This window comes from Nonomuraea sp. LP-02 (assembly GCF_036289125.1).
GTDB classification, from domain to species: Bacteria; Actinomycetota; Actinomycetes; order Streptosporangiales; family Streptosporangiaceae; genus Nonomuraea; species Nonomuraea bangladeshensis.
This window is the reverse complement of record NZ_JAXCLK010000001.1, coordinates 3719131-3776529: the sequence shown is the minus strand read 5'-3', so window position 1 is coordinate 3776529 and position 57399 is coordinate 3719131. Positions and strand designations below refer to the sequence as shown.

47 protein-coding genes (2 of these 47 cut by a window edge) are annotated in these 57399 nt (G+C 73.4%); 24 read left to right on the top strand and 23 right to left on the bottom strand.

The genetic code is table 11. The features are described 5' to 3' along the window. The 3 genes in view from SMD20_RS17540 to SMD20_RS17530 are tightly spaced (at most 28 nt apart) and all read left to right on the top strand, a layout consistent with a single transcriptional unit that may run on beyond the window. On the top strand, positions 1-884 hold the 3' end of the coding sequence (locus SMD20_RS17540) for a hypothetical protein (protein ID WP_329582046.1). It extends 940 nt beyond the left edge of the window; 884 of the gene's 1824 nt are visible here — the last part of the coding sequence; its start codon lies beyond the left edge, outside the window; it ends in the stop codon at positions 882-884. A gap of 28 nt (positions 885-912) precedes the next feature. After that, positions 913-2121 (top strand): sensor histidine kinase, encoded by a 1209-nt coding sequence (locus tag SMD20_RS17535; protein WP_329582044.1) that lies wholly within the window; start codon positions 913-915, stop codon positions 2119-2121. After that, complete coding sequence (locus SMD20_RS17530; protein WP_329582041.1) at positions 2118-2738, top strand: response regulator transcription factor; 621 nt, start codon at positions 2118-2120, stop codon at positions 2736-2738. The genes SMD20_RS17535 and SMD20_RS17530 overlap by 4 nt, the downstream gene beginning before the upstream one ends. Here the strand turns inward: SMD20_RS17530 and SMD20_RS17525 are convergent. Next, positions 2735-3205 (bottom strand): MarR family winged helix-turn-helix transcriptional regulator, encoded by a 471-nt coding sequence (locus SMD20_RS17525; RefSeq protein ID WP_329582038.1) that lies wholly within the window; start codon positions 3203-3205, stop codon positions 2735-2737. The two genes, SMD20_RS17530 and SMD20_RS17525, sit on opposite strands and share 4 nt — an antisense overlap. Positions 3206-3235: 30 nt before the next feature. Between SMD20_RS17525 and SMD20_RS17520 the strand changes: the two genes are divergently transcribed. Both SMD20_RS17520 and SMD20_RS17515 read left to right on the top strand, forming a co-directional pair. After that, on the top strand, positions 3236-4306 hold the full coding sequence (locus tag SMD20_RS17520; RefSeq protein ID WP_329582035.1) for a bifunctional NAD(P)H-dependent oxidoreductase/GNAT family N-acetyltransferase: 1071 nt from the start codon (positions 3236-3238) through the stop codon (positions 4304-4306). Between the two features lie 85 nt (positions 4307-4391). Beyond that, complete coding sequence (locus tag SMD20_RS17515) at positions 4392-5768, top strand: glycoside hydrolase family 6 protein (protein WP_329582033.1); 1377 nt, start codon at positions 4392-4394, stop codon at positions 5766-5768. 34 nt (positions 5769-5802) lie between these two features. Here SMD20_RS17515 and SMD20_RS17510 read toward each other — a convergent pair whose 3' ends face one another. Further along, positions 5803-6066: a hypothetical protein gene (locus tag SMD20_RS17510; protein WP_329582031.1), complete on the bottom strand. Its 264-nt coding sequence runs from the start codon at positions 6064-6066 to the stop codon at positions 5803-5805. A 187-nt stretch (positions 6067-6253) separates the two neighbouring features. Between SMD20_RS17510 and SMD20_RS17505 the strand changes: the two genes are divergently transcribed. Further along, positions 6254-6574 (top strand): helix-turn-helix transcriptional regulator, encoded by a 321-nt coding sequence (locus SMD20_RS17505; RefSeq protein WP_329582029.1) that lies wholly within the window; start codon positions 6254-6256, stop codon positions 6572-6574. A 252-nt stretch (positions 6575-6826) separates the two neighbouring features. Further along, positions 6827-7597, top strand: coding sequence for a SigB/SigF/SigG family RNA polymerase sigma factor (locus SMD20_RS17500; RefSeq protein WP_020546016.1), 771 nt, complete (start codon positions 6827-6829; stop codon positions 7595-7597). 386 nt (positions 7598-7983) lie between these two features. Here SMD20_RS17500 and SMD20_RS17495 read toward each other — a convergent pair whose 3' ends face one another. Beyond that, the gene (locus tag SMD20_RS17495; protein ID WP_329582025.1) at positions 7984-8700 is read right to left on the bottom strand and encodes a TetR/AcrR family transcriptional regulator; all 717 of its coding nucleotides are present in this window, start codon (positions 8698-8700) and stop codon (positions 7984-7986) included. A gap of 71 nt (positions 8701-8771) precedes the next feature. Here SMD20_RS17495 and SMD20_RS17490 point away from each other — a divergent pair, with 71 nt between their 5' ends. From SMD20_RS17490 to SMD20_RS17480, 3 genes are all read left to right on the top strand, one after another. Further along, on the top strand, positions 8772-10256 hold the full coding sequence (locus SMD20_RS17490) for an MFS transporter (protein ID WP_329582022.1): 1485 nt from the start codon (positions 8772-8774) through the stop codon (positions 10254-10256). Beyond that, positions 10253-10606 carry a nuclear transport factor 2 family protein gene (locus tag SMD20_RS17485; protein WP_329582019.1) on the top strand — a complete coding sequence of 118 codons (354 nt, stop codon included), beginning with the start codon at positions 10253-10255 and terminating at the stop codon, positions 10604-10606. Before SMD20_RS17490 ends, SMD20_RS17485 begins: the two co-directional genes overlap by 4 nt. Before the next feature lie 62 nt (positions 10607-10668). Beyond that, positions 10669-11295 (top strand): flavin reductase family protein, encoded by a 627-nt coding sequence (locus SMD20_RS17480; RefSeq protein WP_329582016.1) that lies wholly within the window; start codon positions 10669-10671, stop codon positions 11293-11295. Positions 11296-11301: 6 nt separating this feature from the next. Here the strand turns inward: SMD20_RS17480 and SMD20_RS17475 are convergent, their stop codons facing one another. The 3 genes from SMD20_RS17475 to SMD20_RS17465 form a co-directional block, all read right to left on the bottom strand. Next, positions 11302-12366 (bottom strand): trypsin-like serine peptidase, encoded by a 1065-nt coding sequence (locus SMD20_RS17475; protein WP_329582014.1) that lies wholly within the window; start codon positions 12364-12366, stop codon positions 11302-11304. Between the two features lie 97 nt (positions 12367-12463). Next, a complete protein-coding gene (locus tag SMD20_RS17470; protein ID WP_329582012.1) occupies positions 12464-14263 on the bottom strand; it encodes a hydroxysqualene dehydroxylase in 1800 nt (599 codons plus the stop codon). 122 nt (positions 14264-14385) lie between these two features. Further along, positions 14386-15012 carry a TetR/AcrR family transcriptional regulator gene (locus SMD20_RS17465; RefSeq protein WP_329582009.1) on the bottom strand — a complete coding sequence of 209 codons (627 nt, stop codon included), beginning with the start codon at positions 15010-15012 and terminating at the stop codon, positions 14386-14388. A gap of 112 nt (positions 15013-15124) precedes the next feature. On the opposite strand from SMD20_RS17465, the gene SMD20_RS17460 reads away from it, so the two are divergent. Next, the gene (locus SMD20_RS17460) at positions 15125-16492 is read left to right on the top strand and encodes an NAD(P)/FAD-dependent oxidoreductase (protein ID WP_329582007.1); all 1368 of its coding nucleotides are present in this window, start codon (positions 15125-15127) and stop codon (positions 16490-16492) included. A gap of 154 nt (positions 16493-16646) precedes the next feature. Further along, complete coding sequence (locus SMD20_RS17455; RefSeq protein ID WP_329582004.1) at positions 16647-17204, top strand: calcium-binding protein; 558 nt, start codon at positions 16647-16649, stop codon at positions 17202-17204. A gap of 16 nt (positions 17205-17220) precedes the next feature. Here SMD20_RS17455 and amaB read toward each other — a convergent pair whose 3' ends face one another. Genes amaB through SMD20_RS17440 form a run of 3 tightly spaced genes read right to left on the bottom strand, consistent with a single transcriptional unit; the run spans position 17221 to position 22738 of the window. Continuing rightward, positions 17221-18753 (bottom strand): L-piperidine-6-carboxylate dehydrogenase, encoded by a 1533-nt coding sequence (amaB, locus tag SMD20_RS17450; protein ID WP_329582001.1) that lies wholly within the window; start codon positions 18751-18753, stop codon positions 17221-17223. A 25-nt stretch (positions 18754-18778) separates the two neighbouring features. Next, positions 18779-19933, bottom strand: a complete 1155-nt coding sequence (locus tag SMD20_RS17445; protein WP_329581997.1) for an NAD(P)/FAD-dependent oxidoreductase — start codon at positions 19931-19933, stop codon at positions 18779-18781. Positions 19934-19936: 3 nt separating this feature from the next. Beyond that, positions 19937-22738, bottom strand: a complete 2802-nt coding sequence (locus SMD20_RS17440; protein WP_329581994.1) for an FAD-binding and (Fe-S)-binding domain-containing protein — start codon at positions 22736-22738, stop codon at positions 19937-19939. Between the two features lie 85 nt (positions 22739-22823). Here SMD20_RS17440 and hglS point away from each other — a divergent pair, with 85 nt between their 5' ends. Next, positions 22824-24218 (top strand): 2-oxoadipate dioxygenase/decarboxylase, encoded by a 1395-nt coding sequence (hglS, locus tag SMD20_RS17435; RefSeq protein WP_329581992.1) that lies wholly within the window; start codon positions 22824-22826, stop codon positions 24216-24218. On the opposite strand, the gene SMD20_RS17430 is transcribed toward hglS, so the two are convergent. Beyond that, positions 24211-24954, bottom strand: a complete 744-nt coding sequence (locus SMD20_RS17430; RefSeq protein ID WP_329581989.1) for a GntR family transcriptional regulator — start codon at positions 24952-24954, stop codon at positions 24211-24213. The two genes, hglS and SMD20_RS17430, sit on opposite strands and share 8 nt — an antisense overlap. A gap of 175 nt (positions 24955-25129) precedes the next feature. Here SMD20_RS17430 and SMD20_RS17425 point away from each other — a divergent pair, with 175 nt between their 5' ends. Together SMD20_RS17425 and SMD20_RS17420 are read left to right on the top strand one after the other, a co-directional pair. After that, positions 25130-25834, top strand: a complete 705-nt coding sequence (locus SMD20_RS17425) for a hypothetical protein (RefSeq protein ID WP_329581987.1) — start codon at positions 25130-25132, stop codon at positions 25832-25834. A gap of 297 nt (positions 25835-26131) precedes the next feature. Then, positions 26132-28087 (top strand): FHA domain-containing protein, encoded by a 1956-nt coding sequence (locus SMD20_RS17420; protein WP_329581985.1) that lies wholly within the window; start codon positions 26132-26134, stop codon positions 28085-28087. Positions 28088-28140: 53 nt separating this feature from the next. On the opposite strand, the gene SMD20_RS17415 is transcribed toward SMD20_RS17420, so the two are convergent. The 8 genes from SMD20_RS17415 to SMD20_RS17380 all read right to left on the bottom strand — a co-directional run bounded on the left by SMD20_RS17415 (position 28141) and on the right by SMD20_RS17380 (position 35152). After that, positions 28141-28572, bottom strand: a complete 432-nt coding sequence (locus tag SMD20_RS17415; protein ID WP_329581983.1) for a CoA-binding protein — start codon at positions 28570-28572, stop codon at positions 28141-28143. 37 nt (positions 28573-28609) lie between these two features. After that, entirely contained in the window at positions 28610-29470 is an 861-nt protein-coding gene (locus SMD20_RS17410; RefSeq protein ID WP_329581980.1) for an alpha/beta fold hydrolase, read from the bottom strand. A gap of 33 nt (positions 29471-29503) precedes the next feature. Next, the gene (locus SMD20_RS17405) at positions 29504-30106 is read right to left on the bottom strand and encodes a GTP-binding protein (protein WP_329581977.1); all 603 of its coding nucleotides are present in this window, start codon (positions 30104-30106) and stop codon (positions 29504-29506) included. After that, positions 30087-30437 (bottom strand): DUF742 domain-containing protein, encoded by a 351-nt coding sequence (locus tag SMD20_RS17400; protein WP_218155853.1) that lies wholly within the window; start codon positions 30435-30437, stop codon positions 30087-30089. The genes SMD20_RS17405 and SMD20_RS17400 overlap by 20 nt, the downstream gene beginning before the upstream one ends. After that, positions 30434-30859, bottom strand: coding sequence for a roadblock/LC7 domain-containing protein (locus tag SMD20_RS17395; RefSeq protein WP_020546030.1), 426 nt, complete (start codon positions 30857-30859; stop codon positions 30434-30436). The genes SMD20_RS17400 and SMD20_RS17395 overlap by 4 nt, the downstream gene beginning before the upstream one ends. Continuing rightward, on the bottom strand, positions 30840-33296 hold the full coding sequence (locus SMD20_RS17390; protein WP_329592580.1) for a sensor histidine kinase: 2457 nt from the start codon (positions 33294-33296) through the stop codon (positions 30840-30842). The genes SMD20_RS17395 and SMD20_RS17390 overlap by 20 nt, the downstream gene beginning before the upstream one ends. 323 nt (positions 33297-33619) lie before the next feature. After that, positions 33620-34156, bottom strand: coding sequence for an RNA polymerase sigma factor (locus tag SMD20_RS17385; protein ID WP_329581972.1), 537 nt, complete (start codon positions 34154-34156; stop codon positions 33620-33622). Between the two features lie 90 nt (positions 34157-34246). Continuing rightward, on the bottom strand, positions 34247-35152 hold the full coding sequence (locus SMD20_RS17380; protein ID WP_329581968.1) for a MerR family transcriptional regulator: 906 nt from the start codon (positions 35150-35152) through the stop codon (positions 34247-34249). A 158-nt stretch (positions 35153-35310) separates the two neighbouring features. Between SMD20_RS17380 and SMD20_RS17375 the strand changes: the two genes are divergently transcribed. Genes SMD20_RS17375 through SMD20_RS17360 form a run of 4 tightly spaced genes read left to right on the top strand, consistent with a single transcriptional unit; the run spans position 35311 to position 39755 of the window. Next, a complete protein-coding gene (locus tag SMD20_RS17375) occupies positions 35311-36390 on the top strand; it encodes a polyprenyl synthetase family protein (protein WP_329581965.1) in 1080 nt (359 codons plus the stop codon). Continuing rightward, entirely contained in the window at positions 36390-37847 is a 1458-nt protein-coding gene (locus SMD20_RS17370; RefSeq protein ID WP_329581962.1) for a phytoene desaturase family protein, read from the top strand. Before SMD20_RS17375 ends, SMD20_RS17370 begins: the two co-directional genes overlap by 1 nt. 10 nt (positions 37848-37857) lie before the next feature. Beyond that, the gene (locus SMD20_RS17365; RefSeq protein WP_329581959.1) at positions 37858-38757 is read left to right on the top strand and encodes a phytoene/squalene synthase family protein; all 900 of its coding nucleotides are present in this window, start codon (positions 37858-37860) and stop codon (positions 38755-38757) included. After that, a complete protein-coding gene (locus tag SMD20_RS17360) occupies positions 38754-39755 on the top strand; it encodes a phosphate acyltransferase (RefSeq protein ID WP_329581956.1) in 1002 nt (333 codons plus the stop codon). The genes SMD20_RS17365 and SMD20_RS17360 overlap by 4 nt, the downstream gene beginning before the upstream one ends. A 14-nt stretch (positions 39756-39769) precedes the next feature. Here SMD20_RS17360 and SMD20_RS17355 read toward each other — a convergent pair whose 3' ends face one another. Beyond that, positions 39770-40471, bottom strand: coding sequence for a spheroidene monooxygenase (locus tag SMD20_RS17355; protein ID WP_329581953.1), 702 nt, complete (start codon positions 40469-40471; stop codon positions 39770-39772). Here SMD20_RS17355 and SMD20_RS17350 point away from each other — a divergent pair. Next, entirely contained in the window at positions 40446-41042 is a 597-nt protein-coding gene (locus SMD20_RS17350) for a glycerol-3-phosphate acyltransferase (protein WP_329581950.1), read from the top strand. The two genes, SMD20_RS17355 and SMD20_RS17350, sit on opposite strands and share 26 nt — an antisense overlap. Here SMD20_RS17350 and SMD20_RS17345 read toward each other — a convergent pair. The 3 genes from SMD20_RS17345 to SMD20_RS17335 form a co-directional block, all read right to left on the bottom strand. Then, positions 40993-42171, bottom strand: coding sequence for a glycosyltransferase (locus SMD20_RS17345; RefSeq protein WP_329581948.1), 1179 nt, complete (start codon positions 42169-42171; stop codon positions 40993-40995). The genes SMD20_RS17350 and SMD20_RS17345 overlap by 50 nt on opposite strands. Positions 42172-42257: 86 nt before the next feature. Further along, entirely contained in the window at positions 42258-43721 is a 1464-nt protein-coding gene (locus SMD20_RS17340; RefSeq protein WP_329581945.1) for a phytoene desaturase family protein, read from the bottom strand. Continuing rightward, positions 43709-44470 carry a carotenoid biosynthesis protein gene (locus tag SMD20_RS17335; RefSeq protein ID WP_329581942.1) on the bottom strand — a complete coding sequence of 254 codons (762 nt, stop codon included), beginning with the start codon at positions 44468-44470 and terminating at the stop codon, positions 43709-43711. The genes SMD20_RS17340 and SMD20_RS17335 overlap by 13 nt, the downstream gene beginning before the upstream one ends. Before the next feature lie 290 nt (positions 44471-44760). On the opposite strand from SMD20_RS17335, the gene SMD20_RS17330 reads away from it, so the two are divergent. From SMD20_RS17330 to SMD20_RS17320, 3 genes are all read left to right on the top strand, one after another. Further along, a complete protein-coding gene (locus SMD20_RS17330; RefSeq protein WP_329581939.1) occupies positions 44761-49050 on the top strand; it encodes a HAMP domain-containing protein in 4290 nt (1429 codons plus the stop codon). Positions 49051-49116: 66 nt separating this feature from the next. Further along, positions 49117-51516, top strand: a complete 2400-nt coding sequence (locus SMD20_RS17325; protein ID WP_329581934.1) for a SpoIIE family protein phosphatase — start codon at positions 49117-49119, stop codon at positions 51514-51516. Positions 51517-51594: 78 nt separating this feature from the next. Then, positions 51595-53142, top strand: a complete 1548-nt coding sequence (locus SMD20_RS17320) for a serine/threonine-protein kinase (protein WP_329581931.1) — start codon at positions 51595-51597, stop codon at positions 53140-53142. 252 nt (positions 53143-53394) lie between these two features. On the opposite strand, the gene SMD20_RS17315 is transcribed toward SMD20_RS17320, so the two are convergent. Continuing rightward, complete coding sequence (locus tag SMD20_RS17315) at positions 53395-55431, bottom strand: sensor histidine kinase (protein ID WP_329581929.1); 2037 nt, start codon at positions 55429-55431, stop codon at positions 53395-53397. Positions 55432-55711: 280 nt separating this feature from the next. Between SMD20_RS17315 and SMD20_RS17310 the strand changes: the two genes are divergently transcribed. Beyond that, positions 55712-57399: the 5' portion of a S8 family serine peptidase gene (locus SMD20_RS17310; protein WP_329581926.1), read on the top strand. The gene runs 1654 nt beyond the window's last position; only the first 1688 of its 3342 coding nucleotides appear in the window; its start codon is at positions 55712-55714; its stop codon lies beyond the right edge, outside the window.

Here is a 57399-nt window from a genome sequence, read left to right as displayed (position 1 = left end):
TCTCCATCGGCGTCTGGGTCATGTTCCCCTTCATGGGGCTCATCGCGATCGTGATGGCCGCCGCGTCCTCGGCCAACCTCTACGGCGCCGACGGGACCGCCCTGTGGCTCACCCTCATGACGCCGGGGGCGGAGCGGGCCGACGTACGCGGCCGCCAACTGGCCTGGTTCCTCATCGTCGGCCCGGCATCCGTCGTCCTCTCCCTGGCCGGCACCCTCGTCAGCGGCGAGACCTGGGCCTGGCCGTGGGTGCTCGGCCTGCTGCCCGCCCTCCTCGGCGGCGGCGCCGGACTCATCATCCTGCTCGCCGTCACCTCGCTCGTCCCCGGCACCGACCCCCACAAGCGCGGCGGCAACCCGCTCAGCACCGGCGCCGACGAGACCGCCGAGACCAGCCTCGCCTGGCTCGTGCTCGTCGCGGTCCCCACGGCCGCCCTTCCCACGGCCGGCGCCATCCTCCTCGACCCCTGGGCCGGCGTCGCCACCGGTGTGCTGACCGGCGTGCTCTGCGCCTGGGGATTCGGCAGGATCGCCTACCGCAGGCTGGAGAGCCATGGGATCGAGCTGCTCAACCTCATGAAGCACGGCCCGGCGCCCCAGGCCGACAAGCCCACCACCGCGGACCTCCCCATCCAGCACCGCATCGGCGTCACGATCTGCTACACCATCGCCTGGCTTCCCCTGTTCCCCCAGGGCCTCGTGCCCATGGTCATGAAGATCTTCGACATCGGGGACCGCGTGTGGTTCCTCGCCCTCTACCTCCCGCCGATCTGGCAATGGCCCACCATCATCTTCATGATCGCCCTGGGGCTGCTCATGTACGGCTACGCGATCTTGATCCCCATGCGCCTAAGCTCGTCCTCGTCGGCCGCCGCCACCAGGTGAAGCCATCCGAGAAAGGGGCACCTTCCGTATGAACGACCCTTTCCCTCCCTCCACCTGGGAACGACGCTTCGAGCGCATCGCCGAGACCGTCCCCTACATCACCCTCGCCGCTTCCCTCGCCCTCAGCCTGGCCTCACTCGACCCGGAGGCAGGCGGCATCCCCGGCACCCTCGCGCTCACCGCGCTGGCCCTCGCCTGGCTGCTCGGCACCCGCCCTCTGCTCCCCGCCGCCGTGCGCAGGCGGCGGGCCGCCGTGACCGTTCACTTCGCCGGCGTCCTGGTCACCGCCGGCCTGCTGACCCTCCACGACCCCGCCTTCATCATCTACTGCATCTCCGGCTTCTTCCTCGCCGCCAATTTCGCTCCTTCCAAATGGACCTTCGCCGCCGTCGCCGCCACCTCCGTCGTCCTGTACGGTTCCACGCTCGACTGGACCCAGGCCACCCCCCAGCTCGTCGCCTTCCACCTGGCGATCGTCGTCGTGCAGACCGTCGCCATCGGCGGCGGCCACATCGCCGGCATCAGGATCGAGGACCGGCAGCGCAAATACCGCAAAGCGGTCAGCGACCTGCAGACCGCCCTGGAGGAGAACGCCGACCTGCACGCCCAGCTCCTCACCCAGGCCCACCAGGCCGGCATCCTCGACGAACGCCAGCGCATGGCCCGCGAGATCCACGACACCCTCGCCCAGGGCCTCACCGGCATCATCACCCAGCTGCGCGCCGCCCAGCGCGTCGAGGACTCGGGCACCCACCTCGAACTCGCGCTCGACCTCGCCCAGGACAGCCTCACCGAGGCCCGCCGCTCCGTCGCCGCACTCCAGCCCCACCAGCTGGAGGACGCCCACCTCCCCGAAGCCATGACCACCCTGGCCCGCAACTGGACCCAGACCACCGGCGTCGACCTCCACGTCGAGGTGACCGGCGACCGCGTCCCCCTCAGCCCCGCCATCGAGGTCACCCTGTTCCGCGTCGCCCAGGAAGCCCTCGCCAACGTCGCCAAGCACGCGGGCGCCACCCGCGCCGGCCTCACCCTCTCCTACACCGGCGCCGTCGTGCTGCTCGACATCCGCGACGACGGCATCGGCATCGACAATCCCGGCGGCGGCGGGTTCGGCCTCAGCAGCATGAGACAACGCCTGCGCGGCGTCGGCGGCACCCTCGAGGTCGAGAGCGCGCCCGGCGAGGGCACCGCCGTCAGCGCCACCGTCCCCGCCCTGCAAGGAAACCCCCGGTGATCCGCCTCCTCATCGTCGACGACCACCCCATCGTCCGCCACGGCCTGCGCGCCGCCTTCGAAGCCGAACCCGACATCCACGTCGCCGGCGAGGCCGTCAACGGCCGCGAGGGCATCGACCGCGCCGTCGCGCTCCAGGTCGACATCGTCCTCATGGACCTGCGCATGCCCGAGATGGACGGCGTCACCGCCATCACCGCCCTGCGCGACTCCCATCCCCACATCAAGACCCTCGTCCTGACCACCTTCGACGGCGACTCCGACGTGCTGCCCGCCATCGAGGCCGGCGCCTCCGGCTATCTCCTCAAGGACGCCCCCACCGACGAACTCCTGCGTGCCGTCCGCGCCGCGGCGGCCGGCGAGCCGGTGCTGTCGCCCTCCATCGCCGGTCGCCTCATGGGCCAGGTACGCAAACCGGTCAAGGCCGCCCTCACCGACCGCGAACTCCAGGTCCTCGCCCTCGTCGCCGACGGCGCCTCCAATCGCCAGGCGGCCGCCAAACTCTTCATCAGCGAGGCCAGCATCAAGACCCACCTGCTGCACATCTACGACAAACTCGGCGTCCGCGACCGAGCCGCGGCCGTCGGCGAGGGGTACCGCCGAGGCTTGCTCAGCTAGCCGCCGAGGGGTTCTTCCAGTTTGCGGGCGATCTCTTCCAGGGCGGACAGGTCGGCGGGCGAGAGCCGGTCGATGACGTGGCGGCGTACCGACTCCAGGTGGGCGGGGGCGGCGTCCTCCAGCGTCTCCAGGCCGTGCTCGGTGAGGACGAGGTAGCAGCCCCGGCCGTCGTCCGGGTCGGGCTCGCGGCGCAGCAGGCCGCGGGCCTCCATGCGGGTGGCGTGGCGGGACAGGCGGCTGCGTGACCAGCCCATCTTGGCGGCCTGCTCGCCCAGCGTGCTGGTGCGGCCGGGACGTTCGGAGAGCGTGCTGAGCACCTCGTAGTCGGGCTCGGACAGGCCGAGCGCGGCCAGGTCGTGGGCGGTGCGGCTCTGGATCGCGATCATCATGCGGCGCAGGGCGCGCCAGGCGCGTTCCTCGTCCGCGTCGAGCCAGCGCACCGTCTCCTGGGACCGCTTCGTTGACATGTAAACAAGATACCAGTTACGTTCATTTCCATGTCAACGAAACCTCTGCGGGTCCTCGTCCTCGTGTGCAGCACCCGTCCCGGTGCCCGCGGCCCGGCGGTCGGCCGGTGGCTCATCGACACGATCGCGCCACGGGCGGCGGAGCTGGGCGTGGAGCTCCTGCCGGTGAGCCTCGGCGACCTCGCGCTGCCGTTCCTCGACGAGGAGGGCGAGCCGGGGTCCGGCGTCTACCGGCACGAGCACACCAGGCGGTGGAGCGCGACGGTGGACGCGGCGGACGGCTTCATCGCCGTCACCCCCGAGTACAACTACGGCATGCCGGCCGCCTTCAAGAACGCCCTCGACTACCTCGGCAGGGAGTGGGCGTGGAAGCCGATGGGGTTCGTCAGCTACGGCAACACCTCGGCGGGCACCCGGTCGGTCCAGCACGCCAAGCAGGTGGTGACCACGCTGCGGCTGGTGCCGCTGGGCGCCACGGTCGCCCTGCGCATCGCCGACACGATGGACGACGGGCGGCTCCGCCCGGACGCCGGCCGGAGCGCGGCCGCCATCGGGGTCCTCGACGAACTCGTCCGCCTCGCCTGCGCCTTGCGGCCGATGCGCGAGCGCTCCCGCGCGGCCTCGCGGACGACGCCGCTGCCGGGCTCGTACGTGAGAGCGCTGACCCCGGACGACGCCCCGGAGGTGCTGGTGCTCCAGCGTTGCTGCTGGCTGGAGGAGGCGCAGGCCAACGACACCCTGGCCATCCCCGCCCTGGGGGAGTCGCTGGAGCAGGTACGCGCCTGGCTGGGCACCTGGCGGGCCACGGGCCTGTGGCGGGACGGCCGGCTCCTCGGCATGGTGCGCGCGCGGCGCGTGGCCGACGACTGGCACGTGGGCCGCCTCGGCGTCGTCCCCGACCTGCGCGGCCAAGGTGTGGGGCGCTGGCTGCTGCGCGAGGCCGAAGCCGCGGCCGACGCCGGCTGCCGCCGTGTCGTCCTGTCCACCGGTTCCCGAAGCCGCCGCAACATCCGCCTCTACCAGGGCCAGGGCTACCGCACGGAGTCCTCCGACAGCGACACGGCCACCCTCACCAAGCCAGTGCCCGCGCTCGGCGCGTAGCGACTTTTCCCGACTTGTCACGGAATCTGCTGATCTCTGTGATCCTGGGCTCGCGACATTCAGGACGCCCAGAAGGGAACACTTCGTGCGACTGTTAACCCGCCTGATCGCGGTGGCCGCGACCGTGACCGCGTTGTCCGCAGCCCCCGCCGCCGCGGCGCCCCAGCTGGTGGTCAACGGCACGTTCGCGGCCGGCACCGCGCCCTGGTGGAACTCGGCGAACACCTCGATGGCCGTGGACGCGGGCCGGCTGCGGGTCAACGTGACCGGCGGCACCGCCAACCCGTGGGACGCGATGGTGGCCCAGAACGACATCCCCCTGGCCCAGGGCAAGGCGTACACCCTCTCGTTCGACGCCTCGGCCTCGGCCGCGGTCACCGCGGTCACCACCGTGCAGCTCGCCGACGCCCCCTACACCAACACGCTGACCAGGTCGCTCTCGCTCTCCCCGACGAGCAAGCGCTTCAGCTTCCCCTTCACCTCCGGCCTCGGCACCACGGCCGGGCAGGTGTCGTTCCAGCTCGGCAAGAACGCCGGTTTCAGCTTCTACCTGGACAACGTCTCGCTGACCGAGCAGTCCCCGTCGGGGCCGGTCGCCATGACCGACGGCTTCTACGTCGACCCCGGCTCCAACCCGGCGACCTGGGTGCGGAACAACCCCGGCGACTCCCGGGCCACGCGCATCCAGTCGGCCATCGCCTCCAGGCCGATGGCCCGCTGGATCGGCGGCTGGAGCGGCGACGTCGGCGCCGCCGTGTCCGCGTACGTGTCCGCGGCGGACGCGGCCGACAAGCTCCCGGTGCTGGTCGCGTACAACATCCCAGGCCGCGACGCGTGCGGCGGGCACTCCGGGGGAGGGGCCGGCAGCGAGGCGGAGTACAGGACCTGGATCTCCGCGTTCGCGTCCGGCATCGGCGGGCGGCCCGCGGTCGTGATCATCGAGCCCGACTCCCTGGGCGACTTCGCCTGCATGGACGACGCCGCCGTGCAGGCGCGCAACCGCATGCTGACGTACGCGACCGAGCAGTTCCGCGACAAGGCGCCCAACACCTGGGCCTACCTCGACGCGGGCAACGCCGGCTGGGTCGCGGCGGGGACGATGGCGACGCGGCTGAGCAACGCGGGCGTGGGCAACATCCGCGGCTTCGCCGTGAACGTCTCCAACTACTACCCGACCGCCCAGTCGGCCGCCTACGCGTCCTCGGTCAACGGGGCGCTCGGCGGCGGGGCGAAGTGGGTGATCGACACCAGCCGCAACGGCAAGGGCTCCAACGGCGAGTGGTGCAACCCCGCCGGCCGTCAGCTCGGCACGCCCGCCCAGCTCGGTGGGGACGCCGGCACGGAGATGCTGCTGTGGGTGAAGGTCCCCGGAGACTCCGACGGCAACTGCGGCATCGCCCCGGACACGCCGGCCGGTCAGTTCAGCCCGGCCCTCGCCGTCCGCCTGATCGACGGCACCTGATGATCTCGCGGGGGTCCGCCGCGGACCCCCGCACCTAGCCGGGGCGGCGGCGGTGCTCGCCCACGAGATGGCCGTTGTGGCGGATGCGCGCGGCCGCGTACGGGCTGAGGGAACGGGTGACGAACGACTCGGCGATGCTGTCGGCGTGCCGGCGGTCCACGCCCCAGCCGATCGTGTGCCAGCCGCCCTGGTCGTCGCCGTCGGCGAGGTCGAGCACGGTGATCTCGAAGAGCTGGTCGGCCGGAGCAGGGGTGCAGGAAACGTGCCTGGTGCCCGTGTCGGTAGCCGGTCGCTCCATGCGGCACTCCTTTCGGTTCCGGAAGAAGGTGTTACCGCGCTGCGGCCACGGAAACATCTCAGGCCCCGGCAGGCCCGGTCGCGATCTGATACCGGAACGAGTGTTCGTTATAGGATCTTCTGGAGAAGAGCCTCAAGTCTCGTTCAACAGGGCTGGGGCACCGCCCGAGCCAGGAGCATGAGATCAGGTGAGCGCCTCGCAGGAACGTCCTTCCACCTGGACCTTCCTCACCCATCACGCCCGGGTCCTGCTGGAGATCGCGCGGGACCCTGAGGCGCGGCTGCGTGACATCGCCGCCACCATCGGCATCACCGAACGGGCGGTGCAGGGCATCGTGTCCGACCTGCACGACGCCGGATACCTGTCGCGCGAGCGCGTGGGCCGGCGCAACCACTACAGCCTCAACCTGGAGCAGTCCTTCCGCTATCCGACCGAGGCCAACCTGCCGGTCCGCCTGCTCATCGACATGTTCACCCAGCATGACCTGCCGACCGGGAAAACCTCCTAGCGGGGACGTCCGCGCCCGTGGCCTTGCGTGTTCTTGGCGTGCAGGGGGTAGAGTGGACCCGGTACCAAGAAGGACGAGATCGGTTGTGATGGTTTCGTTACCTGGAACCGTGATAAAAAAGAACTGATTGGGAATCTCCCTTCACGAAGTCCAGCAGAGGGCTTCAGCTCACGCGACAAACGTGGTGTGCCTCTGCCTGGGCTTTTTTGCCGTCCGCAGGGGCGCCTCAGATCTACTCTCACGGAGTATCAGATGGCAGTCCTGGACATCGCACTCGAAGAGATGACGGCCGAGCAGCTTCTGGTCGAGATGAACCGGCCCGAGACCTCCGACCTGCACCAGGTGCGGATCCGCGAGCGTCTGGTGGACATGTACAGCGGCCTGGTCAACGAGGTCACCCGCCGCTACTACCACCGCGGTGAGCCCATGGAGGACCTGCGTCAGGCCGCGTACGTCGGCCTCATGAAGGCCATCAACGGTTTCGACCCCGAGCTCGGGCACGAGTTCCGCGGCTACGCGATGATCACCATGGTCGGCGAGGTCAAGCGCCACTTCCGTGACCGCACCTGGGCCATCCGGGTGCCGCGCGTCTACCAGGAGCGCCGGCTTGAGCTGAACAAGGCCACCGCCGAGCTGACCCAGACCCTCGGCCACTCGCCGACCGTCGCCGAGCTGGCCGCGAAGATGGGCATCTCCGAAGAGGACGTGCTGCTCACGCTCGACGCGTCGTCGGCGTACAACACGCTGTCGCTGGACGCGCCGGTCGGCGGCGAGGAGGACGCGGCCGACCTGGGCGACTTCATCCCCGCCCAGGACGACGCGCTGGACAACATGCTGGGCGCGCACGCGGTCAAGCCGCTCATCGACGCCCTGCCGGAGCGGGAGCGCAACATCCTGCTGATGCGCTTCTACGGCAACATGACCCAGTCCGAGATCGCGGCCGAGTTCGGGATCTCCCAGATGCACGTCTCCCGCATCCTGCGGGCCGTGCTGGCCAAGCTGCGCAAGGCCCTGCAGGACTGACCGCCGGTCGCCGGCCCCCTCCGCCGGGGCCGGGGCCGCCGGGGGAGTTCAGTCGAGCGGTGGGCGGCGGGCCCAGGTGGCCCAGCGCCCGAGCCACTCGACGGGGCCGTAGCCATTCGCCCGGCCGGCCGCCGATCAGGCGACCGGCCGTGAGGACCAGGAGTGTCGCGGTTCGGAGCGGCGTCCCGAGCGGCAGCAGGGCGAGGCAGACGTACACGCCCGTGAGGAGCAGTCCGGCCACGACGGAAGCGAGCCGGACGACCGGGCCCGGCGGGTGACCCTGATGTCTGGACCGGCGGGTGCCGCCCCTGCCGCGAAGGCCGCCGCCGAGGGCGGGCACCCGGGCAGTGGCAGGCTGATCGTGTGACGGGGCCCGCTGACGGGTGTCAGGCGGGTGGTGTGAGGCCGAGTGACCTGATGAGGTCGCTGATCTCGTCACGGTAGACGGCGGCGGGTTCGTGCGTGAGCGCACGCAGGTGACCGTAGATCTCCAAAGCGACCAGGCCGTGCATGCGGCCCCATACGCGGAGCGCGAGCGCGACGGCCGCCGGGGGGAGCCCGGGGAACTCCGCCTGGAGGTGGGCGACGAGACCGGCGTCGAAATCCTCCCACGCGTAGCCGCGCAGGCCCGGTTGCAGAGGCTCCGCCTGGCGCCAGGCCGCGATGACCAGGCCGGTGAGGCCGGTGCAGGCGCGCTGCTCGGCCTCTTTCGCGGGCCCGCCGTCGGGCGGCCGGTAGCCCGGCACCGGATCGCCGTAGACCAGCCGGAAGCCCTCAGGGTTGGCCAGGGCCCACTCCCGCAGGGTCTGGGCCCAGGCCAGGATGCGCCCGCCGGGGTCGGCGGCGGGCACGGCGTCGCGCGCGGCCTCCGCGGCTTCCACCAATGAGGTGTAGACGTCGCTGATCAGCGTGGTGATCAGGTCGTCGCGGGTGGCGTAGTAACTGTAGATCGCCCCCGCCGTCATGCCCATCTCGCGGGCGATGGCCCGCAACGAGATCGCGTCAGGGCCCCCGGCCGCCATGAGCTGGAACGCGATGGTCTTGATCTCCGCGCTGGTCTGGGCGCGCAGTCGGTCGCGCCGGCTCGTCGTCTGCCTGTTCACCCTTGACACTCTACAGCGTTGCACTACTGTTGCCCGTGGCAAATTTGAACGCCGTGTAATTTTTGCACGGCATGCAACAGGAGATGCTCGTGGACAAGGCCGTTCCCCGGCCGCCGACGCGCCCCGGCCTCAGGCTGGCGCTGCTGGCGTTTACCCAGCTCATCGTGGCTCTCGACTACAACATCGTTTATGTGGCGCTGCCGGACATCACCGACGCCCTGAGCTTCACCGCGACGTCGGTGCAGTGGGTGGTCAGCGCGTACGCCGTCGGCCTCGGCGGGCTGCTGCTGTTCGGCGGCCGGGCCGTCGACAAGCTCGGCCCGCGCCACATGTTCATGCTCGGGCTGACCCTGTACGGGGCCGCCTCCCTCGCCGGCGGACTCGCGCCGGACGGCGGGGTGCTGATCGCGGCCCGCGCCGTCCAGGGCGTCGGCGGCGCGCTGCTCACCCCCGCGACGCTCGCGCTGATCTACAGGGGGTTCGCGGAGGGGCCCGAACGCAATCGGGCGCTGGGGGCCTGGGGCATGGCGGGCAGTGCGGGCCTGGCGGCCGGGTCGCTGCTCGGCGGCGTGCTGACCAACTATCTGGGCTGGGAGTGGGTGTTCTTCGTGAACGTGCCGCTGGCCCTCGGCGCCGCGCTGGCCGCGCTGCGGCTGCTGGCCGCCGACCCGCCCCGCGTGACCGGCCTGGGTGGATTCGACCTGCCGGGCGCGCTGCTGGCCACGGCGGGGTCGGTGCTGCTGGTGTTCGCTCTGGCGAGCGGTCCGGAGCACGGCTGGGGGTCGCTGCGCGGCGCCGGCGCGCTGATCGCCGGGGTCGTGCTCCTGGCGCTGCTGCTCGTCGTGGAGTCGCGTACCCGGGACCCGCTGGTTCCGCTGCACCTGCTGCGCAACCGCGGCCTGGCCACGACCATGACGGTCATCGCGGTGTTCCAGGGGACGCTGGGCGGCGGCTACTACGTGCTCACCTCCTACCTGCAGCCCGTCCTGGGCTACAGCGCACTGGAGGCCGGGCTGACGTTCCTGCCCCTCACCCTCGTGTGCATGGGCGCCGCGCTGAAGGTCGCCCCGGCGATGCTCGGCCGGTGGGGCGTACGCGCCACGCTCAGCATCGGGATGCTCGGCGCCGGGGCCGGGATCGCCGTCCTCGTCGCCGGAATGACGGCCGGCGGCGGCCTCTGGACGCTCCTGCCCGGCAGTGTCGTCTGGGGGCTGTTCGGTGGTGTCGCGTTCGTCGCCCTGTTCGCCTCAGCCGGCGCCGGGGTCTCGCCCGCTGAGCAGGGCGTCGCCTCGGGCCTGGCCAGCACCGCCAAGGAGATCGGCGGCGCCATGGGCCTGGCGGTCTTCGTCGCCGTCGCCACCGCGAACCTGACCGCCACCGCCCCCGGCATCCTGGCCGCCCCCGGCATCCTGGCCGGCCTGCGCACGGCGGGATGGGCCGCCGCGGCCCTCACCGTCGTCGGGGGCCTCATCGCTCTCGCTCTCAAGCCCGCCCCGGCGGAGGCCTCGCCCCGCCCGGAAGCCGAGCCCACACCTACGGAAACGGTCACCTCATGAACCACGTCACTGACCTTGTCCTGAAATATCTAGACATCTGGAACGAGCGGGATGCCGAGGCCCGGAACGCCTTGATCAGCACCACCCTCACGGAGGACTCGATCTACAGCGACCCCGACTACGCCCGTCTCCAGGGCCATGGCGAACTGTCCGACATGATCGGCCAGGTTCAGCAGAACTTCGGTGACCTGGTGTTCACCCTCGGCAAGGTGATCAGCGCCCATCACGGCACGGCGTTGTTCACCTGGAAGCTGAGCCCGCCGAACACGGACACATCCGTGGCGACCGGCTACGACGTCGTGGACTTCACCGAAGACCGCATCCGCCGCGTCGTCGGCTTCTTCGAGTAGACCCCGGGGGCGGCGGGGACGTTTCGGCCGGGACTTGAACGTCGCCTTTCTAGGCTGCGTCCATGCATGTCGCCATCAACCCCAGCATCCTGTACTTCGGCACCCCGGTTGTGCTTCTGACCACCGAGAACGCGGACGGCTCGGCCAACCTCGCGCCGATCTCCTCGGCGTGGGCGCTCGGCCAGGTGGTGGTGCTCGGGCTCGGCGCGGAGGGCCAGAGCGCGCGCAACCTCGCCGAGCGCGCCGGCCTGGTGATCAACCTGCCCGCCCCGCACCAGTGGGAGGCGGTGGAGCGGCTCGCCCCGCTCACCGGCCGCGACCCGGTGCCGGCGAGCAAGCCCGCCGGCTGCCGGTTCGAGCCCGACAAGTTCGGCGCGGCGGGGCTGCGGGCCGAACCGTCGGACACCGTACGGCCGCCGCGCGTGGCCGAGTGCCCCATCCAGCTGGAGGCCAGGGCCGAGCGGGTCGGGGAGGCCGTCTCGGGCGGGTTCGTCATCGTCGAGGCCGCGGTCGGCAAGGTGCACGCCGATCCGCGCCTCGTCGTCCCCGGCACCGACCATGTGGACCCGGCCGCGTGGAGCCCGCTCATCTACAACTTCCGCCACTACTTCGGGCTCGGCACGGAGCTGGGTCACTCCTACCGCAGCCAGACGCCGCGGGAGGTGCCGCGGGAGGTGCTGGCCGGGTGAGCACGGTCATTGCGCGCCGACGTTCTGGGCCGCCCGGTAGACGGCCATCGCCTCGTTGCCGAAGAACGGGCCGAACATGAAGTTCGGCGCGAAGTCGTACTTGAAGCTGTTGACCGAGTTGAGCCAGCCCTGCCCGGTGGAGGCGTTGAAACCGGCGAACCACGGGCCGCCGCTGGACCCGCCGGTCATGTTGCAGCGCAGCCCGAGGTCCCGGGTCTGCACGGTGTCGTCGAAGGCCCGCCCGCTGCAGTAGATGAGCCGCGAGCCGTCGAACGGGGCCGCCGCCGGATAGCCGAGGGAGAACATCTGCCGTCCCCTCGGCTGGTTGAACGCCACGCCCTGCCCGCCCACGACGTCCGTGAGCGAACGTCCCTGAAGTGGCGCGACCACGGCGGCGGCGACGTCGAAGTTGATGTTCTCGTTGGCGTTCCACTGCTGGGTGGTCAGCAGCGTGGTCGCCACCCAGGTCCCGAACGGGCGGCGGCCGTTGTCGAAGCCGGGCACGAACACCCAGTTGCGGTGCGCGGCCCCGTTCAGCTTCACGCAGTGCCCGGCGGTCATCACGACGCTCTCGTTGGCGCTGGTGACCGCGGTGCCGGAGCAGGCGGAGTTGCGGCCGTCCGCCGTGGTGAAGAAGACCCGCCCGACGGTGCGGGTCACCGCGCCGCCGTCGGTCCAGCGCAGGCCGGGGCTGTTCTGCAGCACCTCGGCCGTACGCTGGGCCGACACCGGGCGGACCGCGTACGAGCGGCCCTGCGTCGGGGTGGACGACGCGCCGCGGGTCGCCCACGGGGTGCCCTGGGTGGGCCCGGATCCGCCGGAGCGGCGGATCTCGGGCGTGTCCAGCGGCTGCGCCGCCAGCATGCGCTGGGACGTCCAGTACGACAGGACGGTCCTGCGTTCCGAGGCTGAGTCCGCGCCCGCCCAGCCGACGGGGTTGCGGTCGAATCCGCTGGTGGTGCCGCCAGTGGTGCTACTCGTGGTGCTGGACGCCTGGGCCGAGGCCGCCGGGACGAGAGCGCCGGCCACGGCGATCGCGGCGGCGGAGAGCAGGGCGACTCTGCGGTGCATGACGTACCTCCTGAAACCGAATAGTTGCCGTTTGGAGGTACGTACGAGAAAGAGCAAGTTCCTCAAGACATGCCGGAATGGATATGGATCCCCCGGGTCAGTGGCCCGGCCAGTACGGAGCGAGCAGGTCGAACCGGTTGGGCAGGCCGAGCAGGTAGCGGATGTCGTCGGAGTCGTGGATGGGTTTGAACTCGCGCGGCAGGTAGAGCTCGTACAGCCGGGCGCGGCTCGCCGAGGACCCGGTCGCGTCGAGGACGGCGTTGGCCGCCATCCGGCCCGCCTCGTTGCCGCCCTCCATGGTGGCCAGGTTGATGCTGTTGCGTACGTAGTCGGCGGCCAGGTAGAAGTTCGGGATCGCGGTCGTGGCGTTCGGGCGGTTGGACCAGGACGAGGTGCTGTTGATGAGCAGCGGCTCGTCGTTGGCCACGGCCGAGGTGCCCTCGCCGGTGATCGCCGGGTCCACGAACCACGAGTGCACGATCGAGTCGGGCAGCAGCGCCGCGCCGTTGGGCAGGGCCGAACGCACCTGGGCCAGCACCTCCTGGACGATCTGCGGCCGGGTGCACTGCTTGGCGGTCTTGCCGAACAGGATGCCGGGGGTGTTCCAGTCCGACAGGTCGAGCGACAGGCAGTCGACGGCCGTGCCGTCGCCGTAGGTCGCGGGGAAGTTCGTGGTCCAGAACTGCGCCTGGCTGATCGAGGTGAGCGCCCATGGCGTGGCCGCGTAGATGAGGTGGCCCTCGGCGATCGGCCGGGGCTGCTTGAGGTAGATCATCACCCCGTTCATCCAGTCGGTCTGCAGGTGGTCGAGCCGGGCCAGCGCCGGGTCCGCCGTCTTCATGGCGGACGACAGCAGCGGCCGGATCCGCTCGACCGGCAGGGCGGCCACGTAGTGGTCGGCCGTGACCGTGGAGGCGGCGCCGGTGGGGCCGGTCACCTGGGCGCCGGTGACGCGGCCGCCGGAGTAGGTGAAGCCGGTCGCGGTCCAGCCGAGCTTGAACTGCACGCCCATGGCGGTGAGATGGTCGATCCAGGGGGTGAGCCACACGTCGCTGGAGGGGCCGTTCAGCACCATGTCCGGCGGCCCGTACGGGCCGAGGCCGAGCCCGCTGTAGATGAGGGCCTCGAACATCAGGCCCATGGTGCGGGTGTTGGCGAGGTCCGGTTGCGCGGCGACCAGGGAGGCGGTGAACATGCGCACCAGCAGGTCCTGGTACTGCTGCGACATCTGGCTCGCCTTGATGAAGTCGGAGAAGCCCATGTTCTCCCACTGGCCGAGCCGCCGCCGCGGGCCGCTGGTGATGAACGTGACCAGCTTCGAGATGAAGAAGTTGATCTCGGTGAACGGGACCGTGGTGAGGGCCGTCAGCGCGGTGCGTAAGTAGTCGCCGATGGCCTCGGGGGTGATCGTGCCGAGGTCGCCGGGGATGGGGACGCGCAGTTCCTTCCCCTTGTACGCGATCACCTCCAGGCTGGCGGGGACCAGGTTGTCGCGGACGGTGCCGGAGCCGTACGGGATGCGGCTCATCGTCTCGGGCAGGTTCTGGTAGAAGCCGGGGAAGAACCGGAAGCCGTGCTCGCCGGGCAGGTCCTTGCGGCCGCCCGCACCGGTGCCGGGGACGGGGATGCTCCGCGACTTGCCGCCGAGCGCCTTGCGTTCGTAGACGGTGACCTGGAAGCCGCGTTCGGCCAGCTCGTGGGCGGCGCTCAGGCCGCCCATGCCGGCGCCGAAGATCGCTACGTTCTTGCCCGCCGCGGCGCTCACCAGGGCCGGGGCGGCGGCCCTCGCGCCCGGCATGCCCCATAGCGGGCCGGTCGCCGCGCCGGCCGCGGCGGCCATCGCCCCCGTCACGAACCGCCGCCGCCCGATGCCGTCCCGGCTCTGCTGTTGCTCCATGGCCGTTCCCTTCGCACCCGCTAACCGACACTGCTGTTGGTTCAGCTAGCCGTGACGATGAACGCCCGGATCACACCTGTCAAGAGTGCGGTGTGCGTCCGGGCGGAGCGGGGCGAGAGGGGTCAGTGGGCCTCGGGCTCGGGCAGCGTGGACAGGCCGTTCCAGAGCACGAGCATGGCCGCCTCCACGAGCCGGTCGCGCGGCACCGACGGATGCCGCTCCCACCACTGGGCCAGGCCGTCGGTGCCGGAGATCAGCAGCTCGACCACCGCCTGGGCGACCTCGCTGTCCGGGTCGAGGCCGAGCCTGCGCAGGTCGCGGCCCAGCATGACGGCCACCGAGCGGGTGCGGGCCTCCCTGATGCCCCAGCGCACCGCCTTGATCTCGGGATCGTCCTCGTCCGTGTGGTCGAACAGCAGCCGGCGGGCGGCCGGGCGGTCCTGGGCGAAGCTGAAGTAGGCGTCCAGCGTGGCGCGCAGCCGCCTGCCCGGCGAGCCGCTGCCCGTGATGCGGGCGCCGACGTGCGCCACGAGCCCGGCGTTCTGCTCCTGCAGGACGGTGATCAGCAGCACCCGCTTGGACGGGAAGTGGTCGTAGAGCACCGACCGGGTCACCCCGGCGGCGGACGCGATCTCCTCCATGGCGGTGGCGTGGTAGCCGCGCGCGGCGAAGACGTCCAGTGCGGCCTCGATGATCCGGGCCCGGCGGGCCGTGCCCGGCATGCGCTTCTTCGGCTCGCTGGTCGCCATGACCCGCACCCTACCGTCCGTGAGGCGTTGACTCCGGCTCTGGGAGCGCTTACGTTCCTCGTAACCGACACTCCAGTCGGTTAATGGCTGTCCTGTCCGCCGGGAGGGTCCGATGGCCGAGCAGGCCGACGTCGTCATCGCCGGAGCACGCTGCGCGGGCGCGGTGGCCGCCGCGACCCTGGCCCGCCAGGGGCTGCGGGTGATCGCCGTGGACCCGGCGCACTTCCCGTCCACCACCGTCTCCACGCACCTGCTCTTCGCGGGCGGCGTGGCCGAGCTGGCGCGGGCCGGGGTGCTGGAACGGGTGGAGAAGATCGGCGCGCCCCGGCTGTCGCGCGCCTTCATCGGCGGCCCCGGGCACGGCGCGGCCGGCGGCTACACGCCCGTGGACGGGCTCGACTACGGCATGTGCGTACGCCGCGCGCCCCTCGACGCGGCCCTCGTCGACACCGCCCGCGAGGCCGGGGCGGACGTCAGGGAAGGCCACCGCGTCACCGGCGTGCTCTGGGAGAACGGGCGGGCCGTCGGCGTGCGCGTACGATCCCGCGACGGCGGCGACCCGGAGGAGCCCGGCGGACCAGACGGCCCCGCCGCGCCCGGTGAGTACGAGATCCGCGCCCGCCTGGTCATCGGCGCCGACGGCCGCCGCTCCACCCTCGCCCGCTTGCTCGGCGCCGAGCAGCCGCGCGTCACCCACGCCAACGGCCGGGCCTGCTACTACGCCTACTACGAGGACCCGCGCGAGGAGTGGCGCAACACCGCCGCCATGTGGCTGGCCGGCCGCGAGCTGGGCAACGCCTTCCCCTGCGACGGCGGCCTGTCGCTGGTGCTGCTGATGCCGCCGGTCGAGCGGGTGCCGGACTTCCGCGGCAACATGGAGGCGGAGTTCGAGCGGAGCGTGACCCTCGTGCCGGGCCTCGCCGAACGCCTGTCCGGCTGCTCCAGGGCGACGAAGGTGGTGAGCTCCACCACGCACCCGTCCTACTTCCGCCGCTCGTCAGGGCCGGGATGGGCGCTCATCGGGGATGCCGGCCACTTCAAGGACCCGGTCACCGCCCAGGGCATCCGCGACGCGATCCGGTTCGCCCGGCTGCTCGGCGAGCGCGCCGGCGGCGTCATCGGCGACCCGGCCGCGCTCGACGGGGCCGTACGGGCGTGGGAGCGCCGCCGCAACGCCGAATGCGTGCACACCTACCACTGGACGAACCTGCTCGGCCGCGGCGACGCCCTGGCCCCCGTGCAGTTCGAGCTGCTGCGGGTGCTCACCGACGGCCCCGGCGGGGTGCGGCGCGTGCTCGACGTCTACTCCCGGCTGCGCGACCCGAGGGAGACCCTCGCCCTGCCCGGCCTGCTCCGCGCCACGGTCCGCGCCCTCGCGCACGGGGCGGGGGAGCGGCCGGCCATCCTGCGCAGCGCCACGGAGGCGCTGCGGGAGCTGGCCGGCAACCGCCGCGAGGCCCGGCGGCTGATCCTCCCCTGACCCCGGGGCCCTGACCGACGAGCGCAGTGCCGCAACGCACGCCCGTAGCGGGTATTTCGCCGCAGAACCGACGGGACACGGTGCGCTCTAATCGGCGAAGGCGGAAGACCGCCCCTCCCCGCCAAAGGGGATGACCTGTCACAGGGGAACCATCATGCGAAACCACATCGGAGCCGTCCGCGCCCTGGGGCTGCGCGCGCTTCTCGTGGGCGCGGCGGCGGCCGCGCCGCTGCTCGCCGTCGCCGGGCCGGCGAGCGCCGCCGGCACCGTCGACAACTCGAGCGGCCGCCTGGTCATCAGCTCGACGACCACCAACAACGCCGTCACCGTGAGCGTGTCCGGCACGGATTACGTCGTGGCCAACACGCTCACCACGCTCTCTCCCGGAGGGTCGTGCACGCAGGTCGACGCCCACACCGTGCGGTGCCCGTCGGCGGGCGTCACCGACCTGAGCGCCGTCCTCGGCTCGGGCACCGACCTGTTCACCAACAACACCGGCCTGCCGTCACTGGTCTTCCTCGGCGACGGCGCGGACTTCTTCCAGGGCGGCTCGGAAAGTGACCTGGTCAGCGGCGGCGGCGGGAACGACACCATGAGCGGCAACGGCGGCAACGACACCCTGCTCGGCGGCGCGGGCACCAGCGACCGCGCCTCCGGCGGGTCCGGCACCGACACCTGCGTCGCCGAGATCAAGGACACCTGCGAGTCCTGACCGGCGGGCGGCCGGGTCAGACGGTGAACTCGACGCCCTGGGCCAAGGGCAGCTCACCGGAGTAGTTGATCGTGTTCGTGGCGCGGCGCATGTAGCCGCGCCACGCGTCCGACCCCGACTCCCGGCCGCCCCCGGTCTCCTTCTCGCCGCCGAACGCCCCGCCGATCTCCGCGCCCGAGGTGCCGATGTTGACGTTGACGATCCCGCAGTCGGAGCCCTCGGCCGACAGGAACAGCTCGGCCTCGCCCTGGTCGCGGGTGAAGATGCTGGACGACAGCCCCTGCGGCACCGCGTTGTTGAGCGCGATCGCCTCGTCCAGCTCCTCGTACGGCAGCACGTACAGGATGGGGGCGAACGTCTCGCGCGTCACGACCGGCACCTGCTCGCCGACCCGGACCAGCGCCGGCTCGGCGTAGTAGGCGTCGGGCGCCTGGTCGGCGAGGCGCCGGCCGCCGCCGGCGACCAGCGTGCCGCCCTGCTCGCCCGCCTCCCGCAGCGCCTCCCGCATGGCCTCGTACGCCCGCCCCGAGATGAGCGGCCCCACGAGCGTGCCGGCGGCGAGCGGGTTGCCGATCGGCAGCCGGCCGTAGGCGCCGGCCAGCCGCTCGGTCAGCGCGTCCACGACGGAGGTGTGCGCGATGACCCGCCGCATCGTGGTGCACCGCTGGCCCGCCGTGCCCGCCGCCGAGAACACGATGCCCCGTACGGCGAGATCGAGGTCGGCCGACGGGCACACCACGGCGGCGTTGTTGCCGCCGAGCTCCAGCAGCGAGCGGCCGAACCTGGCGGCCACGCGCGGCCCCACCTCGCGGCCCATCCGGGTCGAGCCGGTGGCGCTGACCAGCGCGATCCCCGGATGGTCGACCAGCGCCTCGCCGAGGTCGGGCCCGCCCAGCAGGACCTGGCCGAGGTGCGCGGGCGCGCCCTGCTCGGCGGCGGCCCGGTCGAGCAGCGCCGCGCAGGCGAGCGCGGTCAGCGGCGCCAGCTCGGACGGCTTCCAGACGACGGGATCGCCGCAGACCAGGGCGATCGCGGTGTTCCACGACCACACGGCGGCGGGGAAGTTGAAGGCGCTGATGACGCCGACCACGCCCAGCGGGTGCCAGGTCTCCATGAGCCGGTGGCCGGGCCGTTCGGAGCTGATCGTGCGGCCGTAGAGCTGGCGGGACAGGCCCACGGCGAAGTCGCAGATGTCGATCATCTCCTGGATCTCGCCCAGCGCCTCGGAGGTGATCTTGCCGACCTCCAGGCTGACCAGCGTCGCCAGGTCGGCCTTGTGCGCCGTCAGCAGCTCGCCGAACCGCTTCACCAGCGCGCCGCGCACCGGCGCGGGCACCACCCGCCAGGCCAGGAACGCGGCCCGCGCCCGCGCGACGGCCTCGTCCACCGCCTCGGGGCCGGCCCAGCCGACGCGGGCCAGCGGCGCGCCGTTGATCGGCGAGGTCGTGGTGACGCCGTCGCCGAGCGCGTCCACGTCCACCCCGCAGCGTTTCGCGGTCTCCCGCGCGGTCGCGGCCAGCTCGGCGGCGCTCGGCAGTATCGTCACCACGGAAAAAGCTCCTTCTTGTCGGAAATCACACGATGTTGAGCTCGGGGCGGGCCGCGGACCGCGCGAAGCGGCGCGCGTCGAAGCCGGACACGTCCGTGAACGGCTCGCGCCCCAGGTAGAGGTCGCGCACGACTTCGCCGACCGCCGGGCCCATGAGGAAGCCGTGGCCGGAGAAGCCGGTGGCGTAGAGGAACCGCTCGACGCCGGGGGCCGCGCCGATGAGCGCGTTGTGGTCGGGCGTCACCTCGTACAGGCCGGCCCAGCCGGTGGCGATGCCGGTCTCCATCAGCGCGGGCGCGCGGCGGGCCATGGCCTCGCCGAGTCGCGGCAGCCAGGCGTCGGAGCGGTCGAGCTTGAAGCCGGGCGTCTCGTCCGGGTCGGACATGCCGAGCAGCAGCCCCGGACCCTCCCGATGGAAGTAGAAGGTGGTGCCGAAGTCGATGGTGAACGCGGTCGGCGGCAGGCCGGGCACCGGCTCGGTCACCAGGATCTGCCGGCGCAGCGGCGTCACCGGCAGGTCCACGCCCGCCCACGCCCCCACCTCGCGCGACCAGGCCCCGGCCGCGCAGATCACGGTTTCGGTCTCGATCCGGCCGCCCTCGGTCAGCACCGCGGTGACGGCCCCGTCCGCGAGCTCGATGCCGGTCGCCGCGCAGCCGGGCAGCAGCCGCGCGCCGAGCCGCCGGGCGGCGCCCGCGTAGCCGAGCACCACGGACTCGGGCGTGCAGTGGCCGTCGGAGGGGGAGAAGGCGGCGGCGAGCAGCCCGTCGGTGGAGATGAGCGGCGACAGCGCGGCGGCCTCGCGCACCGAGATCATCCGGCTGGGCACGCCGAGGTCGTTCTGTACGGCGACGTTGCGCTCGAACTCCGCGACCGCCTCCGGCGCGTCCAGCAGGAACAGGTAACCGGGGCGGTGCAGGTCGATCTCCTGCCCGAAGCGCTCGGCGAAGTGCTCGAACGTCTCCAGGCTGCGTACGGCCAGCTCGATGTTGACCCGGTCGGAGAACTGCGCCCGCACGCCGCCGGCCGCCTTGCAGGTGGAGCCGGAGCCGAGCGGCCCCTTGTCGAGCAGCACCACGTCGCGCACCCCGGCCGCGGCCAGCTCGTACGCGATGCTGACCCCCATGACGCCGCCGCCGATGACGACCACCGCGGCCCGCCGGGGCAGTTCTCGTCCCATCAGTCAGTTCCTCTCGGGTGTGAGCCGGTCGGCCAGGAGCTGAGCCAGGTGGACGCCGCGCCTGGGTGACAGGTCGGCGATCTGGGTGCGGCAGGAGAAGCCGTCGGCGAGCACGGCCGCGTCCGGCGCGGCCTCCCGCAGCGCGGGCAGGAGCTGCTGCCCGGCGACCGCCACCGACACGTCGTGGTGGCCCTTCTCGACGCCGAAGTTGCCGGCCAGGCCGCAGCAGCCGCCGAGCCTGCGCACCTCGGCGCCGGCCGCGCGCAGCAGCCGCAGGTCCGGCTCCCAGGTCATGACGGCGTGGTGGTGGCAGTGCGGCTGGGCCACCACGCGCACGCCGTCGAGCGGCGGCGGACGCCAGCCGGGGGTGGCGGCCAGCAGCTCGGCGAGGGTTCTCGTGGCGCGGGCGACGGGCGCGGCGGTGGCCTCGTCCAGCAGCTCCAGGGCGTCCGAGCGCAGGACGGCCGTGCAGGACGGCTCCAGGCCCACGATCGGCACGCCGTCACCGGCCTCCGCCGCGAGGTCGCGTACGGTCCGGCCGAGTATGCGCCTGGCCTGGTCGAGCTGGCCGGTGGAGATCCAGGTCAGCGCGCAGCAGCCGCGGCGCGCGGTGACGCGGGGCGCGTAGCCGGCCGCCTCCAGCACGGCGACGGCGGCCCGGCCGACCTCGGGCGCGAAGTGGTCGGTGAAGGTGTCCACGAACAGCAGCACCGGCTCGCCCGCCGCCGGTCGCGGCCGGCGCGCGAACCAGGAGCGGAACGTGCGCGGCGCGAACGCGGGCAGCGTGCGCCGCGCGTCCACCCCGGCCAGCGCGAGCGCCGGGCGGCGCAGCGCGGGCACGCGCAGGGCCGCGTTGGCCACGCGCGGCATCCGGGACGCCAGCCGCGCCCACAGCGGCAGCCGCCCCAGCGAGTAGTGCGAGGCCGGGCGCAGCCGCCCCCGGTAGCTCTGGTGCAGCACCTCCGCCTTGTACGCCGCCATGTCCACGCCGGTCGGGCAGTCGGAGGCGCAGCCCTTGCAGGCCAGGCACAGGTCCAGGGCCTCGTGCACCTCGGGCGAACGCCAGCCGCCCGACACGTCCCCGCCGTTGAGCATCTCCTGGAGGGCCCGCGCCCGGCCCCGCGTGGAGTCCTTCTCCTCCCTGGTCGCCAGGTAGGAGGGGCACATGACACCGCCGGTGCCGGTGTTGTCGGCCCGGCACTTGCCCACGCCGGTGCAGCGGTGGACGGCCTGGGTGAAGTCGCCGCCGTCGTGCCGGTAGGCCAGGGCGAGCCGGCCGGGGGCCGGGCGGGCGGCGGGGACGCGCAGGTCGGCGTCGAACGGGCGGGGCCGGACCAACACGCCGGGATTGAGCGTGCCGGCCGGGTCGAAGACGCCCTTCACCTGCTCGAACAGGCCGATCGCGGCGGGGGAGTACATGAGCGGCAGCAGCTCGCTCCTGGCGCGGCCGTCGCCGTGCTCGCCGGACAGCGAACCGCCGTAGCCGGCGACGAGCGTGGCGGCGGCGACCAGGAACTCGCGCAGCACCTGGGGCCCGCCGGGCCGCTCCAGCGGCAGGTCGATCCTGATGTGCAGGCAGCCGTCGCCGAAGTGCCCGTACGGCAGGCCGGTCAGCCCGTGACCGGCCATCAGCTCCTCGAAGTCGCGCAGGTAGCGGCCGAGCATCGCGGGCGGCACCGCGGCGTCCTCCCAGCCCGCGTGCGCCGGCCGCCCTGCGGGGCTGTGGCCGGACAGGCCCGCGCCGTCCTCCCTGATCCGCCAGAGCGCCGCGGCCTTCGCCGGGTCGGTGACGACGAGCGCGTCCGGGTGCCCGGCGGCCAGGCGGGCGGCCCGCTCGCGCACCTCGGCCTCGTCGTCGCCGGCGATCTCGGTGAACAGCCAGGCGGCCCCGCCCGGCAGCGGCGGCACCGCGCCGGGGCCGCGGCGGGCGCGGACCACGTCCACGATGCGGGCGTCGAGGCCCTCGCACGCGGTGGGCAGGAAGGCGAGCAGGCCGGGCGCGGCGTCCCCGGCCTCGGCGATGTCGGCGTAGCCGAGCACGACCAGCACGCGGTGCGCGGGATCGGCGACCAGCCGCACCGTCGCCTCGGTGAGGACGGCGAGCGTGCCCTCGCTGCCGACCAGCAGCCGGGTCACGTCGAAGCCGTTCTCCGGCAGCAGGTGCTCCAGCGCGTAGCCGGACACCTGGCGGCCGAACCTGCCGAACTCGGTGCGGATCGTCGCCAGGTTCGCCGCCACGAGGTCGCGCAGCGCGGCCGGCCCGGCCTGCGCGGGCAGGTCCAGATGGGTGCCGTCGCCGGCGACGGCCTGGAGTCCCGTCACGTTGTCGGAGGTGCGGCCGTAGCCGAGCGCGCGCGAGCCGCAGGCGTTGTTGCCGATCATCCCGCCGATCGTGCAGCGGGTGTGGCTGGACGGGTCGGGGCCGAAGCGCAGCCCGTGAGGGGCCGCCGCCCGCTGGAGCGCGGCCTGGACCACGCCGGGCTGGACCACCGCCGTGCGGGCCTCGGGGTCGAGCTTCAGCACCCGGTCCATGTGCCGGCTGAAGTCGAGCACCAGGCCGGGGCCGACGGCGTTGCCGGCGATCGAGGTGCCCGCGCCGCGCGCGGTCAGCGGGATCTCGTGCCGGGCGCACAGCTCCACGGCGGCCTGGACGTCCTCGGCGGTCCTGGGCCGGGCGACCAGCAGCGGCGGCACCCGGTAGAGGGAGGCGTCGGAGGAGTGGATCGCGCGGGTGGTGCCGTCGGTCAGCACGTCGGCGACGCCGCGCCGGCGCAGGTCGCTCGCGAGACCCGCCGCTCGATCCATACGTAGCATGTTACATGCGACCCCTGTACCATGCCAGCCACCAGGACCCAGAGAAGGGCCGGAGAAGGGCCAGAGAAGGGACGACATGATGGTGGACGCGACCGCGCTGCGGGCGGCCTTCGCCCGGCGCCTGTCGGCCATGTACGGCACCGAGGTCCCCGCCTACACCACGCTCGTCGAGGTCTCCCAGGAGGTGAACCGCGACGTCCTGGCCCGCATGGGCGCGGACGCCGAACGCCTCGGCTCGATCGCCAGGGTCACCGAGGAGCGGCACGGCGCGATCCGCGTCGGCACCCCCGCCGAGCTGGCCCAGGTCGCGCGGATCTTCGGCGCGATGGGGATGTACCCGGTCGGCTTCTACGACCTGCGGGAGGCGGCCAGCAGCTCGGTGCCGGTCGTCTCGACGGCGTTCCGGCCCGTGGACGCGGACGAGCTGGCCGCGAACCCGTTCCGCGTCTTCACCTCCATGCTGGTCACCGGCGACCGGCGGTTCTTCGGCGAGGACCTGCAGGGGAGGCTGGAGGCGTTCCTGTCGGCCCGGCGGCTGTTCCCGCCGCGGCTGCTGGAGCTGGCCGACCGCGCCGAGGCCGAGGGCGGGCTGGACGACGCGGCGGCCGAGGAGTTCCTGACGCTCGCCACGCGCTCGTTCGAGCTGTCGCGCGAGCCGGTCTCGCGCGGCTGGTACGCCGAGCTGGAGGGGGTCTCCGCCGTGGCCGCCGACATCGGCGGCGTCCCGAGCACGCACGTCAACCACCTGACCCCGCGCGTGCTCGACATCGACGCGCTCTACGCCCGCATGTCCGCGCGCGGCATCACCATGATCGACGCCATCCAGGGCCCGCCCCGCTGGTCCGGCCCCGACCTGCTGCTGCGCCAGACCTCCTTCCGCGCGCTCGCCGAGCCCCGGCTGTTCCGCGAGGACGACGGCCGGATCGTCGAGGACGACCTGCGGGTGCGTTTCGGCGAGGTCGAGGCGCGGGGGATCGCGGTGACCCCGGCCGGGCGGGCGCTCTACGACGAGCTGGCCGCCGCGCTGGACGACGCCCTGGCCGGGCGGCGGGTGGACGCGGAGGAGCGCAACGCCGTGGCCGCCGGGCTGTGGGAGGCGCGGGTGCCGCGCACGGAGGCGGAGCTGGCCGCGCGGGACCTGGCGTACTTCACCTTCCACGCCGCCTCGGACCGGCCCGCGGGACCGCCCCCGGCCGGCCTCGCCGAGCTGCTGGCCGGCGGCTGGGTGAGCGCCCGGCCCATCGTGTACGAGGACTTCCTGCCCCGCTCGGCCGCCGGGATCTTCCAGTCGAACCTCACCTCCGACGGCACCAAGGACGTCACCGCGGCCGGCGCCGACTTCGGCCCCGACGAGCTGGCCGGGGTGCTCGGGCGGACCCTGCACGATCCGTACGAGCTGTACGCCGCGATCCGCGCCGAGTCGCTGGTTCACCTGCGGAAGGAGCTGGGCCTGCCCGGAGCGATCAGCTAGCTTCCCCGACGACGGCGGCCCAGAGCGCGGCCACGTCCACCGGCTCGCCCTGGGCGCGGGCCGCCTGCGCGGCGAGGATGAGCCCGGTGTTGGTCAGGTGGGCGCGCATCGCCCGCACCGCGCCCCCGGCGTCGCCCGCGGCCACCGCCGCCACGATCGGCTCGTGCTCCTCGTGCACCTGACGCAGCGTGCGCGAGGCGTCGTCGGTGGAGGAGCCGAGGATGCGCATGGTGTCGCGCAGGCCGCCGACGATCGCGCGGGCCCGCCCGTTGCCCGCGGCGACCAGCACGCGGTCGTGCAGCGCCTGGTCGAGGTGGAAGAACAGCTCCTCGTCGCCGGCCTCGACCGCCTCCGCCATCCGTTCCATCGTCTCCCGCAGCGCCGCGCCCAGTCCGGCGGTCCCGGCCGCGCGCCGCACGGCGGGCAGCTCCAGCGCGAGCCGGACCCCGAAGATCTCGACGATCTCGCGCGGGTGCGGCAGCACGACCCGGAACCCGCGGTTGCGCTCGACCTGCACCAGCCCGGCCTCCACCAGGCGCAGCATGGCCTCGCGGACCGGGCTGCGGGAGACGTTGAGCTGCTCGGCGATCTGGTAGACGGAGTAGAGCCGGCCAGGGACCATCGCGCCGGTGTGCACCGCCCGGCGCACCTCGGAGATCACCTGCTCGGCGAGTGACCGGCCCGCCTGCGGCAGCGGCTGCAGCTTCAGCTCGGCGTGTTCGCGGGTGGGCGGCATGCAGGCATGGTACCCGTACGGGTGCTCCAAACGTTCTTCACCAATTCTTGCCCGGTACGGGATATTCAAGTCCGGTGTGGCGGTCGGGTGTGATTCGTGCCTCCTGCGAGCATCGTGCAGCAGGCATTTCCGAAAGGTAGAGCACATGTTCGCGCCCATTAACCTTCGCCGCGGAATGCGGAAGGCCGCCGCGTGCGGCACGCTCTCATTCGTCCTCGCCGCCACGCTGGCTCCGGCGTGGGCGGACAACCGGACGGGCAACCCGACGGACAACCGGACGGACGACGACGACGACAACGACACCACCGAGGACACCGCCGAGGACACCGCTGAGGACACCGCCGAGAACGAAGTCAACAACCGCCGCCGGCACCGCAACCACATCAAGGACCACGACCACAGCGTGTGCACGCCGCGGATCTTCTTCAAGCGCGGACACGTCTCGCCGCGCAACTTCTTCGTCCCGCGCACCCGCTTCACCGACGGTCCCGGCGGCTCGATGACGGTGTCGGTGACGAGGGAGCACGAGGTGCTCGCGTTCCTGGAGACGGAGAAGGAGCGGGTCCTGACCACCAATCCCATCGAGCCAGGAGAGGTGATCCGGGCGCTGCGCAAGAACGGCATCCCGCACCTGGAGGAGCGGCACATGGTGTTCACGGGGCACGAGTATTCGCGCGACATCAAGGAGGGTATGTACGGCAACATGTGGTACCGGGTGTTCGGCTACCGCATCGGCTGGTCGGCCTGGTCGGTCCTTTCCACGTGCCGGCATGTGGAGATCGCCTCGGGCATCGCCAACGTGCCGGCCCGCTTCGAGGGCTGGAAGTACTGGGAGTCCCGGCACCCCTCGTACAAGGGGAGGAGACTTCCCTGGAAGTGACCCTGGCGGGTCAACGGCGGCGGCGACGGCGGCGACGCCGGCCCTGGTCGGCGGCGCCGTCCGGACCGGGTGACGGGCCCGGCAGGTTCGGCAGTGCCAGGCATGCTCGGATCGCCGTGAGACGGCGCAATACGATCATGACGTAACTCCCCTCCGGATTTCCAATCCCGCCCCATACCCGTCGTAAACGTGACGATTCTCTTGTGTGAGTAATTTTCACTGGTAAATAGGTTCATCCCGTCTCATGCTGTAGCGGCACGGACTCCAGTCCATTTGGCTAGGGAATGGGAGTTACCTATGCCGCCGGTGATCGTGGGGCACGAGGGCCCTCAGTCCGGAAGACGGTTCCCGCTCGGCGAGCGGCCGCTGACGTTCGGCCGCAGGGGCGACAGCGGCGTGGTCATCGCCGGCGGCCGGGCCTCGCGCTCGCACGCCGAGGTGCGCCACGAGGAGGGCCGCTACGTCCTGCGCGACCTGGGCAGCCGCAACGGCACCCTGGTCAACGGCGCCCCCGTGGCCATGCACGTGCTGCGCCCCGGCGATCTGATCACCATCGGCGACGAGGTCTTCTGCTTCGAGCTCGCGGGCGAGGACGCCGACACCATCATGGACCCCGGGGCGGTGCGGAGCGCCGTACGGGCGGTGGACCCCGGGCAGGTCCTGCGCGTCACGATCAGCGGCGGCGGCCCCGTCGGGCTCAGCCTCGCCCTGCTCCTCGACCAGCTCATGGGCGAGCGGGTCGCCGTCACCGTGTACGACGGCCGCTGGAAGAGCGACGGCGCCCGGGTCGGGTGGAAGGGCAGGGCGGAGGGCAACGTCCGGCGGCAGCAGGTCGTCACCGTCCAGAGCCGCCAGTACCTCAACCTGCCGGAGCGGGCGCAGGCCCGGCTGTTCGCGCCCGGCGCGTACACCGAGATGTGGCCCACCGGCCCTGACTCGATCCGCGGTCAGGGCCCGCGCAACCTGCGCATCGCCTACATCGAGGACACGCTGCTGGAGCTGGCGAACGAGCGCCCCGACCGGATCCGGCTGGTCCCCGCGCGGTTCTCGCCCGACGAGCACCGCGAGGCCGCCGCCCGCGACCACGTCCTCGCCATCTGCGAGGGCGGGCGCTCGCGCACCCGCGCCCACTTCGCCGCCAAGTTCGGCACCGCCGACACCTCGATCTACTCGCTCGACGGCCACCACCTGCAGGACGTCGTCCTCGGGCTGCGCGTCAAATCCGACCTGCCGGACCCGATGACCGTGCTGCTCACCGTCGCCCAGAACCGCTTCCTGCTGAACGCCCTGCGCGGCGAGGGCTTCCTCAACATGCGGCTGACCGACGAGGAGGCCAAGGAGGTCATCGGGATCGACCCGGTCCGGCACGTGTTCGAGCAGTGCGTGGCCGCCAGCCCGTGCCTCATGGACCGGACCGAGCACGGCGAGTTCCACTGCTCCACGCACGGCACGCTGTTCCTGCCCGCGCTGGTCAGGGGCTCGCGGCTGTGGACGCGGGTGCGGGAGGGGCTGCGCTTCTTCGGCGTCGCCGAGGAGAACCTGAGCGCGGTGACCGCGTTCCGGCTCGACATGGTCCAGCGGCCGCGCTTCACCGCCCAGCTCCACCCGCCGGCCGCCGGGACACCCGGCACGTACGGGTTCCTGCTCGGCGACGCCGCCAACGCCATCCACTTCTGGCCGGGGCGCGGGCTCAACAGCGGGCTGGCCTCGGCCATCTCGCTGGCGCGTACGCTCAGCCAGAGCTGGCGCGGCCGGCCGTTCCGCGACGCCGACTTCATCCGGCACGAGGCGGCCATGTCGATGCTGCAGTACCGGCACAAGAGCCGCGCCTGGCAGGCGATGGTGGCCACGGACGGCCACGGCGTCACCCGGGCCGTCAAGGACCTGATCGCCGACGGCCTCACGCCTCCCGAGCCCGCCGCGGAGGGGGACGGCTCCAGGGAGGCCGATCTGGACGCCTTCATGGACCGGCTCAGGCAGATCCGCGACCGGCTGGCCTCCCGCATCCCCGGCCTGCCGGACGACGCCACGCTCCGGGCCCACCTGCGCTGCCTCAGCCCCGAGGCGCTGCGCGCGTTCCTCGCCAGCGGGGCGTGGGACACGCTGGTCATGGGCGGCGAGGAGGTGGACATCGACATCTTCTACCGGCAGGACCCGCCGGACGTGCTGGTGTCCGCCCCGCCGCAGCCGCCCGACGACCGCCGCCAGGCCACCCGCGTGATCCGCCGGGGACCGAGCGGCCAGATGGTCTGACGCGCCGCGCGTCCGGCGGCCGGTCCGGCTCCGGCCGCCCGGCGCAGGTCTGGTCAGGGAATGCGGCGGAGGGCCCATTCGACGCCGGGGCAGCGGTCCATCACCACGTCGAGCCCGGCCTCCCGCGCCCGCCGCCCGGCGGCCTCGTCGACGACGCCGAGCGGCAGCCACACCGCCCCGGCCCCGATCGCGACGGCCTCGTCCACGGCCTGCCCGGCGTGCTCGGCGCGGCGGTAGATCGCGACCACGTCTATGTCCTCGGGCACCTTCTCCCGCGCCTCGGCGAGGGTGGCGTACCCCGGCTCGCCGAGCACCGTCTCGGCGGCCGGGTGGACGGGGATGATCCGCTTGCCGCGCGCCTGGAGCAGGCCCGCCTGGTCGTACGCCGTGCGGTCGGGGTTGTCCGACAGCCCGACGAAGGCCCACGTCCGCGTCTCGGTGAGGAGCCGGCGGATGACGTTCTCGTCCGCGAAAGCATTGCCCATGTCCGGGCAACACGACCGCCCCGCCGGGAATTTCCGGTCAGCGCTTCATGAACGCCAGCAAGGCGGCCGCCAGCTCCTCGGGCGCCTCCTCGGCCATGTGGTGGCCGCTGTCGATCGGATGACCGGTCACGTCGTCGGCCCAGGTGCGCCAGATGGCCAGCGGATCGCCGTACAGGTCCTCCATGTCGTCCCTCGACGACCAGAGGAACAGCGTCGGGCAGGCGACGCGGCGGCCCGCCGCCCGGTCGGCGTCGTCGGCGGCCCGGTCCACCGTCAGCCCGGCCCGGTAGTCCTCGCACATGGCGTGCACCGTGGCCGGGTCGTGGATGGCGCGGCGGAAGTCCAGGTACGCCTCCGGGCCCATCTGCTCCTCCGTGGTCTTGTACCAGGCGTCGGGGTCGGCGCTGATGAGGTGCTCCGCCGGCTTGTCGGTCTGGCCGAGGAAGAACCAGTGCCACCAGGCCGCGGCGAAGCGCGCGTCGGCGCGGGCCAGCGCCTCGCCGACGGGGATCGCGTCCATCACGACCAGGCGGGTGACCTCGCCGGGATGGTCGGCGGCCAGGCGGTGCGCGACGTACGCGCCCCGGTCGTGCCCCGCCACGGCGAAGCGGTCGTGGCCGAGCGCCCGCATGAGGGCGACCATGTCCCGCGCCATCGCGCGCTTGCCGTAGGGGGCGTGATCGGGGGTGGTGGGCGGCTTGCCGGAACGGCCGTAACCGCGCAGATCCGGGCAGACCACGTAGTGGTGGGGGGAGAGGAGAGGGGCGACACGGTGCCAGGTGGCGTGCGTGCGCGGGTGACCGTGCAGGAGCAGCAGAGGGGTGCCGGAGCCGCCGTGCCGGACGTACAGCTCCGTCTCGCCCACGTCGATCATGTCGGTCGCGAAGTCGTCGAACATCCGCGGCCACTACCCAGCCGGGCGGCTACCCGATCATCGCGGCCCCGGCGCGGGACGGGAGCCCTCCACCGCGTACGTGACGAGCGTGGTCAGCACCTCCTTGACCGAATCGCGCCGCCGCACGTCGCACAGCACGATCGGGGTCGTCTCGTTCAGCCCGAGCGCCCGCCGGACCTTGGCGGGCTCGTACCTGCGGGCCCCGTCGAAGCAGTTCACCCCCACCACGAACGGGATGCCGCGCTGCTCGAAGTAGTCCACGGCGGGGAAGCACTCCTGGAGGCGGCGGGTGTCGGCCAGCACCACGGCGCCGAGCGCGCCGAGCGCCAGCTCGTCCCACATGAACCAGAAGCGGTCCTGCCCCGGCGTCCCGAACAGGTACAGCCACAACCCGTCGCGGATCGTGATGCGGCCGAAGTCGAGCGCCACGGTGGTGGTGGTCTTGGACTCCACGCCCGACAGGTCGTCCACCCCGACGCCCCGCTCGCTCAGCAGCTCCTCGGTGTGCAGGGGACGGATCTCGCTGATGGTGCCGACCATGGTCGTCTTGCCGACGCCGAAGCCGCCCGCGATGAGGATCTTGATGGCCAAGGCCGAGGCGACGGCCGTCGACCCCGGCTCAGAGGCTGCGTAGCCCATGCAGCACTTCCCTGTAGATGCGTTCGTCGATCGTCTGCGCCACCGGGCGCGGCCGTTCGATGGTGACCAGGCCCTCGCGCCGCAGGTCGCCCAGGATCACCCGGGTGATGTTGAGCGGCAGCCTGAGGTGCGCCGCGACGTCGGCCACCGGCGTGGGCCGGCGGCACAGCGACAACACGGCGCGGTGCTCGGGGATCAGGTCCGCGAACTCGTGCGAGCCGGCGACCGTCACGACGATGGCCACCAGGTCGAACGTCTCCCCCTGCGGGCGCGCCCGGCCCCCGGTCAGCCCGTACAGCCGGATCAGGGGGCCGGGATCCTCTCCTGTCACGGTCTCGCGCCGTTCCAGGCGGGTGCCGGTGCCGCTCCCCTCGGCTGCGCGGAGAGGTGCTCGCCGACCCTCTTGACCATCAGCGCCATCTCGTACGTGACCATGCCGAGCTCGGCGTCGGCCGCCGCGAGCACCGCCAGCCGGGCTCCCTGGCCCGCGGCGGTGACGAACAGGAAGCCCCCTTCCATCTCGATGATCGTCTGCCGTACGCCGCCCAGGCCGAAATGCCGGCCCGCGCCCATGGCGAGGCTGTGGCTGCCGGCGGAGATGGCGGACAGGTGCTCGGCGTCCTCACGGGTCAGGTCACGGGAGCCGCCCATGGCGAGCCCGTCGGCGGACAGCACGATGGCGTGCCGGATGCCGGGGACGCGCTGGGTGAGGTCGTCGAGAAGCCAGCTCAGTTCACTTCTGGGGTCGGGCATCGGGATGGTCGTCCTTTCGGTTCCACACGTCTTGTCCTTGCGGCTCGTCGGCCAGGCGGCGTCCTTGCTGCCAGCCTTGCTGCATGGACGACATGAGCTGTGCGAGCTCCTCCGGCGAGCGTACGGAGACGCCACGCGCCTGGGTCCGTCTCGCGGTGCGGAGCTGAGGGGCGAGGCTGGCCTGCGGGACCCGCATGGGCAGCCCGTCCAGGTCCTCGTCGGCCTCCTGCGGCGGAACGGTCACGCTCCAGCCCGGAGGCGGGCCCGGCGGGACGGCCGGAGCGGGCCGCGCGGGCGGCGGCGCGGCGGGAGCGCCGTTGCCCGCCCGCGCCGGGGGAGCGGCCTCGAACCAGGTGCCGCGCTCGGGCCTCGCCGGCTCCTCCGCCACCGGGTCCGGCACGCTCTCCTCCGCCACCGGGTCCGGGTCGTCGCCGGGATCGTCGGGGAGGCGGACCGGGTGGCCGTTGAGCACCTTGACGTCGAGGGGCGGGTCGAGGGGCGAGCGGGGCTCCGGCGCGCGGTGCCGCGACTCGCCGGGCGCGGAGTCGAGCGCCCGCATGGGCCGCCCCGCGGCCACCCGCTCGGCCACTCGGTCAGCAGGCCGTGCCGGGGCCTCCATGCCGGCCAGCAGGCCGATGGGCAGCAGCACGATCGCGGTCGTCCCGTCGTACGGCGAGCGCCGCAGGGAGATCTTGATGCCGTGCCGGGCCGCGAGCCTGGACACCACGAACAGCCCGAGCCGGTCGCTGTCGGCCAGGTCGAACTCCGGCGGCTCGGTGAGCCGCGCGTTCAGCTCGTCCAGCGTGGCCTGGTTCAGCCCGAGCCCGCGGTCCTCGACCTCCAGGGCGAAGCCGTTGGCCGCGGTCATGCCGCGGACCTGCACGGAGGTGTCCGGCGGGGAGAAGACGGTGGCGTTCTCCACCAGCTCGGCCACGAGGTGGATGACGTCGGTGACCGCCGCCCCGACCAGCATCGGGGCCTGCGGCATCGGCGCGACGGTGACCCGGGTGTAGTCCTCGACCTCCAGGACCGCGGCCCGTACGACGTCGAACAGCGGCACCGGGTCGCGCCAGCGGCGCGCGGGCGCGGAGTCGGACAGGATGATGAGGTTCTCGGCGTGCCGCCGCATGCGGGTGGTGAGGTGGTCGAGCTTGAACAGGTCCTCCAGCACCTCCGGCTCGTCCACCCGGCGCTCCATCGTGTCGAGCAGCGCGAGCTGGCGGTGCAGCAGCGCCTGGTTGCGCCGCGCCAGGTTGAGGAACACCTGGCCGACGCCCTTGCGCAGCGTCGCCTGCCCGACCGCGGCCTCGACCGCGGTGCGGCGCACCGCCGCGAAGGCGTCCACGACGCGGTCCACCTCGGCGGTGTCGGCCGGGTCGAGGGGCGGGGCCTCGGTGGCGGGGTCCACGTCGTCGCCGCGGCGCAGCCGTTCCACCAGGCGGGGCAGCCGCTCCTCGGCCAGCTCCACCGCCGAGGCCTGGAGCCGGCGCAGCTCGGAGATGAGCGAGCGGCCGAACCGGTACGACAGCGCGAGCGACAGCATCATCGCGGCGAGCCCCGCGAGCAGGACCAGCCCGATCCGCCAGTAGGCGCCGCTCTTCTGCGCCTCGGCCTCCTCGGCGGCACGGGCCAGCTCGCTCTGGGTGCCCCGGTTGATGAGGCCGAGCAGCGCCTCGGCGTCGCCCTTCCACTGGGCGCCCTCGACCGGCGGCACCCCGCCGGTGTCGAAGGTGAACAGCTCGTCCTCGGTCTCGATCAGCCGCCGGTACTGCGGGCTGCCGACGAGCTGGTCGTAGTTGGCCTTCAGCTCGGGGCCGGCGTCGCGCTCGGCGTTGGCGAAGACCAGCCGCCGGGCGGTGAACGCGGCCACGAACGCGGCCCGGTCGGTGGGCGACATCCGGCGGTGGACGATGGTGGTGGTGAGCACCGCGTGCTCGCGGCCCAGATACTCGGCGGTGGCCGCGTACGCCGCCATGCCGCGCACCGAGCGGAAGGAGGAGACGTCGCTCAGCGCGTCGCGGTCGTTGAACTGCCGGTTGGCGACGGCGATGACGTTGTTGTACGCCTCGATGATGGTGAGCGGCGGGGCCAGGACGCCGCCGTCGGCGGAGGCGCGCAGCGACTGCAGCCCGTCGAGGGCCTGCACGAGCGCGCGCACCTGGGCGGGGGTCTCCTCGCCGCCCTCGGTGACGTCCACGGTGCCGATGACCTCGCGCAGCCGTTCGACCTTGGCGTCGGTGTTGCGGCGCTGGTCGATGAGGGGCGCGTACGAGCCGGTGCTGCGCGGCGCCTCGGCCGAGAGCTGCCGCTCGCGCTGGAGCTCGACGATGAGCTGGAGCACCGGCGAGCCGATGGCCTCCCAGCGGTCCTGCGTCTGCGAGACGTCCATGATCTCCTGGACGCTGGAGTAGGCGATGAAGCCCCACAGTGCCACCATCGACACCAGCGGGAGTAAGAGGATCCGGAGCAGCTTGGCACGGATCGGAGGGGGCGAACTCATACGATCATGTCCAATTCCGCCGAGCAGCCGCGAGCCGGTATCGCCCCCCGAGGATGCCCGTCACGACTGATTACTCCTTACAGGTCCGTCCACTATGCCGATGGGGCAGATGTACTTCAAGGTACGGATGCGAAGAAACGGGCTTATGGCGGGTTGACTCTTTGTCAACACACCGATCGTGAACGTAACTGTTGGCATGTCACCTAATGTGACGAGTTCTGGCCCATTTTCCGAACATTGTTCCGGAGCTGACCGGCGGGTCAGGCGGCCTCGGCCGCGGCCAGCAAGGACGAGAGCTTGTGCAGCCCGCGCGAGGTGCGGGCCTTGACCGTGCCCAGGGGGACGCGGAGGCGTTCGGCGATCTCCTGCTGGGTCAGCTCGCCGTAGTAGGCGAGCTCGATGACCTGGCGCTGGGCGTGGGAGAGCTCGGCCAGGGCGCGGCGGATCCGGTCGCGGTCGGCGAGGCCGTCGTCCGCCGGGCGCTGCGCGGGCACGGCCGCCTCGGTCGCGGCGTCCAGCGGGACCGTGGACGGGCGGCGGGCGCGCAGGTGGTCCACGGCGCGGCGGTGGGCGATCACGTAGAGCCAGGCGGCCTGGCTCCTGGACGGGTCGTAGCGCTCGCGGGAGCGCCAGGCGTCGGCGAACACGACCTGGAGCAGGTCGTCCACGTCCTGGGGTGAGATGAAGCGCCGCAGGTAGGAGCGGAGAGCGGGCGCGTGCGCGCGATAGCTGTCGCTCAGGGTCTCCTCGTCGTGCTCGGAGTGCCGCTGCTGGCTGGTGATCGGAGTCTTCCCCATGGTCCGTCCCGCTCCCCGGAAAAACTTATTCAAAACCTATTCATAACGGGAGGAGCGGGACGGCACAAGGTCATCGGGGGAAAGACACGCTCAAGGCAGGGTCCGCCGGACTTGGGCCAGCGCCTCGCGGAAGGTATCTACCCTGATCACGCCCTCGGGAAGAGCCTCACGCCAGCCCCGGCCGCCGACGATCAGCCGCGCCGCCGGGCGCAGCCGCGGCAGCGCGGCGAGGGGAGCGGTCGCGCCCGTGAGCTCCTGCTGCGACCACACGAACACCGCCGCCGGATGCAACCGGCGCATCGCGTGCGCCAGCGCGGCGTAGGGGGTGCGGGCCCCGAGGACGCGGGTCTCCACGCCCTCCTCGGCCAGGGCGGCGGACAGGGCGTGCACGGGGAGGGTGTGCTGCTCGTCCTCGGCGCAGGCGAGCAGCACGGGGCGGCGGCCCGCCGGGGCGGCCTGCCGGAGGGCGTGCCCGTGCAGGGCGGCGAGGATGCGGTCGGAGAGCAGGTGCTCGACGTCGATGCCGGCGCCCGAGTCGTCCTGGCGGCGGCAGACGGCGTCGAAGGCGGGCAGGACCAGCCGCTCCCACGTCGGCCGGACCCCGTGCGCCGCCAGCGAGGACTCCAGCAGGCGGGTGACGGCGTGACTGTCCAGCACGAACGCGGCCCGTACGAGCGGGGTGACCCCGGCTCCGGCGGGCTCGGCTCCCGCGCCCCCGAGTTCGGCGGGGCGGGCCTCGCCCGGGGCCCTCGCCGGCTCGCCGGTGCGGGTGAGGGCGTGGCGGGCGGCCTCCGCGGGCGGCAGGCCCTCGGCGATCAGCCGCTTCATCTCCCGCAGCCGGTGCAGGTCGGCGGCGTCGTAGCGGCGGTGGCCGCCCGCGCTGCGGCGGCTCGGGCCGAGCCCGTACCGCAGGTTCCAGGTGCGCAGCGTGGGCGCGGGCACGCCGAGCAGCCGCGAGACGGCCCCGATGCCGTACCCGGCCTCTTCCTCACTCACCGAACGTCCCCGTCCCCATGCTCGTCATGGTCGTCCCGCTGGTCCGGACCCTTTTCCGGCACACCCGTGACCATCCTTTCGCGATCCGCCGACCGCCGGATGCAACCGGCGGGGGATGCCTTCGCGAAGACCTATGTACCGACAAGGAGACAGGACGCATGACAATCGTGACCTCGCACACCGTCACCCCGGCCGGCGGCGCAGGGAACGGCCGGGTGCGCCACCTGGTCGACCAGCGGCTCGGCGAACTGCTCGACCAGGAGCTCGCCCGGCTGGGCTTCCTCGGCGAGGAGGGCGTCGGCCTGGTCCGCCGCCACCTCGCCGCGTTCGCCCGGGACGGCGGCAAGCGGCTGCGGCCGGCGTTCGTGTACTGGGGGCACCGCGCGGCCGGCGGCACCGCCGCGGACCTCGGCGCGGTGCTGAACGCCGCCTGCGCCGTCGAGCTGGTGCACGTCGCGGCGCTGCTCCTGGACGACGTCATGGACGAGTCACCCGGACGCCGGGGCCGCCCGGCGACGCACGTCGAGCTGGCCGCCGAGCATCGCCGCGCGGGACTGCGCGGCGACCCGGTCCGCTACGGCGAGTCGCAGACGACCCTGCTCGCCCTGCTGGCCCTGGCCTGGGCCGACGCCGCGCTGCTCGGCTCCGGGCCGCACCTCGCCGACGCGCTCGGCGTCCTGACCAGGCTGCGCGTCGAGGTCACGGCCGGGCAGCAGCTCGACCTGGCCGGCACCGCCGCCGGCGCGGACACCGGGCGGACCCGTACGATCGCGCTCTACAAGTCGGCCAAGTACACCATCGAACGCCCCCTGCACCTCGGGCACGCGGTGGCGGGCGGCGAGCCGGCGGCCAGGCGGGCGCTCAGCGCGTACGCGCTGCCGCTGGGGGAGGCGTTCCAGCTCCGCGACGACGTCCTCGGCGTCTTCGGCGACCCGGGCCGCACCGGCAAGCCCGCCGGCGACCTGCGCCAGGGCAAGCCCAACCACCTCGTCGCCGCCGCCAGGGAACGCACCGGGCCGCGCGGCGCCGCCCTCCTCGGCACGGTTACCACGGAGGAGGAGGTGGTCATGGCCCGCGAGCTGATCGTCTCTTGCGGCGCGCTGGACGCGGCGGAGCGGCGCATCGCCGCCCTGGCCGCGCAGGCCGTCGAGGCCCTGGACGCGCTGCCCGGCCTGCCCGGCGACGCCCGTGCGGCGCTCACCGAGCTGACCGTGCTTGCCACCGACAGGAGCCGCTGATGCCCCGGCCGGGACCCACCGTGGTGATCGGCGCCGGCCTCGCCGGCCTCGCCGCCGCCGTACGGCTGGCGGCGGCCGGACGGGAGGTCACCGTCGTCGAGGCCAGGGACGAGCCCGGCGGCTGCTGCGGGAGCGCCAGACTCGGCCCGTACCGGTTCGACACCGGCCCGTCCGTGCTGACCATGCCCGGCGTGCTCGCCGAGACCTTCGGCGCGGCGGGGGAGGAGCTGCGCGACTGGCTGCCGCTGCGCCGCCTCGACCCGGCGTACCGCATGGCCTTCCACGACGGCTCCCACCTGGACCTCACCCCGGACGGCGCGGTCATGGCGGAGCGGGTGCGCGAGCTGTGCGGGCCCGCCGAGGCGGCCCGCTACCTGCGCTACCGGCGGCTGCTCGGCGAGCTGTTCGCGGCGGAGTGGCCCGCGTTCATCGACGCGGACATGACCAGGCTGGGCGCCCTCGCCCGCCCGCTCGCGCTGGCCAGGCTCGCCGCGCTCGGCGGTTTCCGCCGCCTGGACCGGCTCGCCGCCCGTCACCTCACCGACGAGCGGCTGATCAAGGCGCACACCTTCCAGTCCCTGTACGTCGGCCTGTCCCCGCAGCGCGCCCTCGGCATCTACGCCGTCATCGCGCACATGGACACCGTCGGCGGCGTCTACTTCCCCGAACGCGGCGGCATGCACGCCATCCCGTCCGCGCTGGCCGCCCTGCTGGAGAAGCTGGGCGCGCCCGTCCGGTACGCCGCCCGCGCCCGCGAGGTCCAGACCGACCAGGACGGCGTCACCGGCGTCCTGCTGGAGGACGGCGAACGCCTGCCCGCCGGGCACGTGGTCGTCGCCTGCGACCGGTACGCGGCCCGCCGGCTGCTGCCCGGCCGGGCCGCCGACTGGCGGATGCGCCGCCCCCGCTTCTCGCCGTCCTGCCTGGTCGTCCACGCCGGGCTGGAACGCCCCCCGGCCGGGCAGGCGCACCACACGCTGCACTTCGGGCGGGCGTGGCGGGAGACGTTCGCGGCGCTGGAGTCGGGCCGGCCGCAGCCGGACCCGAGCCTGCTCGTCACCTGTCCCGCCACGGACGAGGACGCCGCGCCGCCGGGGCACGCCACGCTCAGCGTCCTGGAGCCCGCGCCCAACCTGGAGGTCGCCGACTGGGACCGGCTCCGCCCTCGCCTGGAGGAACGGCTGCTCGCCCGGCTGGCCGCGCTCGGCTACGGCGACCTGTTCGGGACGCCCAGGCTCGTTCTCGACCCGCCCGCGTGGGCCGCGCTCGGGCACACGGCGGGCACCCCGTTCGCGCTCGACCACCGCTTCACCCAGACGGCGTGGCTGCGCCCGTCCGGCGCCGCCCGGCGGGTGCCCGGACTGCACTTCGCCGGCATGCACACCGCGCCGGGCGTCGGGGTCCCCCCGGTGCTCATCTCCGGCCGGCTCGCCGCAGAACGCATCCTGACTTTGTAAAGGGCACCCGTTGACTCTCACCGCCAGCTACGAACGCTGCCGCCAGTTGCACGCCCGCTACGGCCGGTCCTACTACCTGGCCACGCTGCTGCTGCCCGCGTGGAAACGCCGCCACGTCCACGCGCTGTACGGTTTCGCCCGCTACGCCGACGAGATCGTCGACTCCTTCACCATGACCACCGACCGGCGGGCGGCCCTCGACGCGCTCGGCGAGCGCACCGCCAGAGGACTGGCCGGCGAGCCGGTCGCGGACCCGGTGCTGCCCGCGTTCCTGCACACCGTGCGCTCGTTCGGGATCGCGCGCGGCGACGTGGACGCCTTCCTCGCCGCGATGCGCGCCGACCTGTCGGTCACCTCCTACGCCACCTACGACGACCTGCTCGGCTACATGGAGGGGTCGGCGGCGGTCATCGGCACCATGATGCTGCCGGTGCTGGAGGCGCTGCCCGGCGAGGAGGCCGCGGCCAGGGAGCCGGCCCGCCAGCTCGGCCTGGCCTTCCAGCTCACGAACTTCCTGCGCGACGTGCGGGAGGACCATGCCCGCGGGCGGGTCTACCTGCCCGCGAAGGACCTGGCCGCGTACGGCGTCGAGCCCGCCGACCTGGGCCGGTCGCGGACCGGGCCGGCGGTGCGCGAGCTGCTGGCCTTCGAGGCGGGCCGGGCCCGCGAGCACTACAAGGCCGCGGCGAGGGGCATCGACCTGCTGGTGCCCTCGTCCAGGCCGTGCGTGCGGGCCGCCGTCGAGCTGTACGGGGGGATCCTCGTCGCGATCGAGCGCGGCGGTTTCGCGGTGCTGGAACGGCGGGTACGGGTGCCGCGCCACCGCAGGGCCGTCGCCTTCGCCCGCCACCTGCTGGCCTCCGCCGGGGCGGGCCGGCTCGAACGCCGCGTCCGCATGGACCTGCCATGAGCGGGGCGACCGACGCGGGCGGGCCGGACGCGGTTGGGCGGGACGCGGTTGGGCGGGACCCGGGCGGGCCGGACGCGGTGGCGCTGGACGCGATGGGCGGCGACCACGGGCCCGCCGAGACCGTGGCGGGGGCGGTGGCGGCCCGGCGGGAGCACGGGGTGCCGGTCGTCCTCGTCGGCCGCGAGCCGGACCTCGTCCGTGAGCTGGCCGCCCACGACGCCGCCGGCGAGATCCCGGTCGTGCACGCCCCCGACGTCGTGCCGATGACGGAGCGGGGCGCGGGCGGCGCCGCGCTGACCGCCTCCAGCCTGGCCGTGGGCTGCGGCCTGCTCGGCGGGGGCGGGGCTGCCGCGTTCGTGTCGGCCGGCTCGACCGGCGCGGTGGTCGCCCAGGCCGTACGGCGGGTCGGCAGGGCCGAGGGCGTCCTGCGTCCCGCGCTCGCCGTCGCGCTGCCGACGCTGCCCGGCGGCGCGAGCGTGCTCGTGGACGCCGGCGCCACCGCCGATCCGACGCCGGAGATGATGGCCCAGTTCGCGCTGCTCGGCGCCGGGTACGCCCGCGCCGTGCTGGGCGTGCCCGACCCGGTGGCGGGGCTGCTGTCGATCGGTTCGGAGCCCGGCAAGGGCAACCGGCTGGCCCGGCGGGCCGAGGAGCTGCTGCGCGGCCTGCCGATGCGCTTCCACGGCAACATCGAGGGCCACGACGTGCTGTCCGGCGCGGTGGACGTCATCGTCACCGACGGCTTCACCGGCAACGTCGTGCTCAAGAGCGTCGAGGGGTGCGTGCGGACGGCGCTCGCCATGGTCGCGCGGGCCGGACTCGCCGAACCGGGCGCGCTCGCGGGGGTGGCCCGGCGCTACGACCCGCAGACGCACGGCGGGGCGGCGCTGCTGGGGCTGCGCGGCACCGTGGTCGTCGCCCACGGCTCCTCGACGGCCGCCACGATCGCCCGCGCCTGCGCGGTCGCCCACTCCCTGTCCTCCCTGGAACGGGCGTGATGCTCCGTCCCGGGTCAGGCCAGGGGGTCGGAGCCGTTCCAGGTGCCTTCGCTCCCGTACGGGATGAACCGGGCGAACAGCTCCTCGCTGTACCAGTCGTGTGCGCGCACCCGCGCCACCACCCGCAGATGCTTGTCGTCCCCGTAGGCGAAGCGGCGCACCGCCGCCGCGTCCCGCCACAGGGAGAACGTCGCCTGCCGGGCCAGCGGCCACTCGCCGACCCCGACCGAGGCCAGGCAGCCGTCCTGCCGGGCCAGCAGCCGGTCCACCCGCGGCACCGACCGGTAGAAGGCCACCAGCCGTCGCGCCCTGATCGAGGCCCGCGTGAGCACGGCGACCGGCCCGTCCCCGCCCTGCCGGGTGCCGTCCGGCGGGAAGGGGTCGCGGCCGCCCCACGTGCCGCGCGCGGCCAGCGGCGCGAGGCGGACCTGCCACCGCTCCACCGCCTCCGCCCGCCACCGCTCCGTGATGGGCGAATCGCGCAGGAACGCCTCCAGGTCGGCCTCCTCGCGCCAGACCGCGAACAGCGCCCACCGGCGCAGGTCCGCGCCCAGCGACATCGACCGGCCGCGCCCGGTCCCGAGCAGCCGCCAGAACGTGAGCCCGCCGGTGCGCCGCAGCAGCGGGCGGTCGAAGGCCATGTGACGCATGGCGTCCGCGGAGTCATACCGGATGAGGTGGAACGAGGCCATGGACGTACTGGTGATGTCGGTCATCGTCGGCTACCTGCTGGGGTCGGTCCCGGTGGCGGTGCTGCTGGCGCGCGGGCACGGGTTCGACCCGCGCGCCGTGGGCGACCGCAATCCCGGCTTCTGGAACGTCAAGGAGCAGCTCGGCTGGCGGGCCGCCGTGCCGGTGTTCGCCGGTGACACGCTGAAGGGCGTGCTGGCGGCGCTGGCCGCGCTGCTGGTGAGCGGCGGGCACACGACCGCCGCCGGCGCGGTGACGGGGGACAGCGTCCTGCCCGTGTACCTGGCGGTGGCGGCGGCGATGGCGGGGCACGCCTGGCCGGTGTTCGCCGGGTTCCGTGGCGGGCGGTCGATCCTGACCTTCGCCGGCGGGGCCGCGGTCATCTGCCCGCCCGGGTTCGCGCTGGCCGTGGCGGTGCTGGTGGCCGTGGCGCTGGCGGCGCGGTCGTTCGCGGTGGGGGCGCGGGTGGCGGTGTTCGGCCTGCCCGTCCTGCAGTTGTTGTTCGTCCCGGCCGAGCTGGTGGCGGGGACGGGGGCGCTGATGTGCCTCATCGGCCTGCGTTTCGGCCAGGCCGCGCTGTCGGGCCGCCGGGGGTGACGCCGGTCCTGTCGGGATAGGTACGGCCGCGCCACTCGCGTACCGGCCGGAGCGTCGCCTGGGTGAGACGGACGGCGGCGGCCGGGTCCAGCAGCGGGGACAGCAGCAGGCCGAGGCCCGGCCGGCGGTAGCTGCCGCGCAGCGCGCCCGTCAGCAGCAGGCGTACGGCCAGCAGCGCCGCGTCCAGCCTCGTCGCACGGCCGGCGGCGAGACGCAGCACCGGCAGCGCCGCCGTCAGCCAGATCACCGCGAGGTCGGCGGCCCGCCGGCCCGCGCCGGTCACGTCCGCGAGCGGCAGCGAACGGCCCCACTCGCGCCACAGCTCGGCGGTCGAGTCGTGCATGTCGACCTCCAGCAGCGCGCCGCCGTCCAGGAAGCCGACCCGCCAGCCGCGTCCCGCCAGGAACCGGGCGAGGGCCACGTCGTCGGTCATGTGCCCGCGTACGGCGGCGAAGGCGTCGATCTCCGTCATCGCCGTCCGGCGGAAGGCCAGACACTGGCCGTTGGCCAGGGTCCGGTGCGGCGGGGGCGGCGTCGCCGGGCCGACGGGGCCGAACCGGTAGACGAGCGTGGCCAGCATCGAGGCGTGCAGCGCCTGTTCGAGCGGGCCGTCGCAGGCGAACCGGGGGGCGGCGCTGACCAGGTCGTGCTCGTCCAGGGCGCGGGCCAGCGCGCCGAACAGGCCAGGCTCGGGGCGCGTGTCGGCGTCGAGCGTCACGACGACGTCCCCGCGGGCGGCGGCCACGCCCTGCCGCAGCGCCCACTGCTTGCCGACCCACCCCGGGGGGAGCGGCTCGCCGCGTACGACGGTCGCGCCCAGCCCGGCGGCCAGCGCGGCGGTGCCGTCGGTGGAGCGGTCGTCCACGACGATCACCTCCTTGACGGACGGGTCGGCGAGCACGGCCCGCAGACACGGCCCGATCCTGGCCGCCTCGTTCCGCGCGGGCACCACGACGGAGATCCCCTCACCGCCGCTGACGGGCGTCGCGGTCCGGCGCCCGGCAGCCGTGGCGGGGCCCGCGGCGGTGGCGGCCATGAGCGGCGGGAGGCGCCGCCGCCCCCGAGCCAGCCGCGCGACCACAACCCCCGCCGCCACCACCTGCGCCGCCATCACCAGCCCACCCACCACCACCCCGCCTTTCAGCGGCCCGCTTTTCGTCGGTCGGCCTGCCGCCGGCCTGGCCTTCGGCAGCCGACCCCTCACCATGCCGCCTCTCATTGGCCCGCCTCCCCCGGAGGGGGCGTGCGGGGGTGGGTGAAGTCGTGGCCGACGAGGTCGGTGACGATGTGGGCGCCCAGCGTCACCATGGGGAGCCCGCCGCCGGGGTGGGCCGTGCCGCCGACCACGTACAGGCCGCGTTTCGGCCCCCGGTTCCCCGGTCGCAGGAACGGCGCCAGCCGCCCCCGGTACGCGCTGCCGTAGATCGCCCCCGCCCAGGCCCCGTACCGGTCGCGCAGGTCGGCGGGCGTGAGGACGTCCACGAAGCGCAGCCGCCCGGACAGGTCGAGCCCGCGCCCGGCGAGCCGTTCCAGCACCAGGTCCCGGTAGGCGTCCACGCCGACGCGCCACCGGCCGGGGTCGCGGGCGGGGACGTTGACCAGCATCGTCAGGTTCTCCGTCCCGGCCGGCGCCTGGCCGGGGTCGTCGACGGCGGAGCAGCCGACGTACACGGTCGGGTCGCCGGGCGGTTCGCGCCGGTCGAAGATGTCGGCGAACTCCCGCTCGTAGTCGCCGGAGAAGAACACGGTGTGGTGCGTCAGCCCGGGGGTGCGTCCCTCGACCCCGGCCATCAGCAGGAACGCCGACGACGACGGCCCGAGCCTGGCGAGCCGCCGGAACCGCCGCCGGTCCGGCAGCAGGCGGCCGTAGAGCGCGGCGGCGTCCACGTTCGCCACCACGACGTCGGCCCGCTCGCAGCCGCCGCCCGCGAGCCGCACCCCGGTGACCCGCCCGCCGTCCACGGTGACCGCCTCGACCGGGGCGGACAGGCGCACCTCGACCCCGGCCTCCTTCAGCAGCGCCGCCAGGTCCTCGGCGAGCCTCGGCAGGCCGCCGGTGACGTACCAGCCGCCCTGGCCGTGCTCAAGGGCGGGCACGCAGGCGAGCGCGGCCGGCGCCCGGTACGGGCTGGATCCGGCGTAGGTGGCGTAGCGGCCGACGTACTGGCGCAGGCGTGGGTCGCGGAAGAAGCGGCGGGCCAGCCCGTCGAGGGTGCGGGCGGGCGCGACGGCGAGCAGGTCGCGCGGCCGGGCCTCGCGGGGCGGGCGGCCGAACGGCCCGGCGAAGAAGGTACGGTCCGCGGCCCGCAGGCATCCCTCCGCCCAGGCGTGGAAGGCCCGCCAGGCGGCGCCCTCGCCCGGCGCGAGCCGTTCGACCTCGGCCGCCATGCGGTCCGGGTCGCGATGGGCGGTCAGCGCGGAGCCGTCGGCGAAGAGGTAGCGGCACAGTTCGGCCGGCTCGACCAGCTCGCGCTCCAGGCCGAGCTCGCGGAAGAGCGCGGGCATGGTGAGCAGCGACGGCCCCATGGAGAAGGTGAACCCGTCCCGCCGGTGCTCGGCCAGTTTGCCGCCGAGCCGGGGCAACTGCTCGAAGAGGCGCACCCGGTGGCCCCGGCGGGCCAGCAGCAGCGCCGCCGCCATGCCTCCGACGCCGCCGCCGATCACGATCACTTCCGCCACAGCCGCCTCCACGCGAGCGCGGCGAACGCGCCCATCGACATGCCCCCGGCCGCGGCGACCAGCGGGTCGGGCGGCTGGAACACCGCCGCGAACCCGACCGTCTCCATGACCGCCATCGTGGTGTAGACGCCCGCCAGGCCGCGTGGCGGGCGGGCCTGGTGGGACTGCCGGCCGCCGAGAATCCGCTCCAGCAGCAGCATGACCAGCGCGGACACCAGCAGCCAGCCCGCGAAGTTGGTCAGCGGGACGCCCCGGTACGCACCCTGTACGGCCCACGTCCACAAACCGAGCCCGACCATCTGCGGGTCGAGGAAGAGGTCCCATGCCGTCAGCGCGAGCGCCCCCACGGCGATCCGGGCCCCGCCGGTCGTGACCGCCGCCGCCACCCCGTACGCGGCCAGCCCCATCCCGCCCCACGCCAGCGCCACCACGACGGGCACGCCTCCGAGCTGCGGCCATAGCAGGCCGGTGTAGTGGTACTCGCCGAACGGGAACCCGGTGCGCACGCCGACGATCTCGGCCGCGTACCCGGCGGCGACCACCGCCCCGAACGCGGCGAGCGTCCGCCCCGCGCCCCAGCCGGCCGCGGCGAACCCGATGGCGCTGACCGCCAGCACCGCGACGACGATCCCGGTGAAGCGCACCGGTTCCGCGCTGATCCCGGAAGCGATTTGGAGGGCCACCATGGCCACCAGCGCCGCCAGCCCCACCGCCCGTGCCGCCCTGGCCGCCGTCACTGCGCCCGTCACCCGCGGGGCCGTCACAGGCGCGCTTCGCGTCTCATTCACACCTTTCTTTTCGGGAGTCCGACGCGGGCGGTTGCATCACCCAGGACCAGGGAGATTGCCGGATAGCAAATGATGCGAACGCATCAGTCGCTCCGATCTAGTAACCTCACTTACGGATCCACGGAGACATCTGCCTGTGTGTCCTGTTCCAGCTGTGATGATCACACGGGCGAGTTCCGGGTGTGTGTGGGAAGCCCGCTGTCGGGTCATCGAAGGCGCTTGCTCAGAGAATCTCGACGACGAGGGCGGACATGAGTGACACGACAGCCGGCGGCCCGGGTACGACCACCCGCGCGGGCGCCGAGGTCGGCGAGTCCGAGCTGCGGCTGCTCCTCGCGGGCCTGACGGCGGTCAGGGACGGCGACTTCCGCACCAGGCTTCCCGAGGACGCCGACGGACTGCTGGGCGAGATCGCCTCGGTCTTCAACGGCATGGTGGACCAGCTCTCGCTGTTCACCTCGGAGGTCACCCGCGTGGCCCGCGAGGTCGGCACCGAGGGGCGGCTGGGCGGCCAGGCCGAGGTGCCGGCGGTGTCCGGCACGTGGAAGGACCTCACCGAGTCCGTCAACGCGATGGCCGGCAACCTCACCGACCAGGTGCGCAGCATCGCCCAGGTCACCACGGCGGTCGCCCGAGGCGACCTGTCGCAGAAGATCACCGTGGACGCCCGTGGCGAGATCCTGGAGCTGAAGAACACCGTCAACACGATGGTGGACCAGCTCTCGTCGTTCGCCGACGAGGTGACCCGCATGGCCCGTGAGGTCGGCACCGAGGGCCAGCTCGGCGGCCAGGCGGACGTCAAGGGCGTGGCGGGCACCTGGCGCGACCTCACCGACTCGGTCAACTTCATGGCCGGCAACCTCACCGACCAGGTCCGCAACATCTCCCAGGTCGCGACCGCGGTCGCGCGCGGCGATCTGTCGCAGCGCATCACGGTCTCGGCCCGCGGCGAGATCCTGGAGCTGAAGAACACCCTCAACACGATGGTGGACCAGCTCTCGTCGTTCGCCGACGAGGTGACCAGGGTGGCCCGCGAGGTCGGCACCGACGGCCGTCTCGGCGGCCAGGCCGACGTCAAGGGCGTCTCCGGCACCTGGAAGGCGCTCACCGAGTCGGTCAACGTCATGGCCGACAACCTCACCGCCCAGGTGCGCAGCATCGCCGAGGTCACCACGGCGGTCGCCAAGGGCGACCTGTCGCAGAAGATCCGCGTGGACGCCCGCGGCGAGATCCTGGAGCTGAAGGAGACCATCAACACGATGGTCGACCAGCTCTCCGCCTTCGCCGACGAGGTGACCCGCGTGGCCCGCGAGGTCGGCACCGAGGGCAACCTGGGTGGCCAGGCCACCGTGCGCGGCGTGTCCGGCACGTGGAAGGACCTCACCGACAACGTCAACGTCATGGCCTCCAACCTGACGAGCCAGGTGCGCAGCATCGCCCAGGTGGCCACGGCGGTGGCCCGCGGCGACCTGTCGCAGAAGATCACCGTGGAGGCCAAGGGCGAGGTCGCCGCGCTGGCCCAGACCATCAACACGATGGTCGACACGCTCGGCGCGTTCGCCGACGAGGTGACCAGGGTCGCCCGCGAGGTCGGCACCGAGGGCCAGCTCGGCGGACAGGCCCGGGTGCCCAACGTGGCCGGCACCTGGAAGAACCTCACCGACAACGTCAACTCCATGGCCGACAACCTGACCAACCAGGTGCGCAGCATCGCCCAGGTCACCACGGCGGTCGCCCGCGGCGACCTGACCCGCAAGATCGACGTGGACGCGCGCGGCGAGATCCTGGAGCTGAAGACCACCATCAACACGATGGTCGACCAGCTGTCCTCGTTCGCCGCCGAGGTCACCCGCGTGGCCCGCGAGGTGGGCTCGGAGGGCAGGCTCGGCGGCCAGGCCGAGGTGGAGGGCGTCTCCGGCACCTGGAAGCGGCTGACCGAGAACGTCAACGAGCTGGCCGGCAACCTCACCCGGCAGGTGCGCGCGATCGCCGAGGTGACCAGCGCGGTGACCTCGGGCGACCTGACCCGCTCGATCACCGTCGACGCCGAGGGCGAGCTGGCCGACCTCAAGGACAACATCAACTCGATGGTGAAGTCGCTGCGCGAGACCACCACGGCCAACGAGCAGCAGGACTGGCTGAAGTCCAACCTCGCCCGCATGTCCGGCCTCATGCAGGGCCACCGCGACCTGGCGACGGTCGCCGAGCTGGTGATGAACGAGCTGGCGCCGCTCGTCTCGGCCCAGTACGGCGCGTTCTTCCTCGCCGAGGAGAGCGAGCTGAAGCTGATCAGCGCCTACGGCTACCCCGTGGAGGCCGAGCGCGCCCCCCGGTTCCGGCTCGGCGACGGGCTGATCGGCCAGGCCGCGCGCAGCCGCCGGACGATCGCGCTGACCGAGAACATCCCCTCCGGCGTCATCACCATCGACTCCGGCCTCGGCCGGATCGAGCCCGCCTCGCTCGTCGTGCTGCCCGTGGTCGTCGAGGAGCAGGTGCTCGGCGTGATCGAGCTGGCCTCGGTCCAGGAGTTCACGCCCGTGCACCGGGCGTTCCTGGAGCAGCTCATGGAGACGATCGGGGTCAACCTCAACACGATCGTCGCCAACGCCCGCACAGACGAGCTGCTGAAGGAGTCGCAGCGGCTCGCCGCCGAGCTCCAGGCCCGCTCCGAGGAGCTGCAGAGCCAGCAGGAGGAGCTCCAGCGCTCCAACGCCGAGCTGGAGGAGAAGGCCCGTCTCCTGGTCAGCCAGAACCAGGACATCGAGGCCAAGAACCTCGAGATCGAGCAGGCCAGGCAGGAGCTGGAGGACCGCGCCCAGCAGCTCGCCCTCGCCTCGAAGTACAAGAGCGAGTTCCTCGCGAACATGAGCCACGAGCTGCGCACCCCGCTCAACTCGCTGCTCATCCTGGCCCAGCTCCTGGCCCAGAACCACACGCGCAACCTCACCCCGAAGCAGGTCGAGTACGCCGAGATCATCCACTCGGCCGGCTCCGACCTGCTGCAGCTCATCAACGACATCCTCGACCTGTCGAAGGTCGAGGCGGGCAAGATGGACGTCAACCCCGAGTGGGTGCAGCTGCGCCGTCTGCTCGACTACGTCGAGGCCACCTTCCAGCCGATGACCAGCGAGAAGAGCCTCGACTTCACCATCGCCACCGCCCCCGGCATCCCCAACGAGCTGCTGACCGACGACTCCCGGCTGCGCCAGGTGCTGCGCAACCTGCTGTCGAACGCGGTCAAGTTCACCGAGACCGGCCGGGTCGAGCTGCGCATCGAGCCCGCCGCCCCGGCCGAGCTGCCCGCCACCGTGCGGGCCAACGGCCCGGCGCTCGCGCTGCGGGTCATCGACACCGGCATCGGCATCCCCGAGCAGCAGCTCGAAGTCATCTTCGGGGCGTTCCAGCAGGCCGACGGCACCACCAGCCGCAAGTACGGCGGCACCGGCCTGGGCCTGTCCATCTCGCGGGAGATCGCCTACCTGCTCGGCGGCGCGATCAACGTCCAGAGCACGCCGGGGCAGGGCAGCGTCTTCACGCTCTTCCTGCCGGTCGCCCACCCCTCCTTCACCGACGGCCCGGCCCGCGCCGCCGCCGCGGCGGCGGCCCTGCCGGAGGGCGCGGAGGAGAGCGGCCCGGCCATCGGGTCCGGCGCCGCCTCGGCCGCGAGCGGCGGCACGCAGCACCGGCGGCTGCTGGTGATCGAGCAGCGCGCGGGCGGCCTGCTGTCGCTGGTCGCCGAGAGCGTCGTACGCGAGCTGACCGACACCAGGGACGACACCGTCGAGGTCATCAGGGCCGCGGGCGCCGAGGAGGCAGCGGCCACGCTCGCCGCCCAGCCCTGCCACTGCATGGTGCTCGACCTCGACATGCCCGACCTGGCGGCGTTCCAGCTCCTGGAGGCCATGGACGGCGACCCCGCGCTCGCGGTCGTGCCCGTGCTGGCCTACAGCAACTGGCGCACCACCTCCCAGCAGAAGGCCCGCCTGCGCGAGCGCGCCGAGAACCAGGCGCTGGAGCTGCTGTCCAGCCTCGACGAGCTGCGCGAGCGGATCGCCCTGCACCTCACGGCCGAGCAGCCCGGCGACGTGCTGCCGCTGATCCGGCCCGAGGCCGTCGGCACGGTCACCCGCCAGGAGGTGGACGGCGAGCTCGCCGGCCGCACCGTGCTCGTCGTGGACGACGACACGCGCAACCTCTACGCGATCACCAGCATCCTGGAGATCCACGGCATGACCGTCCTGCACGCCGAGAACGGCCGCCTGGGCATCGAGACGCTGCTCAACCACCCCGACATCGACATCGTGCTGATGGACGTGATGATGCCGGAGATGGACGGCTACGTCGCCACCTCCAAGATCCGCGAGATGCCGCAGTACGCCGAACTGCCGATCATCGCGGTGACCGCGAAGGCCATGCCGGGCGACCAGGAGAAGGCCCTGAGCGCCGGCTCCAGCGACTACGTCACCAAGCCGGTCGACGCCGAACACCTGCTCACCCGGATGAGGCACTGGCTCGACGTGCGGGAGCAGCCCCGCTCATAGGCGTACTGTGCGACGAGATCCCCGACCATCCACGATCCGGCCTGAACGGCGAGGAGTGACCCCATAGTGGGACCCACAGTGCACAGCCCGCAGGAGCCGGGCCTTCCGGCGCCCGCCCCGTCCGAGGCCGCGGCGGTGAGCAACCTCGGGCGGCTGGCCGCGACCATCGACCGGCTGCGCCGGCAGATCCAGGACGCCCAGCGCGCCGCCGAGGGCCGTGCGCTCATCGAGGTGGCCAAGGGGATTCTCATCGAGCGGCTGCAGTGCGGCCTGGCGGGGGCCGCGCAGCAGCTCGAACTCCTCGCCGAGCAGGCCGGGGTGACCCAGCTCGAACTGGCCGCCGACATCATCAACCAGGCCGCCCAGGACCGCATCAGCGAGGCCACGCGCGAGTTCCTCGACTCCGCCCGCGCCGCCGCCGAGGCGGAAGCGGCGGCGGCGGCCGATGTGGCCGTGCGGCTGCGCTCGGCGGAGAACGGCATGGTGGAGGCCCCGGACGCGCAGGCCGTGGCCGTCTCGCTGCTGGAGCACGCGCTGAAGCCGCTCGGCGCGACGAACGTCGCCGTCTGGACGGTCGGCTCCGACGGCTCGCTCACCCTGGCCGCCAGCGCCGGCTTCAGCGCCGTCGAGGCCGACCGGTGGCGCTACGTGCCGCCCGGCGTCAACACCCCCGCCCGCAGGGCGCTCGTCGAGCGCCAGGCCGTGTGGATCCGCTCGCTCGACGACGTGGGGCTGCCGTCGATCGGGATGACCCTCACGCCCGGCGGTGGCCGGGTGACCGTGCCGGCGGGCACCGGCGGCCGCATCATGGGCGTGCTGGAGATCGGCTGGCCGGGCCCGGTCGGCCCGCAGCCGCCGCAGGTCCACAAGCAGGTCGAGGCCCTGGCCGAGCTCTGCTCCCACGTCCTCGAACGGCCCGTCGAGCCGGGCGGCGGCGCCGGGCAGGCGGAGCTGATCGGCCTCGCCGAGGCGCTGCCGGACGCCGCGCTCGTGCTGCAGCCGCACCTCGACGCCGACGGCCGGCTCACCGACTTCCGCATCACCCACGCCAACCCGCACTTCGTGGATCCGGCGGGCCGGCCCAAGGGGGCGGTGAGCGGGTCGCTGCTGCTGGAGGCGTACCCGCTGGCGGCCGACGAGGGCGGCCTGTTCTCCGTGGTCGAGCGCGTGCACGCCACCGGTGAGGCGTTCAAGGCGGAGAACATGACGCTCACCGCGCTCGTGGACGACGTGGCGCTGCCGAGCATCGCGAGCGTCAGCATCACCCGGCACGGCGACGGCGTGCTGCTCATCTGGCGGCTCCAGGACGAGATCACCCGCCTGGCGAGCCTGCTCCAGCACGCCCAGCGGCTCGGCCGCATCGGCGGGTTCGAGGAGAACACGCTGTCGGGCGAGATCACCTGGAACCGGCAGCTCTACGACCTGTACGGGATGAAGCCCGGCGAAGCGCCCATCCCGCTCGAAAGGCTGGCCGACCACGCCCACCCCGACGACGCCGTGCTCATCGGCCGGTTCCTGCGGACGCTGACGCACCACCGGCGGCCCGCCTCGACCGCGTTCCGGCTGCAGCGCTCCGACGGCATGGCCCGCCACATCCGGGTGGTGGCCGAGCCCGTGCTGTCGCCCGACGGGCGGCTGCTCGCGGTGCGGGGGGCGTACCAGGACGTGTCCTCCCAGCACTGGACGGAGGTGGCGCTGGCCGCCACCCGCGACCAGCTCGCCCACACCGAGCAGCAGGCCGCCGAGCGCAACCGGCTGGCGCTCCAGCTCCAGCAGGCGATCATGCCGCCCACGCGCGGCCCGATGGAGGCCTTCGACCTCAACATCGCCGTCCGCTACCGCCCCGCCGAGAAGGAGCACCTGGTCGGCGGCGACTGGTACGACGCCGTGGTCCTCCCGTCCAAGCAGATCCTGCTGTCCGTCGGTGACGTGGCCGGGCACGGCATCGAGGCGGCCACCGGCATGGTCGTCCTGCGCAACGCGCTGCGCGGCCTGGCCGCCACCGGCGCCGGCCCCGGCCAGCTCCTGACCTGGCTCAACATGGTGGCCCACCACCTGACCGAGAACGTCACGGCCACCGCCATCTGCGGCCTGTACGACCCGGATACCGGCGTGCTGCGCTGGGCGCGGGGCGGGCACCTGCCGCCCATCCTGATCCGCGACGACGAGGTGGCCGAGCTCGACCTCATCGGCGGCGTCCTGCTGGGGGCGCTGTCGGAGGTCACGTACGAGGAGAGCCGGATCCAGCTCATGCCCGGCGACACGCTCCTCATGTACACCGACGGGCTGATCGAGCGCCGCGACCGCTCCCTGCAGCACTCCCAGCAGCAGCTCCTGCGGACGGCCGGCCATCCGGCGGCCTCGCTGGAGCACCGTCTCGACCACATGCTGACCCACAGCAACTCCGACACCGACGACGACACCTGTCTGGTCGGCATCCAGCTCATCGCGCCGAGCGCGTCATGACCCCCGCCTTAGAAGGTGCGGCCGGGACGTTATGGCGGTCCGCGCATGGTCGGGCATTGATCGGGTAGGCCGGGCGCTATGTCCGTTTCGCGTTACGAAGGCCTGCTGCTGGCCGGTCGCTACCGGCTCCAGGCAGAGCTGGGCCACGGCGGTATGGGCCGGGTCTGGCGCGGCCACGACGAACTCCTCGACCGCCCGGTAGCGGTCAAGGAGGTCACCCTCGACCAGCGGCCGCCGTCCGAACGCGAGGCGATGCTCGGGCGCACCATGAGCGAGGCCCGCCTCGCGGCGCGGCTGAGCCACCCGAACGTCGCCACCGTCTACGACGTGGTCGTGGCCGACGAGCGGCCGTGGATCGTGCTCCAGCTCGTCCCGGCCCCGACCCTGGCCTGCGTGCTCGCCGAGAGCGGGCCGCTGCCGCCCGCCGCCGTCGCCGCGCTCGGCCTGCAGGTGCTGGACGCCCTGGAGGCGGCGCACGCCGCCGGCATCGTGCACCGGGACGTCAAGCCCGCCAACATCCTCCTCGACTCCGGCGGGAGTCACGCGGTGCTCACCGACTTCGGCCTGGCCACCAGCGTGGAGCGGCGGGTCGAGCTCACCGAGGCGGGCCTCGTGGTGGGGACGCCCGCGTACATCGCCCCGGAACGGGCGCGCGGCGGGCCGCCGACGCCCGAGGCGGACCTGTGGTCGCTGGGCGTGACGCTCTACACGGCGGTGGAGGGGCGCTCGCCGTTCGAGCAGGGGAACGCGCTGGCCACGATCAGCGCGGTGCTCACCACCGCGCCGGCGCCGTTCGAGCTGGCCGGGCCCCTGGCGCCGCTGCTCACGGGGCTCCTGGAGAAGGACCCGGAACAGCGCTGGACGGCCGCCGCCGCCCGCCGCCACCTCAGCCGCGTCGCCGCCGCCGGCCCCTCCGCCCCGCCCGCGTCCCCCGCGCCGTCCCATCCGGGGGCGGCCACCCCCGCCGGCCCTCGAACCCAGAGCCTCGTCCTCCCGGCCCCGGCCCCCCAGACGGGAACCCTCGCCCCTGGGGAAGACGCCGCCCTCCCGCTGTCCGGCCCGAGGACGGGAAGCGTCCTGCCCGCGCCCGCCGTGGCCGGTGCGGGAGGCGCCGGGAGCGGGGCGTTCGAGGTGCTGGGGCGGCGGCTCGGGCGCGGCCAGGTGCGGCAGGTGGCGGGGGTGGCGGCGCTGATCGTGGCCGTGCTCGCGGTCACCGGCTGGCCCGCCGACGGCGGCGCGCCCGGCGGCGGCACCGGCGCCGAGCAGCGCGTCGAGGCGGCACTGCCCGCGACCACCACCGGCCGGCACGAGCAGCCCGCGACTCCCAAGCAGACCGGCACCCCCGAACAGCGTGACACCCCCGACCAGCCCAGTACTCCCGAGCAGCCGGGTGCGAAGCGGGAGGCCGACCTGCGGGTACGGTCCGTCGCCGTCCAGCGGACCGGGACCGACACCAGGCGGAACACCGGCAAGAGCACCAGGGAGAGCACCGGGAGGACCACCACCGGCCTCACGCCGGGCAAGTCCGCCCGTGGCAGGCACGCCGCCCCCTTCGTGCCGCCCGGCCAGGCCAAGAAGGGCCTGACGGGCTTCCCCGGCAAGGGACACGCCAAGGGTCACAAGTAACGGGCCACCGGCCCAGGTTCGGTCCATGTGCCCTCGGCGGCGGCAACTTGTGCTCCCCAGGTGAGGTCGAGCACCCACCGCCCAAGGAACATACGAGGCATGGACACGAATAAGGGGAACTGCTCCTGCGGTCACGGCTCGTCCTGCTCATGCTCATCCGACTGCTCCTGCGGCTGCAACTCCTGACGACAGCCCGGCCGAGCCGCGGCGCATGACGAGCGCCGCGGCCCCGGCCCGCCGCCGGGGGAGCGTTCAGAGCGGGAGGATCGCCTCCACCTGCGTGCCCGTCCCCGGCGAGGTGATGAGGCAGGTGCCGCCGAGTTCGGCGGCCCGCTCGCGCATCGAGGCGAAGCCCACGCCGGAACGCCGCACCGCGGGCAGCCCCTTGCCGTCGTCGCGCACCCGCACCACCAGCGCCCGCTCCGAGCGGGTCAGCGTCACGGTGACGTGCCCGGCGGCGGCGTGCTTGCGCGCGTTCGTGAGGGCCTCCTGCGCGATCCGGTACGCGGCCACCTCCACCGCCGCGGGCAGGTCGCCGGTCTCGCCCTCGGCCACGACCTCCACGGGCGGCCCCGGTTCGGCGGCGAGCGCGCGCACCGCCCCGGCCAGGCCCAGGTCGTCGAGGGTGGGCGGGCGCAGGCCGTACACCAGCTCGCGGACCTCCTGGCTGACCGCGTCCATGCCGCTGCGCAGGTCCAGCAGCAGCGCGTCGGCCGCGCTGGGCGCCTGGCGCAGGTTGATCCTGGCGATGGAGAGCGACATCGCCATGTTGGTCAGCGCCATGCCGAGCCCGTCGTGCAGGTCGCGGCGGAGCCTGCGGCGTTCCTCCTCGCGGGCGGTCAGAATGCGCTCCCTGGAACGTTGCAGGTCGGCGGCCATCAGCACGGCGTGCGCCACGTCCGCGACGTAGGGGACCGCCGCCCCGATCAGCCGTTCGGTGTAGGCGGCCGAGAAGCGGCGCGGCCCCGGCGGGCCGATGAGCATGCGGCCGACCGGTTCGCCGTGCCACACCAGCGGCACCTCGCGCGGCTTCGCCCCGGCCACGCCCAGCTCCACCCGCATCTCGGCCCGGCCGGGCTCGCCCGCGGCCCCGCCGGGTCCGTCCACGCTCGCTCCGCCGACCTCGACGACGACGCCGGTCACGCCGAGCCCGTCGCGCACCACGGACGTGACGGCGGCCAGCGCGTTCGCCGGCTCCCTGGCGCCCACCTCGATCGTGAGCCGCCTGGCCAGCTCCTCGGGACGGCCGTGCCGGCCGTACAGCATGGCGTCGGTCATCCGGCGCAGCCGGGCGCGCAGCGGCTGGAACAGCGCGCCCGCCGTGAGCGTGGCCGCCAGCCCGGCGAGCTGGTCGTAGTCCGACAGCAGCAGCCCGGCGAGGGCGCTGACGCCGAAGTAGACCGCGCCGACGGTGACGACGAGGCCGGTCGCGACGACCGTACGGCTGATGACGGTGTCGATGCCGTACAGGCGGTGACGCAGCACCGCGAACGCGATCGCCACCGGGATCGCCGCCGTCCAGATCGTCGCGAGCGCCCAGTAGTCCTGCCCGAGCAGCACGAACGCGGTGTAGACGACGAACGCCGACAGCGGCCAGGCGATCTGCCGCCGCCCGGCCGGCGCCGCCCGCCGCATGCGCCCGACCAGCGACATCAGCCCGAGCACCACGCAGGCGTTCATCGCCAGCGTCAGCCCGGCCTGCAGGCTCGCGTTGTAGGGGGCCAGCGCCTCGACGGCGAGCGGGTTGGGGATGACCTCGGGATAGCGGTTGACGAGCGGCGCGGGCCGCACGGCGTTGCGCACGCCCTCGGCGAGGTTCACCACCACGGTCAGGACCGCCACCGGCAGCCACCGCCGCGACGGCAGCCGGTCGTCGGGGGAGAGCAGCGGCAGCAGGGACGACAACGTGCACGCGGCCACCGCCCAGCCCGCCACGGCCGCGATGCGCAGCCAGCCGGCGCTCTCCAGGTCGCCGCCCGCGGCCGAGGCGTTCTGCAGCCCGACGGCCATGATGGCGACCGCGGAGCCGAGCCCGCCCACGCACATCAGCCAGGCCAGCCGCAGCCGCGGCCGATGCCGGATCAGGAACGCCCCGGTCAGCGGGAACGCCAGCCCCGCCGCGTGGTCCGGCACGAACGGCGGCCACGGCGCCCACTCCCGCGGCACCGACAACTGCACGGCCGTTCCCGCGACGGTCAGCGTCACCGCGAGCGCGGCCAGCGCCCCGGCCGCCCACCGCGCTCCGCCCGCGTCCGAACCAGCCCGCGAAGCGGATAACGTGTCCGTCACCGTGCCCGTCCCGTCTTCCTGGGGAAGCCGCACGTCATCCCCGGTCCTGCCGGCCACCATGGTACGACGCCGCAGATTGGGATGATCTACCGTGTTCTCGGCCAGGGATTCCCTGGTTACACTCCAGTCCGGAGCCCAGCCGCCCCTACCGGGACGGACGCTCCGCTCGTCACCCGCCGGGGAGGGTCGCTCTCTTCGGCATGCCCTCGCGCCGGGTGACGCGACGCCTCCGCGAGCGGGCAGGACGAGGTCCACGCAGCCCCTCGACGAGGAGGTTCTCGTGTCATCCAGCGCCCTGTTACCCCGTGTGCGCAGGCTCGTGGCGGTCGCCGCGGGCCTGAGCGCCGTCCTGGCCCTGAGCCCGGCGGCGCTCGCCACCCCGGAGCCGTCACCGTCGCCGCCCGGGAAGTGGACGGCCATCCCGCTGACCGGCGCCGAGCTGGTGGACGGCGCCAAGTCCCCGTCCGGCAAGCTCGCCAAGAGCGACCCCGCCCTGCTTCGCGCCACCTCCACGAAGCCCGTCAACGTCGTCGTCAAGCTCGACTACGACTCGCTCGCCGCCTACCGCGGCGGCCTGCCCGGCCTGCCCGGCACCAGCCCCGCCGTCACCGGCAAGGCCCTGGACACCGGCAGCGCCGACGCCCGCAAGTACACCGGCCACATCCAGAAGGTCGAGGACGCCTTCCTCGCCGAGCTGGCCGCGAAGGTGCCCGGCGCGGCCGTCGGCCAGCGCATCAGGACCGTGTACGGCGGCATCGCGCTGCGCATCCCCGGCGACAAGGCCGACGAGGTGCTGAAGCTGCCCGGCGTCGCCGCCGTCCAGGAGGACAGGCTGGAGCAGCTGCTCACCGACTCCAGCCCGGCCTTCATCGGCGCCGACGCCGTCTGGCCGAAGCTCGGCGGCAGCGGCACGGCCGGCAAGGGCGTGATCGTCGGCGTCCTGGACAGCGGCGCCTGGCCCGAGCACCCGTCCTTCGCCGCCCGGCCCGGCCTGCCCGCGCCGCCGCCCACGAAGGACGGCACGCCGCGCGCGTGCGACTTCGGCGACAACCCGCTGACGCCCGCCAGCGACCCGTTCACCTGCAACAACAAGCTCATCGGCGGGCGGGCGTTCCTGGAGACGTACAACGAGGTCGTCGGCGGGGACGTCTATCCCGACAGCGCCCGCGACTCCAACGGCCACGGCACCCACACCGCCACCACGTCGGCCGGGGGTCCGGTGGCCGACGCCAACCCGCTCGGCATCAGCCGCGGCCCGATCAACGGCATCGCGCCCGGCGCGGCCGTGTCGGTCTACAAGGTGTGCGGCGCGGAGGGCTGCTTCCAGTCCGACTCGGCGCAGGCGGTCGCGCGGGCCATCCTGGACGGCGTCCGGGTGATCAACTTCTCCATCTCCGGCGGCAGCGACCCCTACAGCGACCCGGTCGAGCTGGCCTTCCTCGACGCGTACGCGGCCGGCGTGCTCGTCTCGGCCTCGGCCGGCAACTCCGGTCCCGGCGCCAACACCACCGACCACCGCAGTCCGTGGGTCACCACGGTCGCCGCGTCCACGCAGGGCCGTACGTTCCAGTCGACGCTCACGCTGAGCGGCGGCGGCGCGACGGCCACGGTCAAGGGCGCCTCCATCACCGCGGGGCTCGCCTCGCCGCTGCCCGTGGTGCTCGCCTCGGCGCCGCCGTACTCGCGGCCGCTGTGCGACGCGCCCGCGCCCCCCGGACTGTTCACCGGCAAGATCGTCGCCTGTGAGCGCGGCCCCAACCGGGTGCTGAAGAGCTTCAACGTCAGGCAGGGCGGCGCGGCCGGGATGATCCTCTACAACGCCGTCCCGTTCGACGTCTTCACCGACGCCCACTGGCTCCCGACGGTGCACCTCGACAAGCCGGAGTCGGACGCGCTGCTGGCGTTCCTGTCCTCCCACCCGGGCGCCACCGCCTCCTTCACCCAGGGTACGAAGACGGCCTGGCAGGG

Bases quoted from the DNA above. Each gene is read 5' to 3' on its own strand.
- SMD20_RS17535 (WP_329582044.1), top strand. From the start codon at position 913: ATGAACGACCCTTTCCCTCCCTCCACCTGGGAACGACGCTTCGAGCGC.
- SMD20_RS17525 (WP_329582038.1), bottom strand. From the start codon at position 3,205: ATGTCAACGAAGCGGTCCCAGGAGACGGTGCGCTGGCTCGACGCGGAC.
- SMD20_RS17520 (WP_329582035.1), top strand. From the start codon at position 3,236: ATGTCAACGAAACCTCTGCGGGTCCTCGTCCTCGTGTGCAGCACCCGT.
- SMD20_RS17510 (WP_329582031.1), bottom strand. From the start codon at position 6,066: ATGGAGCGACCGGCTACCGACACGGGCACCAGGCACGTTTCCTGCACC.
- SMD20_RS17500 (WP_020546016.1), top strand. From the start codon at position 6,827: ATGGCAGTCCTGGACATCGCACTCGAAGAGATGACGGCCGAGCAGCTT.
- SMD20_RS17490 (WP_329582022.1), top strand. From the start codon at position 8,772: ATGCAACAGGAGATGCTCGTGGACAAGGCCGTTCCCCGGCCGCCGACG.
- SMD20_RS17485 (WP_329582019.1), top strand. From the start codon at position 10,253: ATGAACCACGTCACTGACCTTGTCCTGAAATATCTAGACATCTGGAAC.
- SMD20_RS17480 (WP_329582016.1), top strand. From the start codon at position 10,669: ATGCATGTCGCCATCAACCCCAGCATCCTGTACTTCGGCACCCCGGTT.
- SMD20_RS17475 (WP_329582014.1), bottom strand. From the start codon at position 12,366: ATGCACCGCAGAGTCGCCCTGCTCTCCGCCGCCGCGATCGCCGTGGCC.
- SMD20_RS17470 (WP_329582012.1), bottom strand. From the start codon at position 14,263: ATGGAGCAACAGCAGAGCCGGGACGGCATCGGGCGGCGGCGGTTCGTG.
- SMD20_RS17465 (WP_329582009.1), bottom strand. From the start codon at position 15,012: ATGGCGACCAGCGAGCCGAAGAAGCGCATGCCGGGCACGGCCCGCCGG.
- SMD20_RS17460 (WP_329582007.1), top strand. From the start codon at position 15,125: ATGGCCGAGCAGGCCGACGTCGTCATCGCCGGAGCACGCTGCGCGGGC.
- SMD20_RS17455 (WP_329582004.1), top strand. From the start codon at position 16,647: ATGCGAAACCACATCGGAGCCGTCCGCGCCCTGGGGCTGCGCGCGCTT.
- SMD20_RS17445 (WP_329581997.1), bottom strand. From the start codon at position 19,933: ATGGGACGAGAACTGCCCCGGCGGGCCGCGGTGGTCGTCATCGGCGGC.
- SMD20_RS17440 (WP_329581994.1), bottom strand. From the start codon at position 22,738: ATGGATCGAGCGGCGGGTCTCGCGAGCGACCTGCGCCGGCGCGGCGTC.
- hglS (WP_329581992.1), top strand. From the start codon at position 22,824: ATGATGGTGGACGCGACCGCGCTGCGGGCGGCCTTCGCCCGGCGCCTG.
- SMD20_RS17430 (WP_329581989.1), bottom strand. From the start codon at position 24,954: ATGCCGCCCACCCGCGAACACGCCGAGCTGAAGCTGCAGCCGCTGCCG.
- SMD20_RS17425 (WP_329581987.1), top strand. From the start codon at position 25,130: ATGCGGAAGGCCGCCGCGTGCGGCACGCTCTCATTCGTCCTCGCCGCC.
- SMD20_RS17420 (WP_329581985.1), top strand. From the start codon at position 26,132: ATGCCGCCGGTGATCGTGGGGCACGAGGGCCCTCAGTCCGGAAGACGG.
- SMD20_RS17415 (WP_329581983.1), bottom strand. From the start codon at position 28,572: ATGGGCAATGCTTTCGCGGACGAGAACGTCATCCGCCGGCTCCTCACC.
- SMD20_RS17410 (WP_329581980.1), bottom strand. From the start codon at position 29,470: ATGTTCGACGACTTCGCGACCGACATGATCGACGTGGGCGAGACGGAG.
- SMD20_RS17405 (WP_329581977.1), bottom strand. From the start codon at position 30,106: ATGGGCTACGCAGCCTCTGAGCCGGGGTCGACGGCCGTCGCCTCGGCC.
- SMD20_RS17395 (WP_020546030.1), bottom strand. From the start codon at position 30,859: ATGCCCGACCCCAGAAGTGAACTGAGCTGGCTTCTCGACGACCTCACC.
- SMD20_RS17390 (WP_329592580.1), bottom strand. From the start codon at position 33,296: ATGGTGGCACTGTGGGGCTTCATCGCCTACTCCAGCGTCCAGGAGATC.
- SMD20_RS17385 (WP_329581972.1), bottom strand. From the start codon at position 34,156: ATGGGGAAGACTCCGATCACCAGCCAGCAGCGGCACTCCGAGCACGAC.
- SMD20_RS17375 (WP_329581965.1), top strand. From the start codon at position 35,311: ATGACAATCGTGACCTCGCACACCGTCACCCCGGCCGGCGGCGCAGGG.
- SMD20_RS17370 (WP_329581962.1), top strand. From the start codon at position 36,390: ATGCCCCGGCCGGGACCCACCGTGGTGATCGGCGCCGGCCTCGCCGGC.
- SMD20_RS17360 (WP_329581956.1), top strand. From the start codon at position 38,754: ATGAGCGGGGCGACCGACGCGGGCGGGCCGGACGCGGTTGGGCGGGAC.
- SMD20_RS17350 (WP_329581950.1), top strand. From the start codon at position 40,446: ATGGACGTACTGGTGATGTCGGTCATCGTCGGCTACCTGCTGGGGTCG.
- SMD20_RS17355 (WP_329581953.1), bottom strand. From the start codon at position 40,471: ATGACCGACATCACCAGTACGTCCATGGCCTCGTTCCACCTCATCCGG.
- SMD20_RS17330 (WP_329581939.1), top strand. From the start codon at position 44,761: ATGAGTGACACGACAGCCGGCGGCCCGGGTACGACCACCCGCGCGGGC.
- SMD20_RS17320 (WP_329581931.1), top strand. From the start codon at position 51,595: ATGTCCGTTTCGCGTTACGAAGGCCTGCTGCTGGCCGGTCGCTACCGG.